General features: G+C 64.6%; 49 protein-coding genes and 3 pseudogenes (1 of these 52 cut by a window edge). 24 read left to right on the plus strand and 28 right to left on the minus strand.

The annotated features are described in order from the left end of the window. Both AC0Z35_RS25120 and AC0Z35_RS25125 read left to right on the plus strand, forming a co-directional pair. Positions 1–533: hypothetical protein (locus AC0Z35_RS25120; RefSeq protein ID WP_485133288.1), on the plus strand; the 533-nt coding region annotated here is incomplete at its 5' end. Continuing rightward, positions 533–1648 (plus strand): hypothetical protein, encoded by a 1116-nt coding sequence (locus tag AC0Z35_RS25125; protein ID WP_485133287.1) that lies wholly within the window; start codon positions 533–535, stop codon positions 1646–1648. The genes AC0Z35_RS25120 and AC0Z35_RS25125, both read left to right, overlap by 1 nt. A gap of 149 nt (positions 1649–1797) precedes the next feature. Here the strand turns inward: AC0Z35_RS25125 and AC0Z35_RS25130 are convergent. Further along, positions 1798–1995: pseudogene (locus tag AC0Z35_RS25130) on the minus strand (LysR substrate-binding domain-containing protein); the annotation flags it as partial. Between AC0Z35_RS25130 and AC0Z35_RS25135 the strand changes: the two are divergent. Then, a pseudogene (locus AC0Z35_RS25135) lies at positions 1988–2175 on the plus strand (dihydroxy-acid dehydratase domain-containing protein); the annotation flags it as partial. The pseudogenes AC0Z35_RS25130 and AC0Z35_RS25135 sit on opposite strands and share 8 nt — an antisense overlap. Continuing rightward, a pseudogene (locus AC0Z35_RS25140) lies at positions 2160–2499 on the plus strand (FCD domain-containing protein); the annotation flags it as partial. The pseudogenes AC0Z35_RS25135 and AC0Z35_RS25140, both read left to right, overlap by 16 nt. Positions 2500–2725: 226 nt before the next feature. Here the strand turns inward: AC0Z35_RS25140 and icmH are convergent. Genes icmH through tssB form a run of 9 tightly spaced genes read right to left on the minus strand, consistent with a single transcriptional unit; the run spans position 2726 to position 12707 of the window. Further along, positions 2726–3553, minus strand: coding sequence for a type IVB secretion system protein IcmH/DotU (icmH, locus tag AC0Z35_RS25145; protein ID WP_485133286.1), 828 nt, complete (start codon positions 3551–3553; stop codon positions 2726–2728). A 1-nt stretch (position 3554) separates the two neighbouring features. Beyond that, a complete protein-coding gene (gene tssK / locus AC0Z35_RS25150; protein WP_046807001.1) occupies positions 3555–4892 on the minus strand; it encodes a type VI secretion system baseplate subunit TssK in 1338 nt (445 codons plus the stop codon). Then, a complete protein-coding gene (gene tssJ, locus AC0Z35_RS25155) occupies positions 4889–6085 on the minus strand; it encodes a type VI secretion system lipoprotein TssJ (protein ID WP_485133285.1) in 1197 nt (398 codons plus the stop codon). The genes tssK and tssJ overlap by 4 nt, the downstream gene beginning before the upstream one ends. Beyond that, positions 6082–7464 carry a type VI secretion system-associated FHA domain protein TagH gene (gene tagH / locus AC0Z35_RS25160; protein ID WP_485133284.1) on the minus strand — a complete coding sequence of 461 codons (1383 nt, stop codon included), beginning with the start codon at positions 7462–7464 and terminating at the stop codon, positions 6082–6084. The genes tssJ and tagH overlap by 4 nt, the downstream gene beginning before the upstream one ends. Further along, entirely contained in the window at positions 7461–8480 is a 1020-nt protein-coding gene (gene tssG / locus AC0Z35_RS25165) for a type VI secretion system baseplate subunit TssG (protein ID WP_046807007.1), read from the minus strand. The genes tagH and tssG overlap by 4 nt, the downstream gene beginning before the upstream one ends. After that, entirely contained in the window at positions 8444–10210 is a 1767-nt protein-coding gene (tssF, locus tag AC0Z35_RS25170; protein WP_485133283.1) for a type VI secretion system baseplate subunit TssF, read from the minus strand. Before tssF ends, tssG begins: the two co-directional genes overlap by 37 nt. Positions 10211–10236: 26 nt before the next feature. Beyond that, on the minus strand, positions 10237–10665 hold the full coding sequence (gene tssE / locus AC0Z35_RS25175; protein WP_046806998.1) for a type VI secretion system baseplate subunit TssE: 429 nt from the start codon (positions 10663–10665) through the stop codon (positions 10237–10239). A gap of 12 nt (positions 10666–10677) precedes the next feature. Then, positions 10678–12156: a type VI secretion system contractile sheath large subunit gene (tssC, locus tag AC0Z35_RS25180; RefSeq protein ID WP_485133281.1), complete on the minus strand. Its 1479-nt coding sequence runs from the start codon at positions 12154–12156 to the stop codon at positions 10678–10680. Between the two features lie 41 nt (positions 12157–12197). Further along, a complete protein-coding gene (gene tssB, locus AC0Z35_RS25185; protein ID WP_046806996.1) occupies positions 12198–12707 on the minus strand; it encodes a type VI secretion system contractile sheath small subunit in 510 nt (169 codons plus the stop codon). A 246-nt stretch (positions 12708–12953) separates the two neighbouring features. On the opposite strand from tssB, the gene tssH reads away from it, so the two are divergent. The 5 genes from tssH to tssM are packed head-to-tail and all read left to right on the plus strand — an operon-like array spanning position 12954 to position 23383. Continuing rightward, entirely contained in the window at positions 12954–15590 is a 2637-nt protein-coding gene (gene tssH, locus AC0Z35_RS25190) for a type VI secretion system ATPase TssH (protein ID WP_485133280.1), read from the plus strand. Between the two features lie 8 nt (positions 15591–15598). Further along, positions 15599–17167 (plus strand): sigma 54-interacting transcriptional regulator, encoded by a 1569-nt coding sequence (locus tag AC0Z35_RS25195; protein ID WP_485133279.1) that lies wholly within the window; start codon positions 15599–15601, stop codon positions 17165–17167. After that, the gene (locus tag AC0Z35_RS25200; protein ID WP_485133278.1) at positions 17164–17904 is read left to right on the plus strand and encodes a type VI secretion system-associated protein TagO; all 741 of its coding nucleotides are present in this window, start codon (positions 17164–17166) and stop codon (positions 17902–17904) included. Before AC0Z35_RS25195 ends, AC0Z35_RS25200 begins: the two co-directional genes overlap by 4 nt. Next, on the plus strand, positions 17901–19481 hold the full coding sequence (gene tssA, locus AC0Z35_RS25205; RefSeq protein WP_485133277.1) for a type VI secretion system protein TssA: 1581 nt from the start codon (positions 17901–17903) through the stop codon (positions 19479–19481). The genes AC0Z35_RS25200 and tssA overlap by 4 nt, the downstream gene beginning before the upstream one ends. Then, positions 19478–23383: a type VI secretion system membrane subunit TssM gene (gene tssM / locus AC0Z35_RS25210; RefSeq protein WP_485133276.1), complete on the plus strand. Its 3906-nt coding sequence runs from the start codon at positions 19478–19480 to the stop codon at positions 23381–23383. The genes tssA and tssM overlap by 4 nt, the downstream gene beginning before the upstream one ends. Before the next feature lie 261 nt (positions 23384–23644). Here the strand turns inward: tssM and AC0Z35_RS25215 are convergent, their stop codons facing one another. Both AC0Z35_RS25215 and AC0Z35_RS25220 read right to left on the minus strand, forming a co-directional pair. Next, a complete protein-coding gene (locus tag AC0Z35_RS25215; protein WP_485133275.1) occupies positions 23645–23995 on the minus strand; it encodes a hypothetical protein in 351 nt (116 codons plus the stop codon). A gap of 301 nt (positions 23996–24296) precedes the next feature. Beyond that, positions 24297–24533 carry a DUF3820 family protein gene (locus AC0Z35_RS25220; protein WP_046806991.1) on the minus strand — a complete coding sequence of 79 codons (237 nt, stop codon included), beginning with the start codon at positions 24531–24533 and terminating at the stop codon, positions 24297–24299. 175 nt (positions 24534–24708) lie between these two features. Here AC0Z35_RS25220 and AC0Z35_RS25225 point away from each other — a divergent pair, with 175 nt between their 5' ends. Beyond that, entirely contained in the window at positions 24709–25134 is a 426-nt protein-coding gene (locus AC0Z35_RS25225) for a copper resistance protein NlpE (RefSeq protein WP_485133274.1), read from the plus strand. Positions 25135–25312: 178 nt separating this feature from the next. After that, positions 25313–26059 carry an ABC transporter substrate-binding protein gene (locus AC0Z35_RS25230; RefSeq protein WP_046806989.1) on the plus strand — a complete coding sequence of 249 codons (747 nt, stop codon included), beginning with the start codon at positions 25313–25315 and terminating at the stop codon, positions 26057–26059. Between the two features lie 200 nt (positions 26060–26259). On the opposite strand, the gene aliA is transcribed toward AC0Z35_RS25230, so the two are convergent. The 4 genes from aliA to badH are packed head-to-tail and all read right to left on the minus strand — an operon-like array spanning position 26260 to position 30754. Continuing rightward, positions 26260–27927 carry a cyclohexanecarboxylate-CoA ligase gene (gene aliA, locus AC0Z35_RS25235; protein ID WP_485133273.1) on the minus strand — a complete coding sequence of 556 codons (1668 nt, stop codon included), beginning with the start codon at positions 27925–27927 and terminating at the stop codon, positions 26260–26262. A 40-nt stretch (positions 27928–27967) separates the two neighbouring features. Beyond that, a complete protein-coding gene (gene aliB / locus AC0Z35_RS25240; RefSeq protein ID WP_485133272.1) occupies positions 27968–29119 on the minus strand; it encodes a cyclohexanecarboxyl-CoA dehydrogenase in 1152 nt (383 codons plus the stop codon). A 42-nt stretch (positions 29120–29161) separates the two neighbouring features. Next, positions 29162–29944 carry a 2-ketocyclohexanecarboxyl-CoA hydrolase gene (gene badI, locus AC0Z35_RS25245; RefSeq protein ID WP_485133271.1) on the minus strand — a complete coding sequence of 261 codons (783 nt, stop codon included), beginning with the start codon at positions 29942–29944 and terminating at the stop codon, positions 29162–29164. Between the two features lie 42 nt (positions 29945–29986). Further along, positions 29987–30754, minus strand: a complete 768-nt coding sequence (gene badH / locus AC0Z35_RS25250; protein ID WP_046806985.1) for a 2-hydroxycyclohexanecarboxyl-CoA dehydrogenase — start codon at positions 30752–30754, stop codon at positions 29987–29989. Positions 30755–30887: 133 nt separating this feature from the next. On the opposite strand from badH, the gene AC0Z35_RS25255 reads away from it, so the two are divergent. Next, complete coding sequence (locus AC0Z35_RS25255; protein WP_370638717.1) at positions 30888–31391, plus strand: MarR family winged helix-turn-helix transcriptional regulator; 504 nt, start codon at positions 30888–30890, stop codon at positions 31389–31391. 14 nt (positions 31392–31405) lie between these two features. Here AC0Z35_RS25255 and AC0Z35_RS25260 read toward each other — a convergent pair whose 3' ends face one another. Beyond that, a complete protein-coding gene (locus AC0Z35_RS25260) occupies positions 31406–31738 on the minus strand; it encodes an FmdB family zinc ribbon protein (RefSeq protein WP_485133270.1) in 333 nt (110 codons plus the stop codon). Further along, a complete protein-coding gene (gene fmdA, locus AC0Z35_RS25265; RefSeq protein WP_485133269.1) occupies positions 31725–32978 on the minus strand; it encodes a formamidase in 1254 nt (417 codons plus the stop codon). The genes AC0Z35_RS25260 and fmdA overlap by 14 nt, the downstream gene beginning before the upstream one ends. Before the next feature lie 244 nt (positions 32979–33222). Here fmdA and AC0Z35_RS25270 point away from each other — a divergent pair, with 244 nt between their 5' ends. Then, the gene (locus tag AC0Z35_RS25270) at positions 33223–33591 is read left to right on the plus strand and encodes a hypothetical protein (protein ID WP_485133268.1); all 369 of its coding nucleotides are present in this window, start codon (positions 33223–33225) and stop codon (positions 33589–33591) included. A 110-nt stretch (positions 33592–33701) separates the two neighbouring features. Here the strand turns inward: AC0Z35_RS25270 and AC0Z35_RS25275 are convergent, their stop codons facing one another. After that, positions 33702–35201 (minus strand): aminotransferase class V-fold PLP-dependent enzyme, encoded by a 1500-nt coding sequence (locus AC0Z35_RS25275; protein WP_485133267.1) that lies wholly within the window; start codon positions 35199–35201, stop codon positions 33702–33704. Positions 35202–35306: 105 nt separating this feature from the next. Here AC0Z35_RS25275 and AC0Z35_RS25280 point away from each other — a divergent pair, with 105 nt between their 5' ends. Continuing rightward, on the plus strand, positions 35307–35780 hold the full coding sequence (locus AC0Z35_RS25280; RefSeq protein ID WP_255444732.1) for an Lrp/AsnC family transcriptional regulator: 474 nt from the start codon (positions 35307–35309) through the stop codon (positions 35778–35780). Positions 35781–35975: 195 nt separating this feature from the next. Then, positions 35976–37706, plus strand: coding sequence for an ABC-F family ATP-binding cassette domain-containing protein (locus tag AC0Z35_RS25285; RefSeq protein ID WP_485133266.1), 1731 nt, complete (start codon positions 35976–35978; stop codon positions 37704–37706). Positions 37707–37711: 5 nt separating this feature from the next. Here the strand turns inward: AC0Z35_RS25285 and AC0Z35_RS25290 are convergent, their stop codons facing one another. Continuing rightward, entirely contained in the window at positions 37712–38485 is a 774-nt protein-coding gene (locus tag AC0Z35_RS25290; RefSeq protein WP_223264885.1) for a class I SAM-dependent methyltransferase, read from the minus strand. Positions 38486–38682: 197 nt separating this feature from the next. On the opposite strand from AC0Z35_RS25290, the gene AC0Z35_RS25295 reads away from it, so the two are divergent. The 7 genes from AC0Z35_RS25295 (at position 38683) to AC0Z35_RS25325 (ending at position 46851) form a co-directional block, all read left to right on the plus strand. Further along, positions 38683–39195 (plus strand): winged helix DNA-binding protein, encoded by a 513-nt coding sequence (locus tag AC0Z35_RS25295; protein ID WP_046806977.1) that lies wholly within the window; start codon positions 38683–38685, stop codon positions 39193–39195. Positions 39196–39204: 9 nt separating this feature from the next. Then, positions 39205–41058, plus strand: coding sequence for an ABC transporter ATP-binding protein (locus AC0Z35_RS25300; RefSeq protein ID WP_319302382.1), 1854 nt, complete (start codon positions 39205–39207; stop codon positions 41056–41058). A gap of 54 nt (positions 41059–41112) precedes the next feature. Next, positions 41113–42645: an ABC transporter substrate-binding protein gene (locus tag AC0Z35_RS25305; protein ID WP_485133265.1), complete on the plus strand. Its 1533-nt coding sequence runs from the start codon at positions 41113–41115 to the stop codon at positions 42643–42645. A gap of 144 nt (positions 42646–42789) precedes the next feature. Next, positions 42790–43713: an ABC transporter permease gene (locus AC0Z35_RS25310; protein ID WP_046806974.1), complete on the plus strand. Its 924-nt coding sequence runs from the start codon at positions 42790–42792 to the stop codon at positions 43711–43713. A gap of 5 nt (positions 43714–43718) precedes the next feature. Beyond that, positions 43719–44588, plus strand: coding sequence for an ABC transporter permease (locus tag AC0Z35_RS25315; RefSeq protein WP_046806973.1), 870 nt, complete (start codon positions 43719–43721; stop codon positions 44586–44588). Positions 44589–44660: 72 nt separating this feature from the next. Next, a complete protein-coding gene (locus AC0Z35_RS25320) occupies positions 44661–46400 on the plus strand; it encodes a M14 family metallopeptidase (protein ID WP_219990501.1) in 1740 nt (579 codons plus the stop codon). A gap of 13 nt (positions 46401–46413) precedes the next feature. Beyond that, on the plus strand, positions 46414–46851 hold the full coding sequence (locus AC0Z35_RS25325) for an acetyltransferase (RefSeq protein WP_046806971.1): 438 nt from the start codon (positions 46414–46416) through the stop codon (positions 46849–46851). Here AC0Z35_RS25325 and AC0Z35_RS25330 read toward each other — a convergent pair. The 5 genes from AC0Z35_RS25330 to AC0Z35_RS25350 all read right to left on the minus strand — a co-directional run bounded on the left by AC0Z35_RS25330 (position 46826) and on the right by AC0Z35_RS25350 (position 50626). Beyond that, positions 46826–47029, minus strand: a complete 204-nt coding sequence (locus AC0Z35_RS25330; RefSeq protein WP_082134625.1) for an oxidoreductase-like domain-containing protein — start codon at positions 47027–47029, stop codon at positions 46826–46828. The genes AC0Z35_RS25325 and AC0Z35_RS25330 overlap by 26 nt on opposite strands. A gap of 9 nt (positions 47030–47038) precedes the next feature. Then, the gene (locus AC0Z35_RS25335) at positions 47039–47614 is read right to left on the minus strand and encodes a GNAT family N-acetyltransferase (RefSeq protein ID WP_485133264.1); all 576 of its coding nucleotides are present in this window, start codon (positions 47612–47614) and stop codon (positions 47039–47041) included. A 138-nt stretch (positions 47615–47752) separates the two neighbouring features. Next, the gene (locus tag AC0Z35_RS25340) at positions 47753–49381 is read right to left on the minus strand and encodes a lytic murein transglycosylase (protein ID WP_485133263.1); all 1629 of its coding nucleotides are present in this window, start codon (positions 49379–49381) and stop codon (positions 47753–47755) included. A 119-nt stretch (positions 49382–49500) separates the two neighbouring features. Then, positions 49501–49863, minus strand: coding sequence for a hypothetical protein (locus AC0Z35_RS25345; RefSeq protein WP_046806968.1), 363 nt, complete (start codon positions 49861–49863; stop codon positions 49501–49503). A gap of 25 nt (positions 49864–49888) precedes the next feature. Beyond that, positions 49889–50626, minus strand: coding sequence for a hypothetical protein (locus AC0Z35_RS25350; RefSeq protein ID WP_485133262.1), 738 nt, complete (start codon positions 50624–50626; stop codon positions 49889–49891). A 112-nt stretch (positions 50627–50738) separates the two neighbouring features. Between AC0Z35_RS25350 and AC0Z35_RS25355 the strand changes: the two genes are divergently transcribed. Then, a complete protein-coding gene (locus AC0Z35_RS25355) occupies positions 50739–51674 on the plus strand; it encodes a LysR family transcriptional regulator (RefSeq protein WP_120156300.1) in 936 nt (311 codons plus the stop codon). Between the two features lie 72 nt (positions 51675–51746). Further along, a complete protein-coding gene (locus AC0Z35_RS25360) occupies positions 51747–52697 on the plus strand; it encodes an adenosine deaminase (RefSeq protein ID WP_120156301.1) in 951 nt (316 codons plus the stop codon). A gap of 97 nt (positions 52698–52794) precedes the next feature. Here AC0Z35_RS25360 and AC0Z35_RS25365 read toward each other — a convergent pair whose 3' ends face one another. The 3 genes from AC0Z35_RS25365 to AC0Z35_RS25375 all read right to left on the minus strand — a co-directional run. Beyond that, a complete protein-coding gene (locus AC0Z35_RS25365; protein ID WP_485133261.1) occupies positions 52795–53310 on the minus strand; it encodes a DUF6708 domain-containing protein in 516 nt (171 codons plus the stop codon). Between the two features lie 275 nt (positions 53311–53585). Further along, positions 53586–57044, minus strand: a complete 3459-nt coding sequence (locus AC0Z35_RS25370) for a T6SS effector BTH_I2691 family protein (RefSeq protein ID WP_485133260.1) — start codon at positions 57042–57044, stop codon at positions 53586–53588. After that, positions 57041–57214: the final stretch of a hypothetical protein gene (locus AC0Z35_RS25375; RefSeq protein WP_485133259.1), read on the minus strand. It continues 819 nt past the right edge of the window; only the last 174 of its 993 coding nucleotides appear in the window; its start codon lies off the right edge, out of view; it ends in the stop codon at positions 57041–57043. Before AC0Z35_RS25375 ends, AC0Z35_RS25370 begins: the two co-directional genes overlap by 4 nt.

Genomic DNA, 57214 nt, shown 5'->3' on the forward strand with positions numbered 1-57214 from the left:
TCACCGGAACGGGAGCGACGGTCTTTCTGGGGCAGCTGAAGCTGGTCGGTGGCGCGTTGGCGGCGGTGGGTGGGGTGGTGTTGATGGGGTATGACCTCAAGGATGGCCTGGGAGCATTGAAAGAAACCAAGCATGAGTTGGCATTTGCCCATTACCTTAGATTCCTGGCCGCTATTGCAATGGTAGGCAGCCAATCCAGCATTGCCTTTGCCGCCGCCGGTCCGATGCTGAAGATCCTGGCAGAGCGAGGAGGAAAATCATACGCGTTGACCTCGCTCCTTCTCGTGGCGGCAAGGGCTTCCTCATTGCTGGGAAGGCCCGCCATGCTCGCACTATTGCGTAGTCTGCTTCTGCGCTGCACGTTGATTGGGATTGCCGCCACCTTAGCTATAGCCGTTTTTGATGACGACGCGCTAGAAAAATGGTGCAAGCGCTCTACCTATCGCGGCGTCGAGTACCAAGGCAACAGCCCGCACAACGCACTGGAGAATGAGTTAGCCGATTTGTACAGCGCCTTGCTGGAGATAATCTGATGTATCTGATGGAATGGATTTTGTGGCTTTCCGTCATCAAATCCGATGCCTGGCTGCAGGAACAGGCGGATGAGAATCCGAACGACCTTGCCAGCAGGCCTTTGGAACCGGTTTATGAGGATCTACTCGTCGCGGAATATGCACGATTGCGTGCCGCGCGATCTGACCACGCCGAATCCAGAAGCCCGGTATATGCCTGCGACAACACCATCCTCGAGATGCGTTGCGGCGCTATGGAAGAAAAGCGGGGATTCATGACTCTCATGTCCGCATTTTTCTTTTGGCCCACTCTTGTCGCCATCGAGGGCATTCCTATACTTTTTACTGAGCCAAACGCTGGCCACTGGAGTATCAGCAAGGCGGCCGTTTTGCTTCTTCTTGTCGTAATGAGCGCAGCATCGCTCTACGTCTACTTCAAATACCTCTTCCGCTTCACCCGCCTGGAGTCCCTTACGTCCCGCCACCTGCTCATTCGATTCAACCGCATCACCCGCCAGGTCTACCTGCACCGCCCCCCCAGTTGCGGCGGTATCGCCGTGCTGCCTTGGGACGACATCCATCACGATGCAGTCCCCGGCGTGAACCTTGTCGTTGGCTGGTACCCGCCCTATTCCCCGCTGCCTTTTCCCAACATGGTTTTCGTCGGCAAGAAAAGCGTCAGCGAATTCGATATGAAAGCCGAATGGGAGTACATCCGCCGCTACATGGATGAAGGCGGTCTGGATGCGGTATCCCCGCCGCGCCTGAGTTCGCACCTGCCTTTGCCTTGGCCCGCCTTCGCGGCGCAGTTCGAGGCGCTGGGCCCGTACCTGCGTCACAGCGGCCCGTTGACCTGGCTTGGAATGCTATTGATATCTCCGGCCCTGCTGGTTATCGGCCTGGGGCATTGGGTGTCGCTCATGTTGTGCTGGCGTCCGCGTTGGCCAAAGATCATTCGGGAAGCCGGCTTGCCCGGCAAGCCGACCCCGCCGTTGACCACCATCGACGACTATCCGCCGGAGGTTCGTGCGGCGCTGCTGGAAAATGCACATCGATGGGTCGTGCGGCCGGGTTCGCCGCCACCACGGCCAAAGCGATTTTCCTTCAAGGGAAGCTGGGAGAACCGCAAGCGCTGACTGCCAGTCGCTTGCCGCTAACCACCAGCAGCCGACGTTGACGCGGCCCCATGTGTGCCCATAAACGCCCCTATCAACGCCCTATCAACGCCCCATCAACGCCCCATCAACGCCCCATCAACGCCAGATCACGACTGAGCAACGCCCCATCACCTCCCCTGCAACGCCAGATATTCCTTCAACGTCCCCACCAACGCCGCCGCCGCTGGCGACAAACTGCGGTTGCGTGACGTGACCAGGCCAATCGACCTTTCCGCAACCGGCCCGATCAGCGGGCGTTGCACGATCCCCGTCTGCGATACCGCGCCGGCGGCGATCTCGGGCAGGGCCGCCACGCCCAAACCGCATGAAAACGCCTTGCGCGTTCTGCTGTCGATCGGCGGGTCCACCAACGGCATCGTGCACCTGACCGCCATCGCCAGCCGCCTGGGTATCGACATCCACCTGGCCGGGCTGGACCGCATCAGCCGCGAAACCCCGTGCTGGTCGACCTGAAGCCGTCGGGCCAGCACTATATGGAAGACTTCCGCGCGAACGCCTGACCGAAGACGAGCTGATGGCGCGCTTTTCCATGAAGCGCCATGCGGTGCGCCAGGTGCTTACCGAGCTGGAACTGTTGGGCGGGGGCGCTGGGCCAGGCCATCGAGGAATACGCCCGCCGCACCCACCCGATCCGCTTCGGCACCCTGGTCGCCGCCGGCCCTCGCGAACGCGCCAGACAAGAACACTGGGCCATGATCCACGCACTGCGCGACGGCGATCGCAAGGCCCTGATGACAGTCTGCCGGGACCATTTGCTGCCCTCGCGCGATGCGTATCTGGCGTCGGAACAAACGCGGCTGCGGGCGTGATGCGCGCCGCAGGCAGGGCCGATGCGGCAAAAGCCCCGGGTTCGGCCCGCCGTGAACGCTCTTGCACAAACGGGTTGATCAGCGTCAGCCGATCGTCGATCGACATCGCGGTTTGCATGTCTTCGGTGTAAAGAATTTCGCTGCCCGCCGCCAGCGCGGCCGCCACGATGACATCGTTGGCGCGCGCAAATTGGCCGCCCCCACGCGCGCGCCCGCGCTCATCAGCCTAGTTCTTCAAGATCCCGTCCAGCGAATGCAGCACGATGTCGGTGGTGCTGCCCAGGCTGAGCGCAAATGCGGCGTATAGGGCGGCCAGCAGTAGCGCGGCGCTGAGCCAGGGCGTCCACCAGGGCCATTGGCGGCCGACGCGATAGCGGCGGGATGCGATGTTGGTGCTGGCGTCTGTCAGCACTTCCGGGGTTTCGCCGCGCAGTTCGCGCAAGGCGCGGTGCAGCTTGACGATGATGGTTTGCAGTGCCTCGTTCTGGTTGTGCTGCAAGCCATACTTGCCTTTGAAGCCCAGGCACAGGCATAGGTATTTGAATTCCAGCACGTCGCGATAGCGCGCGGGGTCCATCATCATGCGCGAAAGGACCGTGAAGAATTTCTCGCCGCCCCAGGTTTCGCTGTGGTTCACGCTTAGCAGCGAGCGTTCCGCCCATGATGAATGCGCGCCCCAGGTCGTGCCCATCACGGCTTCGTCGATAAAGGTGCACAGCGCATAGCGGTACGCCAGCTGCGCGGCGCCGTCGTAGCCATGCTGGCGGATTTCTTCGTCCAGCGCGGATATCTGGTCGCGTACGGTGGCGTAGAGGTCTTGGATGTCGTCGTATTCGCTTAGTTTGCGCAGGCGGATCACCAGGCCGAACAGCGGCAGCGCGCCGTCCACCAAGGGGTTGTAGCCGTGCCCGCGCAGCTGAAAGCCCAGATCTTCGTCGCGGTCGATATGGCCGATGGTGTCGTAGCCGATGCGCGCTTTGTCATTGATTTCGGGCGTGGCGGATGTGCGCAGGAACTTGCCGCTGGGACGCTCGGTGGTGGCGGGGGTCGTCATGTCATTGGCTCCTGATGGCCCACAGTTGCAATTCCATCTCGGGGTAGTCGCCGGCGATGTGCAGGCCGAAACCCGCGGTATCCCGAAGCATCTGCCAGGAAGGATGGCTGCGGTCGAACTGGAAATACGTGAACCCCGCGTGGAACGGCAAATGGCGCGGCGCGACCGGCAACGGCTGCAAGGGGATACCCGGCAGTTGCAGGCTGACCAGTTCGCCCAGCTTTTCCATCGACGCCACCTTGGTCTGCTGCATGAACTGCTGGCGCAACCGGTCCAGCGGCATGCGCGCGCGCACCGCCAGGATGAAGTCGGCGTCCGCATACAGCGCGCGGTCATGCACGGCGGCGGTCAGCACGCCATATTGCTGGCGCTCGATAGGCAGCGAGACGGCGCGCGGCTGCAACACCGTGCTTAGCGCGCGTCGCAGCGTGTCTTCCAGCATCCGGAACGATAGTCGGGGGTCGTCGTGCTGATAGGCCGGAAACTCTTGCGGCAAGCGCCCTTCGTCGGTAAAGGTGACCAGCTCGCCACACGCCTGGCTGAACGCGATGTACAGCTGTTCGGGGTGCACATGGCGCAAGCGGGACAGGTGCAAAAACCACGGATGCAGCCGGTTCAACACCAGCAGCAGGTTGAAGTCGGTGACGTCCGCCACGCCTGCCTGCCCCGGCGAGCCGATGCGTTCGGCAATGTTCTTGGCGCGTTCCCGCATCAGGCCCGCGATCTCGCCCAGGTAACGCTTGAGCGGCGGAATGGCGTTCAGCGACATGCCGGTGGGGTAGAACGCGTCGTCCAACAGCAAGCTGCCGTCCGGGCGCCGATCCAGCAATCGGCACAGCGCCACGCCGGTAAACGCGCTGCGGTCCTCGCGCTCAAGCGTCAGCTGAAGGTTGGGCGCGGCCAGGTCCATCGACACGTAATCGCCTTCCTGGCTGTGCGTGTCGCGCACCTCTTCGCTGCGCGTCACGTAGCGTGCCTTGGCATAGGTGTCCGGCCATTGCACTTCCAGCACCCCGTCCGAACGCAGCGGCAGGGTCAGGTAGACGGTCTGGTTGACGGACGACGTATCGGTGATGGCCAGCGGCACGGGCGGCGGCTGGTCGTTGGGGATATCGAACACCGTGCCGTCCGGCATCACGCCTCGGGCCCGCACGATGGCGATTTTGCCGAAGCTCAGGTATTCCTGGTTCAGCTCCAGTTCGCTCAGCCCATAAAGGTGTTCGCTGACCCCGCCGATGCGTTGGTTCGCGTGGTGTTCCAGGGCGCGGGCCTGCTGCTGAAAGTGCTGGGGCTTGACGAACAGCCCTTCGTTCCAGATGACGGGGTTGCGTGTAGTCATGGTTGGGATCTCGGTTGCGACGCGCGAAAGCTCTCATCGACAATGCCGACGCGGTTGCCGTGCAACGTCATCAACAGCGCGTAGCGGCGGCCATTGGGTTCCAGTCGGAAAGCCTGCTTCCATACCGCGCCGTTCTGATCGTGGAAGTCGGCCACGATGGCGACGTAGCGGGCGTCTTTATCGATGCGGGCAAAGTCGATGAATTTGAACTGGCCCGGCTGCAACACATAGTCGTCCTGGCTGATATAGGTGCTGCCCAGCGCCTTTTTCAAATCCTTGGCCAGTTGCTCCGGGTCCGCGTTCAGCAGCAGCGAATCGTCTTTCAGTTGCAGCACCCTGAAGGCGATGGGGGTCGCGGCGCCGCGCGGCGGCGGGGCGGGATCGGCCGGAGGCAGGCTGGCCCCTCGGCTGTACTGGCCCAGCCCAAGGCCCAGGCCTGTGCCGGTACTCGAACCCGTGCCCGTGTCACCGCCCGCGCCGGAACCCAGGTCGCGCGCGCCCCCCATCGACGCCATCGCGCCGGGCGCTTCGGTCGCCGGCGCGCTGGCCAAGCCACCGCCCAGCGGCAAGGGCACGCCTGAAAAGCCCTGCTCCAGCACGTGCCGCCCGGAACCAAATTGCCGCCCCGGCAGGTAGTGCGCCGAAATGCCCGGCGGCACCGTCAGGTCGCGCGTGACGACGGCGCCCGTCGACGGACCGGACGCAGGCACGGACTTGGGCGGTGCATGGCTTGCCACACCCTCCACGCCCTGCGCGTCCGCCACGTCCGCCACCTCCGTCCCCTGCGCCACCTCGGCCGGATCACGCCATAACTTGGACGACCCGGTATCCACGCGCCGCAAGGGGTGCAAGGACGGGCGCCCCTCTTCCAGTTCCTCAAGCAGGCTGCGCAGGCTTTCGATCAGCTCCTGGCGGTCGCCGCTTTTCAGCTTGACCTCAAGCGGCCCTTCCTCACGGTTGGACGCGGGGTCCGGCCCGGTATCGGCGCTGTCGTCCGGCATGCTGGCGGGGTTGGGGTTGACGTCGGCGGCGGCGTACAGGCTCAGGCCGACCAGCGAGGGCTGCTCATCGGGTGGCCCGATCGGAATGGACGGGTCCATCAGAATCTGCCCCGTCTTGGACAGCACATCGCCCACCGTGCCGCAGGCAGTCACCAGCGTCGACAGCAAGACAACGACAACAAGCCGCTTCATTCGGCCTCCGCCCGCAACACCCGGTCGTACGCCTGCTCGAACACGTCCCAGAACAGTTTTTCAAAGCCGCGTTGGCGTGTGGATGCCAGCTCGTCGTAGTAGTGCGTGTACATGCCCCAGGCCCAGCCATCGCCGCCGCCCGCGTCCGATGCCTGGTCGGGGCGGTAACGGTTGAAGCGTTGCAGCAGCAGCGCCGGCGCCAGGCTGCGCAATACCGCGTCCAACCCGGCCTGGATCGCCAGCGTGACCGCGCCGTGGTGCGCGTGCAACTGCGCCAGGCTTTCGTCGACCGCCGCCTTGGGCGACAGGTGCACCACGCTGCGATCGGTGGCGAACATGGCGCGCACCGTGTCGGGATAGCTCAGGCCCAGTCGCAAGGGGTTGTCTTCAATCGGTTGCAGGCTGCGGCCCAACAGGCGCCGTGGCTGCGCGGCGTCCGATTGCTCAGCGTAGACCCGGGCGATGCCGCGAATGGCGGCATTAAGCGCCTGCCCGGCCTCGTGCAACAGCGCCTGTCCGGCCTGCGCGTCCAGCGGCCCCAGCGGCACCTCCAGCCCTTGCATCAACAGCTCGGCGGCCTCGGTCGGATCGCCCACCATGGCCTGCCGGTTGTTCAGGCGATACGGTTGGGGCGATGGTTTATGCAGGGACTTCGGCATGGAAACTTCTCCGGGAAATGGCAAGGGAGAGCCGGTCACGGGCGACCCCGTCACGGCTTCGAATCGCGTGGTGGCAAGGTCTGCCTGGGTCGGCGCGGCCGAGCCGCCGCGGCGCACATCCCACGGTTCCATCACCACGGGAGGCGACGCGGCGGCGCGCTCGGCGGCATCCAGCGCCCGCAAGGGGTCGCTGTCGGCACGCGCGTCAAACGGTGTGCTCAGCGCCAGAAAGTCCGCGTCCACAGGCGCTGGCGCGGCGTCTTGTTCAAACACGTAGGAACCGGCGGGCAAGTCGTCATGGCCGCTGGACTCGCCTTCCAGGATCTCGCCTACCCCGTACTGCGCCAGGTGCCGCGCCGGGTCCAGCAATTCCTGGTGCGGATGATTCAGGTGCACGGTGATGTGGTACGGCCCTATGTGCAGGACGTCGCCGTCACGCAGCTTGGCGGCGACCATCTTGCCCAGCGGCGCATCGGCATCGTTCACGCGCGTCTGGCCGCTGCGGTCCACGACGCAAAAGGCGGCATCGCGAAAGACGATTTCGCTGTGAATCGGGTCGACGCGTCCGCTCTTGTCGGGCAGCGTCCAATCGGCGCCACGTCCCCCTATCGTGCCGCCGGCGGCGTCAAAACTGTGACGCGGCTTGCTGCCGTGAATCAGGGATCCGGGATTGGCGACAACAAGCGCCAACGCCGTGAGCGAGGTTGCGGTAGCGGTCATAGACGGGCCTTGATACGAACGGTGAATGGTCGGCGCGCCGCCGTGTGCTGGACAAAGCTGGTCCAGCCCAGGTGGGCGCCGGTGTCGCGTCCCAGGTTGAAGGGCGGCACCTGGTCATGCCGCAAGCCCAGCTCCAGGTCATAGGCGGCGGGGTCGCGCAACAGGAAGTCGATCAGCTTGCGCAGTCGTTCGAAGTTCTCGCCGCTGGGCAGGAATTCCCGGAACCGCGCCTGATCCAGATCGCCGATCACAATGGAGAACTTGCTGTAGCGCGTGCGCACCCGCCCGCCCACCACGAAGCTGTCGCCCAGCACCCCGTTGCGGCGTCCAAGCCGCAAGCGCTGGCTGTCCGCCACATGCATGTAGCGCTGCTCGAACTCGCGCACGCCCACGTGCTTCAGGTCAAAGCAATGCGCGACAATGCCCGACACCACCTGCGGTGAGCGGCTGCGGCTGGCGATAACGCCGGCAAAACTCAACAGCCGGCTCCAGGGGATAGGCGTGGCGCCGCGCAGTTCGACGTCGCCCAGGCCCACCATGGCAAACACATAGCGAGAAAACCGATCCCGCGCTTCCCGCCGGAACCTGACGTAGTAGCGGTATTTGCGCCACGCCTGATGCAGCAGCGTCAACAACCGATGGTTGAAAAAATCCAGAAACGCCGGGCGGATGCCCACGCCTTGGCCGTACTCGTAGGCCAGCCGGTCCAGGTAGTGGCCGGGCAACGGCGAGTCCGGCCCGTGCAGGCCGAAGAACGTGGCCTGCACGTGGTAGTCGGCGCGCGCGCCGGCAGGCATGCGTTCGGCCAACGCCACGTCCGATGCGGGAAACCCCAGCCCCGCGTAGCTGCTCAGGCGCACACGCTGGCGCTCGGGCTCGTGGCTATCCCGGGACTCCAGGTCATCGTCATGCAGGCCGTGCAGTTGCTCCAGCAACCGGAAGAAGTCGTAGTTCTTCGCATCGGCCAGCAAATGGTCCGCTAGATCAGCGGTTGTCTTCCTGTTTGCATCGGCCATTCGTAGTGCTCGTTGTTACCGGTGTTGGCGGCTTCCAGCAGGTGGAAGGAATTGATGCTGGCGTACAAGGCAAAGAAGTGGCTTAACACCGTGCCGAACAGATACAGATCGCCCTCGCAGAGAAACGCGGCGGGATCCAGCTTGAGCCGCGTCTTCAGGCCACGTATCGGCAAGCCCTTCATGAGCAGGTCGGTGGGTTGCGTGACGGCGTCGCCGATTCCGTCCAGCCGCTTGCTGCCGGCGCGCGCATGCTGGATGTCATGCAAGGCCGCGAAGTCATAGGCACGCAAGACAGCCTTCAGCGGTTCGGTGGACAGCAGCGACAGATAATTCAGCGACAGGTTTGAAATCAGCGTCCACTGCAACGCGCCGTCCAATACCGGCCGGTACGGCGCGGTCGGGCGCACGATGTTGCTGTAGGTGGCGAACGTGGGCGTCGTCTGCGTCTGCACGCAGATATCGCCCACGCCCAATGCCAGCGGCAAGTCTCGATTGGTGCACGTCAGCGCCAGCGAGACGGTTTCGTCTTCGTCGATGTAGTCGGTTTCGTCGCCACGGATAAACGCAATGCGATGCGCGACGCCCTGCTCGCCGATGGCGTTTTCGATGCGGCTGCGGTAGTACAGCGCGTGGCGACCGCGTGCGTGTTCGATTTCGTGTTGCAGCGATTCAAACGGATGAAACGTGCGCAGGTAGCGGCCGCGCTTGCCTTCGGCGACTCTCTGCCAGCCAGTGACTTCGTCGATGCTGAATATTTCGCACGCGTCGGCGCGGTGGCCGCCGGGCAACAACCGCTGGTCCACCGCGCGCCCATTCAGGTTGATCGGCTCGGCATCCTGCTCGAACAGATTCACCGCCGGCGCGCAATACAAGGCCAGATCACCGATGCGCAGCCGGATGTCGGCGGGCATGGGTCGCGTGAAATGGAATTCCAGCCGCACGCGTTCGGTCGTGGCCTCGGGCCACAACGAGCGCAGCGCATTCAGGCTGAAGAAAAGGAAGCGACGCGGAAAAATGAAATATTCCTGAAGGATGCGATACCCGTCGAAGACATTCCTGGGATACGGCAGCAGCGATTCTTCGGGCGCAAAACCGGGAAACGTAACCTGCCGGGGCGCGAGCATGCGCGTCTGCCCCCCGGCTTCCAGGCGGATTTCGCCCAGGTAGCAAGACAGCCACAGGTACAGCGTCATGGCGGTGGTGTCGTCGCCCGACAGATGAAAATCCAGTTTGTCGCAGTCGAAGGTATCGATGGCGTTTCCCGCCAGCGGCGCCAGATCGACGCGCATGATGGATTTCTCACGCGTATGCGCATCGCTGACCTCGACGATTTCCAGCGGATAGATCACCACATCCGTGCTGGTACGAAACTGGCACCGGTTGCCATCGACCGGCCGCGACAGCACGCGCGTGCCCTTCGGAATCACCTGCCGCGTCGTGATCGCGCGTTCGACCGGGTTGAACCGCATGATGGTCGCGCTGGGCAAGGGCCGCAGGTAATTCGGCCAAAGCAGTTGCAGCAGCGAATGGGTAAGTTCGGGTAGGTCGTCTTCGATCTTCAGGCGCAGCTTGGCCGTCAGGAATGCAAAGCCCTCTAGCAGCCGTTCCACGTCAGGGTCGGCGGCCTCGTCCCCCAAAAACTGCGACAGCTGTGGGTTGTCACGCGCGAACTCGCGTCCAAGCCGCCGCAGGTAATCGATCTCTTCGCGAAATTTTCCTCGCAACGGCATGTCGTCCCGCCTCCGTGGCACCGCGCTCAAACAACCCGGGCGTACCGGTCCTGATGGTGAATCACCAGATCGATCTCCACTTGTTCTTCGTGGTTCATGACCGGCACCAGGCATTCCAGCCTGAAGTTCAAACTAAGGGGTTGGGCAGGGTCCGGCCGCGAATGCACATGCAGGACCTTGATGCGCGGTTCAAAAGCCAGAACCGACGCGCGGATGTCCTGGCTGACGTGCGCGAGCAAGTCGGCGCTGCCCATCGCGGCGTCGTTGAAATCATGCAGCCCCAGCTCGGGGCTGCTCATCGAGCAGCCCCGCCGGCTATTGAGGATGCGTTCCAGGTGACGTTTGATGGCGTGGATACGTTCGGCGGCCAGCTCCTGCCGGGAACGGGTGCGCCGGGGCTGGGCGTCCGGCACCAGCCGTTCGAACAAACTGCCCTGCCCCCGCGACCTGGGCATCCGCCTGCCCCTTTATTCCTTGTCCAGCCTGCCAACCAGCGACAGCTCGAAGTTGGCGCCCATGTACTTGAAGTGCGGACGCACCACCAGCGACACCTGGTACCAACCGGGATTGCCATCGATGTCCTGCACCAGGACCTTGGCGGCGCGCAGCGGGCGACGGCTGCGCACATCGGCGGACGGGCTTTCCTGGTCGGCGATGTACTGCCGCAGCCACGTGTTCAGTTCGCGCTCCAGATCCTGGCGTTCTTTCCAGCTGCCGATCTGCTCGCGCTGCAACACCTTGATGTAGTGCGCCAGGCGGTTGACGATGAACATGTACGGCAGCTGCGTGCCCAGCTTGAAGTTGGTCTGCGCGGCCTGGCCTTCCGGCGTCTTTTGGAACAGCTTGGGCTTTTGCACCGAGTTGGCCGAGAAGAACGCGGCGTTGTCGCTGTCCTTGCGCATCGTCAGCGCGATGAAGCCCTCTTCGGCAAGCTCGAATTCCTTGCGGTCCGAGATCAGCACTTCGGTGGGAATCTTGGCCTGCAACTGACCCAGCGATTCGTACAGGTGCACCGGCAGGTCGTCCACTGCGCCGCCCGACAAGGGGCCGATGATGTTGGGGCACCAGCGGTACTTGGCAAAGCTGTCGGTGATGCGGCTGGCCAGCAGGTACGACGTGTTGCCCCACAAGTAGTTCTCATGAGCCCCGTCGATGGTTTCGCGGTAGTTGAAACTGTTGACGGGATTTTCCAGCGGGTCGTACGGTTGGCGCAGCAGGAAGCGCGGCATCGTCAGGCCCAGGTAGCGCGCGTCTTCGGATTCGCGCAGGCCGCGCCACTTGGTAAAGCGCGGGCCTTCGAAGATGTCTCGCACTTCCTTCAGGTTGGGCAGTTCCTGGAAGCTCTTGATGTTCAGGAACTCTGCCCCGGCCGCGGCCAGGAACGGCGCGTGCGACATGGCGCCCACGGAAGCCACATAGGCAAGCAGCTTGATGTCGGGCGACGACGGGCCGAACGTGTAATTGCTGACGATGGTAGCCACCGGCTCGCCGCCGAACTGGCCGTAGCCAGCCGTGTAGACCTGCTTGTACAGGCCGCTGCGCGTGATGTCGCCGGCGCTTTCAAAGTCTTCCAGCATTTCGTCTTTGGTGACGTGCAGGACTTCGATCTTGATGTTCTCGCGAAAATCGGTGCGGTCCACCAGCAGCTTCAGGCCGCGCCAGGCCGACTCCAGCTCTTGCAATGGCGCCTGGTGCAGGATGGCGTCCATTTGCAGACCCAGCTTGCGATCGATCTGCGCAATCATCTGGTCGACCAGCTGCTTGTTGACCTGTTGTTGCGGCTCTTGCGTTCGTAGAATTTCCGAGATGAACGCGGCAACCCCGCGCTCGGCCACGGCATAGCCTTCGTGACTGGGTTCGATGCGGGTCTGGGCCATGATCTGCTCCAGCAACCCGATCGACGGCTTATCTTCCAACTTGGCGGCGGCTTGGGCCTTCATGCTCATATCCTTTGATTGCGGTTTGGCATTGCGACAGCAAGGGCGGCTTACGCGGCCGGCTTGTCCAACACAAGGTTCAGTTCCTTGGCCAGCGCCGTGCGCGCCTTGTCATCGGCCAACAGCGTCTGCAACTGTTTGCGAAACGCCGGCACGTTGCCCAGCGGGCCCTTAAGCGCCACCAACGCTTCGCGCAGGTCCAGCAGCTTGTTCAGCTCGGGCACCTGCCGGGCGATGGCGTCAGGCGCGAAGTCCTTCATGCGCTTGAAGTTCAGCGACACGTTCAGCGTGTCGTCTTCCTGCCCGGCCTCGCCCAAGCGCGAAGGCACCTGCATCGTCAGGGCCAGGCCGGCTTCGCCCATCACGTCGTCAAAGTTGTCCTTGTCGATGCGAACGGCCTGGCGCTCTTCCAACGCCGTCTCTTCACCGTGGCCTTTGAAGTCGCCGGTGATCAGCATCTTCAACGGCAATTCCACTTCGGCTTGCTGGTCGCCGGTGGCGGGCACGTACTTGATGTTGATCCGTTCCGGCGGGGCGACGGAGACCGATTTCTTCGACATGAAAGCTCCTGTTGTGAATAAGACAAACCACTCGGGGCTACCGCGATAAGTAGTGCTGGGATGCTAAGAGCGTGCGATACGAAGTCGCAATAGGACGAATAAGAAAACGCCGGAACATTCGCGAACGTGGGCTTTTCGACTTAGTAGTAACCGCGATATTTATGTCTTTCTGATTCCTCCTATGGAAATAAAAACCGCGCCATGGTGTCGTTGCGGATTACTTCTTTGTTCGAAAGTGTGTGAGTCATGATCAGAATTGATCTCTCTTCCCTCATCGATCGCTTGAACCCCATCTGCCGCCAGGCGGTCGAAGAAGCCGCCAGCCTGTGCATCAGCCAGCATTGCGCCGAAATCACCGTCGCGCATGTGCTGACCAAGCTGGTGGATCAGCCGCTGTCCGACATGCGCGTGCTGATCCAGCACGCCGGCCTTGACGCCGATTCCGTGCGGCAGGCGCTTGCCGGCGGCAATCCTTATCACGAGGCCACGCCGGGGCAATACCCCAGCTTTTCTCCGCTGCTGATCGAATGGCTGCAAGAGGCCTGGCTGCTGGCGTCGCTTGAACTTGCACAGGTCAAGCTGCGCGGCGGCAGTCTGGCGCTGGCCGCGCTGTTGAACCCAGGGCGCTACCTGCCATTGGCCGCCATCACCCTGTTCGAACACGTCAACCGCGAAGCGCTGCGCAAAACGTTCAACACCCTGTTCGCGCAGTCGGCGGAATCGCCCGGTCCCGGGGCGGACGCGCGCGCCACGCCGATCGATGGCGACGACACGGCCCTTGCCAGATACGGGCACGACTTCACCGCGCAGGCCCGCGCGGGCACGGTTGACCCGGTGCTGTGCCGCGACGCCGAAATCGACTTGATGATCGACATCCTTTCCCGGCGTCGCAAGAACAACCCCATCGTGGTGGGCGACGCGGGCGTGGGCAAAAGCGCGGTGGTGGAAGGGCTGGCGCTGCGCATCGTGCAGCAGCGTGTGCCCGAACCATTGCGTCATGTTGCGCTGTGGGGCCTGGACCTGGGCGCGTTGCAGGCAGGCGCGTCGGTCAAGGGCGAATTCGAAAAGCGCTTGAAAAGCGTCATTGACCAGGTCAAGGCGTCGGCGGGCCGCATCGTCCTGTTCATTGACGAAGCCCATACGCTGATCGGCGCGGGTAATGTGGCCGGCGGCAGCGATGCCGCCAACTTGCTCAAGCCCGCCCTGGCGCGCGGCGAGCTACGCACCATCGCCGCCACCACATGGTCGGAATACAAAAAGTACTTTGAAAAAGACCCCGCGCTGACGCGCCGCTTTCAGCTGGTGAAGCTGGAAGAGCCCACCCAGGAACAAGCGGTGCATATTCTTCGCGGCTTGCGGGCGACCTACGAACAGGCGCATCGGGTCTACATCGGGGATGACGCCTTGCGGGCCGCCGTCAGCCTGTCCGCGCGTTACCTGTCCGGCCGTCAACTTCCCGACAAGGCCATCGATGTGCTGGACACCGCCAGCGCACGCGTTGCGACCGCGCTGGCCGAACCCCCTCGCCGCTTGACCGCGCTGGAACACGAGCAGATGCAGATCACGGCGGAACTGGCCCAGTTGCGGCGCGATGCGCGCGCGGGCCGCACGCCCGACCCGCGTCGCATTGCCCAGCTTGAAACGGATGGCGTGGCCGTGGCCGAGCGCATGGTGGCGCTGCAACAGGCATGGGAGCGCCAACAGGCGCTGGTGGACAAGATCCTGGGCCTGCGCGCCGCGCTGCCGTCGCAAGACGCGGTCGCGGATACCCTGGTCGCGGATGGCGCTGTTGCGGATGGCGCAGTCGCAGATGGCGACGGCTCGCGCGATGGCGACGTGCTGGCCGCCACTGTCGCTGAACTTCACCACCTGCAACGCGATGGCGCGCTGCTGCACGCCGACGTCGGCCACGAACAGATCGCACAAGTCATCGCCGACTGGACCGGCATCCCCGCCACCACCATCAGCCGTGGCCAGATGGAACGGCTGACGCAATTGCCCGACGTTCTGCGCGCGCGCATCAAGGGCCAGGACGCGGCCATCGACCGCATCCACAAGCACCTGTTGACCGCCATGGCCGACCTGCGCCGGCCCGGCACGCCCTTGGGCGCATTTCTGCTGGCCGGCCCCAGCGGGGTGGGCAAGACCGAAACGGCGCTGGCGCTGGCCGACGCGCTCTTTGGCGGCAGGCAGTTCCTGACGACGATCAACATGTCGGAATTCCAGGAACGGCACACCGTGTCGCGGCTGCTGGGCGCCCCGCCCGGCTATGTCGGGTACGGCGAAGGCGGCGTGTTGACCGAAGCCATCCGGCGTCAGCCCTATTCCATTGTGCTGCTGGACGAAGTGGAAAAGGCCCACCCCGAAGTCATGAGCCTGTTCTACCAGGCCTTCGACAAAGGCGAGCTTGCCGACGGCGAAGGCCGCCAGATCGACTGCAAGAACGTGTTGTTCTTCCTGACTTCGAACCTGGGCTTCGACCAACAGGACGGGCAGCTTGCCGACCTGTCCGAAGACGCCTTGCGCGCCCGCTTGGGCGCCTTCTTCAAGCCCGCTCTGCTTGCGCGGATGCAGCTGGTTCCCTACCAGTACCTGGGCGAAGACGTGCTGGACCAGATCATCCATAGCCGCCTTGAGCGCCTGCGCGTGCAGTTTGCCGCCCGCTACGACGCCACCCTGGACATTACGGCAAGCGCCCGCGACGAGTTGCGCGGACGCTGCATCCGCCACGAAAACGGTGCGCGCCTGCTCGACGCCAGCATCGACGGCGAACTGCTGCCGCCGCTGTCATTAGCCGTGCTGCGGCGGCTGGCCACGGGCGAGTCCATTGGCGGCGCGCATCTGCATTGGGCCGAGGGCGCATTCACCGCCCAATTGCATTGAGGCCCGACATGGACGCGCAAAGCGTGGCCAACGTTGCCCGCGACATGGCATGCGCCAGCCGGCCCGACGCGCTGGCGCAAGTTTTCGTGGCCGCCTGCGCGGCAGCGCCCGCCATCTCGGCCGCCTGCCTGTACGCGCGCAACGCCACGGGCGACGCGCTGGTGCCGTTGGCGTCGGCCGGGTCTCCCGGCGCCGACCTGCACGACATCAGCATGGACGCGCTGGACGACCCCCTGGTCTACGCAATGACCAGTGGCAAGCCCTGCCTGGTAGAGCAGATGTCCGCTCTGGTGGGCGTGGGGTCCGGCTTCGAACGGCTGCGTGAACGCCTGGGCACGCGGCATGGCTTGCTGGTCCTGCCCTTGCACGATGCACGCCGGCAGTCGTTGGCCGTGTTGGTTCTGGCGGGGCCGTCGTTGACCTTGTCCACGTGGCGCGACCACCCCGTCTGGCGCGCCTTGCAAGCGATGCACGAAGCGCTTTTCACACGGCTGCACGCCCAGGCGCATGCCGCCGACGATGCGCGCTACCAACAGGCGCTACGCCAGACCCCGGCGGCCGACGCAGGCAAACAGCGCGCCGCGCGCTTGCTGGCGGCCGAATTCATTGGCGTCAGCGCCGCGGCGAAAGCGGCACGGGAAGCGATGCTGCGTTTCGCGGATTCGGCGTTGGCCGTGCTGCTGACGGGCGAAACGGGCACAGGCAAAGACCACGCCGCCTGGTTGATACACCAGGCCTCGTCACGCAACGGCAAATTCGTGCCCGTGAACTGCGCGGCCATTCCGCAAGACCTGATCGAAGCCGAGTTGTTCGGCAACGTGCGCGGCGCGTACACCGGCGCCGTGCAGGCGCGTACCGGCCTGGTTGCCGAAGCCGACGGCGGCACGCTGTTCCTGGATGAGATCGGCGACATGCCCATGGCGTTGCAAGGCACGCTGTTGCGGCTGCTCAATGAAAAGAAGTTCCGGCCGCTGGGCGCCACGCGCGAGCACGGCTCGGACTTCCGCCTGATCTGCGCTACCCACCGACCATTGCCGCAGTTGATCCGCGATGGCCGTTTTCGCGAAGACCTGTACTTTCGGATCCGGCAGCTGACGCTGGCCCTGCCGCCACTGCGCGAGCGTCCGGAAGACATTCCCGCGCTGGCCCTGCACACCGTTCTGCAACACAACCGAGAACGGCAGACTCGCGTGGCGGGTATCGCGCCGGACGCCCTCGCGGTGCTGGCGGCGCACGCCCTGCCGGGCAACGTGCGCCAGCTTCGCAGCCTGATCCTGGTGGCGTCCGAAAGAACAGCGCCAGGCCAGGCCATCCGCGCCGACACGCTTGAACTGTCGCAGGGCGACGTGCCGCCGCTGGCGGGCCACAGCGCCGGCGCCGATCTGCTGCATGGCCTGCTGCATACGGACAACCTGCCGCAGGCGCTGGACGCCTTTCAAAGCCTGGTCATCCGTGCGCGCCTGCGGCAAGTCAATGGATCTCGCACCCGGGCGGCCCAAAGCCTGGGTATCCCCAAACGTACGCTGGCGCGCCGCTGTCAGGCGTGGAATCTGGATCGGGAGGACCACACTTCATGAAACTTGCCCCTAGCTTGGTTGTGCTGATGCTGGCCGCGCCCGTCGGGCAGGCGGCCAACGACCTAGACGCGTTCGCGCGCGACTGCACGCAGATCGTGTCCGGCGTTGAACGGCTGGCCTGCTTTGACGCGGCGGCGGGCACACCGCCCACGCTCTCCGCGCCGCTGAGCGGCCATCGGCACACGGTTGCGCTGGACCCCGCCGCAGGCATCCCCTCGACCGCCGAGCCGGCCCCGGCCCCCGACGCGGCGACCGCGCTGCTGCCGCCTTCGGCCCGTGCGTACGACATCGTCAGGCAGAACGAATCGACACGCCCGGAGAACGACAGGTCGTTTTTGATAAGCGACTCGAACGAGCCGCCCGCCGGACAGCAGCGCGTGGTGATTTCCGCGCCCGCGTTGAACATGCGCCCGCCTATCTATCTGGCCATCACCTGCCTGTCCAACATTTCGCGGTTGCAGCTACTGGCCGACCGGCCTTTTGAACGGCACCAGATGTCGGTGCGGCTGTACATGGACGACCGTCCGCTGTCGCCCGCGCGGCCGTGGCGCGTGCTGGACGAAGGCAACGTGGCGGACGCCGGCCGGGGCCTGGTTGCCATCGAACAACTGCGGCCGTTCGTCGCGGGCGCGCGGCTGCGTGTGGAAAGCGACTATGCGCCCGTCAACGGCCTGACGTTCGACGCCACGGGCCTGCAAGCGCTGTTGTCGCGCCAGCGCGAGGCGTGTCACTGGTGACGCACTACGCCCCGCTTGACATGGATGCCCTGCTGGCGCCGCTGGACGCCCGCCAGCCCGCCGGCCACTTCGACGAAGAAGACGAAACCTTCCAGGCGATCGACCACGAGATGATCAAACTGGGCGGTCTGCAAGAAGCGCGGCTGGACTGGCTGTACGTGGACGAGGCCGCTCGCCAGTACCTGGCGTCACAGTGCAAGCATTTTCGCGTCGCGGGCCACTTGATTTCCGCGCGCATCAAGGCGGGCTCATGGCGGCGCTGGGCCGAAGCGGCCGATGTGCTGGCGGGCATGGTCGAGCACTACTGGGAGACCGGGCATCCCAAGCCCGGCCCGACGGGTTACCTGGGCAAGCGCCGACTGGTGTCCTTGTTGGCCGACCGCCTGCGCGACGCGCTGGAAACGCTGCCGGCCGCCAGTTTCAACCAGGCGGATCAGGCGCGCGCGCAGCAGGCGCTGGACCGGCTTCAGGCCAGTGCGCCCGAGGCCAAGCTGGACCAGGCATTGCTGACCCGGTTGGAAGCGCACTTTTCCCGCCGCGTCGAACAGGCCCGCTATCCAGACGCCGCGGCATCGGCCGCCCCCAGAAGAGGTGCCGGGCAACAAGGCAGCCAGGCCATCAGCGAGAGCTTTTTCGGCGGACCCGGTGGGTCTGCCAGTGGGTCTGCTGGTGGGTCTGCTGGTGGGTCTGCTGGTGGGTCTGCTGGCTCCCCTGTCGGCGCCTTTGCCAGCCCGTTTTCCAGCGCCGCGCCAACCGCCTCGCTTAGCGCCGGCGACGAGCGTGAGAACCGCCGTTCCCTGTTGAGCGTGGCCGAATTCATCAACCAGCAGGACGCCTACGACCCAACCGGTTACCAGCTGCGCCGCTTCGCCCTGTGGGCGCATCTGCACGCGGCGCCCAACACGCGCCACGGCATGCGCACCGAATTAATGGCGGTGCCGGCCGATATCGTGGACGGCTACGGCGAAGCCCTGGCCGGCAACGCCGTCAACCCGGCGCTGCTGCAACGGGTTGAAAAAAGCGTCGTCGCCTCGCCCTACTGGATACGTGGCAGCTTTCTGGCAGCCGGTATCGCCGCACGCCTTGAAATGAAGGACGCCGCCGCCGCGATCCGGCTTGCCACGGAACGCTTCGTGCGCCGCATTCCCGCGTTAGTGGACCTGAGCTTCAGCGACGGCCGGGCCTTTGTCGACAGCGAAACACTGGCCTGGATCAGCGGCGCGGATGCCCACGACGGCAGCGTCGGCCCGCATCCGGAATTCGCCGCCCTGCGCGAAGAACTGATTGCGCAACTGGACAGCGACGGTGTCGAAACCGTGCTGCATCGGCTGCAAGAACAACAGGGCAATTCGGAATCGCCACGCCAGCGCGCGTACGCCACCGTCATCGCAGCGGACCTGCTTGCCGCTCGCGGCCTGTCATGGCTGGCTCAGAACCTCTACACGAATGTGGCCGTCACGCTGCGCGCGATGCCCGCCCACGAATGGGAGCCCGAGCTGGCCGAACAATTGAACCCATACCTGCCCGTACGCCCCGCCAGCGACGCGGACAGCAAGAGCCAAGGAGTCCTGCGATGAAGAATGTGTGGTCGATGATCAAGCGCTACGGCATGCCGGTCGCCAGCCAGTTCAAAAGCGCCATGCCGATCCTGGTGCTGATCGCCATCGTGTTCCTGCTGATCGGCCTTTGGTGGCTGGGCCCGTTCTGGACCTGGCGTGGCCAGCAACCCCTTGCCGATCTGACCCTGCGTATCCTGTGCACGCTGCTGATCCTGATGGCGCCGGCGCTGGGGTGGCTGTGGGCGCTGCGCCGACGCAATCGCCGGCTGGAGGCCGAGCGCGGCGCCTTGGCGCAGCGCGAAGACGACCCGGTGCTGCGCTTCGTGCAGGCGCAAGAGCGCGCGCTGAATCAAAGCCTGAACGTGCTGCGTTCCAACCTGAAGGGCCGCAACGCGATCTACGAGCTGCCGTGGTACCTGGTGCTGGGTCAGGAAAATACCGGCAAGACCAGCTTCATCAACCGATCCAGCCAAAGCTTTTCACTAAGCAACGAGATCAAGGCCGGCGTGCGCCGCGCGTATGCGGACCCGGACCTGGCGTATGACATCGATTGGTGGATGGGTGATGAAGCGGTGCTGATCGACCCACCCGGCGAACTTGTCAGCCAGACAGAGGCCGCGCCCGCGCCTGAAGTCGCGGACCGTGTATCGGATCGCGCCATGTCCGGCGGCGCGGCGGCAGCTGCTGCTCAGGCCGCCCCGCAAAGCGGCGCGCAAGTCGCCGACCAAGCCGACGGTCCAGTCACCCCGCAATCTCCCCCACAATCTCCCCCGCTGGCGGCGCCCTCGTCGCGCTCGCTGGGGCAGGTCTTGTTGCCGCCCGGCGCGCACGCAAGACTGTGGGCCGGGCTGTTGGACTGGCTGGGTCGCAACCGCAGCCGGCGCCCGCTGAACGGCGTGGTGTTGATGGTTGACCTGGTGACGCTGCTGAATCAAAAAGCCAGCGACCGCAAGGCCTTGGCGATTCTGCTGCGCACGCGCCTGGCCGAACTGAGCCGCCACCTGGGCACGCGCCCGCCGCTGTATGTGGTCCTGAGCAAGTTCGACCTGCTCAACGGATTCGAACCGTTCTTTGCCCGTCTGCCGCGTGCCGTGCGCGAAGACATCTTCGGCTTCACCTTCACGCTGGACTCGGTGCATGACTACGACGCGTGGCTGGACGAGCTGGCCGGCCGCTATGACGGCTTCATCCAACGCTTGAACGAACAGATATTCGACGCGCTGGGCGAGGCCGCCACGATGCAGGCGCGCGAAGCACTGTTTTCGCTGGTGCGGCAATTGGCCGGCATGCGGCCGGTGCTGCTGAGCTTTCTGGAAGACGTCCTGGGCAGTGACCGATACATCACGCCCGCCCTGCCGCGCGGCGTGTATTTTTCGTCCGTCTATCAGCAGGGGCTGCTGTGCGACGCCTTCATCAATGCCGCGTCGCAATCGTATGGCCTTGAAGAGGCGCCCGCGCATGCCAAGCCCAGCGGCCGCTCGGTGGTGTATTTCGCGCAGCAGGTGTTCCAGCGCATCATCTACCCCGAGGCCGGCCTGGCGGGCGACAACCTGAAGGTCATGGCCGACAAGCGCCGCACGCTGCTGGTGGGGTTTGGCGTGGCCGGGCTGGGCTGCCTGCTGATGGCCGGCGGCTGGTACCACTACCACGGCGTCAACCGCCAGATGGCAATGTCCGTGCTGGAAAAAAGCCGCGAATTCAGCGTCCACAAGATTGACGGCAGCAGCGACCCCACGGGCCGCAACCTGTTGCAGCCGCTGGACCAGATCCGCAGCGCCGTCGCGGTCGTGGGCGATTACCGCAGTGCCTGGCCGGTGGTGTCCGAGCTGGGCCTGTACCAAGGCCGCAAGATCGGGCCTAAGGTCGACGAGGCTTATTTGCAGTTGCTGTCGAAGCGCTTTCTGCCGGAGTTGGCCAGCGGCGTCATGCACGCCATCAATAGCGCGCCCTCGGGCAGCAACCAGCAACTGGCGGCGCTGCGCGTCTATCGCATGATCGAAGACCGCGACAACCGCCGCGCCCCCATTGTCGAAGACTGGATGACGCAGCAATGGCAGGCCGCCTACCCGGGCCAGGGCTCGGTGCAGAACGGCCTGATGCGGCATCTGGACTACGCCATGAAATATGCCGACGCCGAGCTTCCCCAACACCAGGCGCGCATCGCCGACGTCCAGCAGCGCCTGCGGCAGTTGCCCATGCCGCAACGCGTCTACATGACGATGCGCGAACAGGCGGGCAAGATCCTGCATTCGCCGCTGGACCTGCGCCATGAGGTCGGCCCGGCGTTCGACATCCTGTACAAGGATCCGGCCGCGCCGGGCAGCACGGCGGGCGCGACCACGCGCATCGATCCGCTGCTGACGGCGGCGGGTTACCACGGCTACTTTGCCGCGCACGGCAAGGACTTTACCGATCTAGCAATGATCGATCGCTGGACGCTGGGCGAGCGCCAACGCATCGACTATTCAGAGGCCGATAAACAGGTGCTGGCCGAACGCGTGCGCGCGCTATACAGCAGCGACTACATCGACACCTGGCAACGCAACCTGAACCAGCTTGAAGTGGTGGACTTCAACGACCTGGGCCAGGCGGTAACGGTGCTGGGCAATGTCACCAGCCCGGCCGCGCCGCTGCGCCGCCTGCTCGAGACCGTGCGCGACAACACGGTATTGAGCCCGCCCTCGCCCGGGGTCGCCACGCCGGGCCAGCCCACCGACAAGGTCGAGCCGGTGACGGCCAATGCCATCACCGGCGCCAACGTTCCGCAGGTGGCGGTCATTGCGCGGCCGTTTGCGCCCTTGTCGGAACTGCTGCTGTCCAAGGGCGACAAGCCTTCGTACCTGGACGAAAGCATGGGCGCCATCGGCCGCGTCCACGACACGCTGAAGGGCGTGCATGACAGCGCTGAACCGGGCAAGGCCGCACTAGCCGTCGTGCTGGACCGCTTTGCGCTCAAGGGGGCCGACCCCATCGGCAACCTGCAACGCGTGGCGGTGGGCCTGCCCGAACCGCTGAACCGGCAAGTGAAAAAGCTGGCGGACGAATCCTCGCAGGTGCTGCTGATCGAGGCGCTGAAGGAACTGGAACGGCGGTGGGACACCGACGTCTACCGCTATTACCAGGAACGGCTGGCCGGGCGCTACCCGTTCAACCCGAACAGCCGCGTGGACGCCTCCCTTGAAGACTTCACGGCGCTGTTCGGGCCGCAAGGCAGGCTGGCGCAGTTCAAGGAGCAATACTTGAAATTGTTCTTTGACGACAACCTTGAAGCCTTGTATTCGGAACGCCGTGGCGGGTACCTGGTACGCATGGACGTGCTGGAGCAGCTTGAGGCAGCCGACCGAATCCGCGATGCCTTCTTCAACAGCCGAGGGGCGCTGGGCGTGCAGTTCAGCATCGAACCGCTGGGGCTGACGTCCAGCCGGCGCAGCAGCGTGCTAAGCGTCGAAGGTCAGTTGATCGCCTACAGCCACGGGCCTAGCAATAGCGTCGGCCTGATCTGGCCGAACAATCTGGGCGATTCCACGGAAAGCCGTATCACGCTGGTCAGCGCGGCGGGCACCAGCAGCGGGCTGGTGTATCGCGGGTCGTGGTCGATGTTTCGCCTGTTGAGCCAGGCGCGCCTGGACAGCGCAACGGCCAATAGCGTGGACCTGAGCTTTTCCGCCAACGACGGCGCGATGCGCTATCGCATCACGGCCGAGAAATCCAACAATCCGTTCACGCAAGCGAGTTTTGACGGGTTCGTCTTGCCGCAAACGCTGCTGGCCGAGGCATCCAAGCCGACGCCGACTCCGCCCGCGCCCCTCTTCACCCCGGCGGCCAACCCCAAGGCAAGCACGCCCAAGGGGCCGACGCGTTCGCCGCCCAAGGCAAGCGCCGCGCTGCCCAAGCTGGCCATCAATGCGGCACCGCGCTGATGAATCCTGGGAACGCCGCAGCGGCATTTTGCAATGCACGCCCTGAGCAACCGGCATCCGTGGCTGGCGCGGCTGCTGTCGGCCGGCAAGCGAAACCGACCGGGTCCTGCAAACGGCTGAAGTCGGCTCGGTCCGGCGGGCAACTGGACCCGGCAGGATCCAGCAATTGGCCGATGCCGACCCGGTCCAGCGGGCAACAGAACACGGCAGAATCCAGCAATTGGCCGATGCCGGCCCGGTCCGGCGCGTCCGGTGTACGGCTTACTGCTGCTGGCGGCGCTGCTCCAGTTCTTTCAGGCACTGGGCAACGCCGGCCTGCATCTGCGCGTTGGACACCGCCGCGCGGTCAGACACTTCACGGCAGCGCACATACTGCGCACGGCTTTCCTCGGTGTCGCGCATGACTGGCGGGGGTGCGCTCGGGTCAGGCGTGACGGTCATGCGCAAGGTCGACGGCGGCGACTGGCTGCCGTCCTTGGAAGGCATGCTGGGAAATTGCATTTCCTGGGATGCGGGCGCGGGGCTTTGGATGGACTGCGCATGCGTCACGCTTGCGGCGCCCAGCGTGCAAAGCGCGGCGAACACGGCGGCAGGAACGGAGAATTTCTTCATGGGGACCTCTTCTTTAATGGGCAAGCGCCCTTGGCGACCGGATGGTGGATGCGCGGCCGCCCGTGGCGCGCCGGCTAATCGTAGCGCCGGGTGCGCGTCCTCGTCGTGCCAAACCGCTACAAGCGCCCCCGCAGTTGTTTCGCGCCGTTTCCGACCCAGCCAAGCCACCGGGCATTGGGGCGGCCCCAGATGGCTGGGTCCGAAGCAAAGCTCGGGGCTAAATCCGGGGCTGAACCCGGGGCCAAATCTGGGGCTAAATCCGACGCTAAATCTGGGGCTAAATCTAGGGCTAAATCCGGTGCTACGCCTTGGGCGCAGCCCCGGACCGCGACGTACGCAGCGGCGCCAGCAAGGACGACAAGCCGTTGTGATCCAGTTCATGCATCAGCGCCAGCAGGCGGCCCAGCTCGCCGGGCGGAAAGCCCTTGCGCGCAAACCACGCCAGGTAAGGGCCGGGCAGGTCGGCGATGAGTCGCCCTTTGTACTTGCCGAACGGCATGTCGCGGGTCACCAGCAGGTTGAGCAGTTCAGGGTCCATGGCGCATCAAGAGATTAAGCCGGCAGTCTACCCCAGCCGTTCTGCCTTGCCATGCACCCTTCCCGCAACGGATTGCGGCACTTTACATCCCGTTTCAGCACCCTCCCGTTACTGTCCGTATCGTGAATCCGGCAGGACATGTTCCGGCAAAAACACTAACCCACAGGAGCTCGCCATGATGAAAACCACCCTGACCTGCACCCTGAGCCTGGCCTTGCTTGCCGGCTGCGCGCCGTTCAAGTCGCATGACGCGCGCGATACGCCCGCCGATAACCACACCGCCCGCAATGCGCTGGACTGGCCAGGCAGCTACGAAGGCACGCTGCCCTGCGCGGATTGCCCCGGCATCAAGACGCGCTTGACGCTGCTCAAGGGCGACCGCTACGAGCGCCAGACCCAGTACCTGGACCGCGAGCCGCAACCCGAAATCGTGACCGGCACGTTCAGCTGGGAGTCGGACGGCAGCACCATCCGCCTGGACGCTTCCGGCGACAGCCAGCGCTACTTCGTCGCCGAGAACCAGGTGACGTTGCTGTACCGCGACGGCACCCGCCCCACGGGTCCACTGGCCCCGCACTACGTGCTGCGCCGCGCGCAATAAGGCGCGGGTCGGGTTTCGTGCCGGCGCGAAAGCACGCGGACACAGGTGCGACTTCCAGGAGGCAGGTGCGGCCGTGTGCAGGCGCCAATCCCGCAATGCACAGGCGCCGTCGATCCGGCTATTCTTGAGGGCAAGCCGCTGCGCCCTGACGGCGCGGCGCATACCGATCAAGGAAGCCATGAAGACCGACCACGAGCTGCTTTCCGCATTCGCCCCCACCGGCACGCTGCGCGCGTCCATCAACCTGGGCAATCCCATTCTGGCCAACACCGACCCGGCCACCGGCCAGCCGGTTGGCGTCTCGGTGGACCTGGCCACGGAACTGGCGCGGCGCCTGGACGTCAAGCTGGAATTGGTGGTTTTCAAATCGGCCGGCGAATCGGTCAACGCGGTGGCGGCCGAGCAGGCGGACGTGGGGTTCTTCGCGATCGACCCCTTGCGTGGCGAACAAATCGCCTTTACCGCCCCCTACGTCGTGATCGAAGGCGCCTACCTGGTACGCGACGATTCGCCGGTCACCGCCATGGAACAGGTCGACAGCCAGGGCGTGCGAGTGACGGTCGGCAAAGGCAGCGCCTACGACCTGTACCTGACACGCGAACTGAAGCACGCCGAGATCTTCCGCGCGCCGACCTCGCCCGCCGTCGTCGATACCTTCATGAAAGAAAATCTGGAAGTGGCCGCGGGCGTCAAGCAGCAGCTGCAAGCCGACGCCGCGCGCCTGGGCGGCCTGCGGCTACTGGACGGCCATTTCATGCTAATACGCCAGGCAATGGGCGTGCCCAAGAGCCGGGGCGACAAGGCCAGCGCGTATCTGTCGGCCTATGTGGAAGCCATGAAGAAGGCCGGGTTCGTGGCCGACGCGCTGGCGCGTCACAAGATCCAGGGCGCGGCGGTGGCGCCGCTGGAAGCGACGGGGGCCTGAGCCGGATAGTTTTCGCGGGCGCGCCCCGCCGCTTCGTTATGCGAGCGACGCGGGCGGGGCATTGTCCAAGGTGACGCCCGGTGCGCTGTCCGGTGCATTAGCCGGTGCGCTAGCCGGTGTGATGTCCGACACGCGCGCTCCGATGTGATGTCCGATGCGATGTCCGATGCGATGTCCGTTGTAATGTCCGATGTCCGCGCCTACCCCGGCGTCCCGCCCTGCCCCTCCCCCAGGCTTGCACTCAGCATCTCGCGCAGCTTGAACTTCTGGACCTTGCCCGTGGGCGTCGTCGGCAGTTGGTCCAGCACTTCCAGGCGCTCGGGAATGTACTGCCTGGTCACGCCGAAGCCTTTCAAGAACTGCACCAGATCCTGCAAGCTCAATGCCTGCCCGGGCTTGAGCGTTACCACCGCGCAGGCGCGTTCACCCAGGCGCGCGTCCGGATACGCCGCGATGGCCGCCATCTCCACAGCGGGATGCCGATACAGCAGCGACTCGATTTCAACCACGGGGATGTTCTCGCCGCCTCGGATGATCACGTCCTTGCTGCGCCCCGTAATGCGCAAGTAGCCGTCGGCGTCGATGCGGGCCATGTCGCCCGTATCGAACCAGCCGTCGGCGTCGGTGGCGTTCAACTGCGGCCGCTTCAGGTAGCCGCCAAAATTGGAGCATGACCGTAGCCAAAGCTGGCCTTCGACGCCGGCGGGCAAGGCTGCGCCCGACGCGTCCCTGACTTTGATTTCAACGCCGGGCAGTGGCTTGCCGTCGGTGGTGCAGGCCCGCGTGTCGTCATCGTCCAGCAGGGTCAACGTGACCGCGCCGTTTTCCGTCATTCCCCAGGCCGAGATGATTTTCGCGCCCAGCGCGCGAGTGGCCTGTTCGACAAGCGGGCCGGGGATGGGCGCGCCCGCGCAAAGAAAGACGCGCAGCGTGGGCACCGTCAAGCCCGACTGCGCCACCTGACGTGCGATATCCGTCAGGAACGGCGTCGATGCCATGCTGAACGTGACGCCCAGTTCGCGCATCAGCGCAACGGCTTTCTCGGCATTCCAGATATCCAGCGTGACGGCGCTCGCGCCCAGGTAGAACGGCATCATCAAGCCGTACATAAAGCCGGTCTGGTGCGCCATAGGCGAGCCCATCAGCACAACATCGTCCGAGCCCAGGCGCAGCCGCTCGGCGTAAGCGGCGATGTTGGACAAGCAGGTGTTGGCGGTGTGCATGACGCCCTTGGGCTCGCCCGTGGTGCCAGACGTGTACATCAGCTGTGTGACGTCATCCGGGCCGGGGCGAGACTGGGTCAGGATGCGTTCGGCATCCGGCTCGCGTTCCCATTCGGGGCCAACGAGCAGCGCGTGGAAACCGTCGGGCCCGTCGCTACCCGCGACGATCACATGCTGTAGCGCCGGCAGATCCGCGCGCAAGCCGGCCACCATCTCCGGGTGGTCAAAGCCCCGAAACCGATGCGGCACGATCAGCACGCGGGCTTCGCCATGGCGCAGCATGAAAGAGAGTTCTCGCTGCCGAAAAATATGCATCAGCGGATTCATCACCGCGCCGATGCGCGAGCAGGCCAGATACGTGACGACAAATTCCCAGCCATTGGGCAGTTGGCACGCCACCACGTCGCCGCGCCCGACACCCAGGCGCGCCAGCCCCACGGCAGCGCGGTCGGCCAGCGCCGCCAGTTCGCGATAGGTGAACGTGCGCTGCGTGCCGACGTCGGACTGCACGGCGGTCAATGCAACTTTGTCGGGATGCGCCGCCACGCATTTGTCCAGCAGGTCGTTGATGGTCACGTCCCGCCACCAGCCGCGCGCGATGCTCAACGCCCGGCGCGGCGCAATCAATACGGCGTCAAATTCCATGGATGCGTCTCCCAGAGAGGTTGCAAGGAATGCGGGGATATCAAGCGGGCACGGCGCGTCGACCCGCGCGCTCGCGAGCGATGATGATTTTCATGATTTGCGCGGTGCCGTCGCCGATCTGGAATCCCAGCACATCGCGTAGCCGTTGCTCCATCAGCCCGTGGTCGTATCCGCCATGGCCGAACGTCAGCAGGCATTGATGCACCACGTCGTACGCCAGCTTCGGTGCCCACCATTTGCACATGGCGGCTTGCGCGCTATGGGGCAGGTTGCGGTCCTTCAGCCACAAGGTCTGAAGGCACAGCAGCCGCGCCGCCTCAAGCTGGGTTTCGGCCTCGGCCAGCGGATGCGACACGCCCTGGAATGCGGTCAAGGGTTTGCCGAAGGCCTCGCGCTGGGCGGCATACGCCCACGTCTCATCCAGCGCTGCGCGCGCCACCGCCAGCACCTGTAGCCCGATCAGCGCGCGCGAATAATCAAAGCCCTGCATGACCTGGACGAAGCCGTGGCCTTCCTGCCCCAGCCGGTGGTCCGCCGGCACCCGCACGTTTTCGAAGAACAGCGAGCCACGTCCGATGGCGCGTTGCCCGTGGCAGTCAAAGCGGTTGCGCGTGATGCCGGGCAAGTCCATCGGCACCAGCAAGGCCGTCACGCCATGCGCGCCCGATTCCACGGTGCCACTGCGGCCGAACACGATGGCGGCGTCCGCTTGGTCCGCGGCGGAGATGGATGTTTTTTCACCGTTGACCACGTAGTGCCCGTCCACGCGCTCGACCCGCAGCCGCAGGTTGGCGGCATCCGAACCGCCGCGCGGCTCGGTCAAGGCAATGGACAGCAACGCATCGCCCTGCGTCAGCCGGGTCAGCCACGGCGCGGCGACCTCGCGCTGGCCATGCTGCGCCAGGATCTGCCCATTCAACGAAGCCAGCAGATTGACGTAGGAAAAGCTCAAGTCGGCGCGCGCGATCTGCTCGTGGATGACGCCGGCCGCCATGCAGCCCAGGCCCTGTCCGCCGCGGTCCTCGGGCAACTCGGGCGCGATGAACCCCAACTGCCCCATTTCGCGCATCAGGCCGCGATCCAGCACGCGGGTCCTGTCGCGCTCCAGGTAGCCGGGCGCCACGCGGCCGTCCGCGAATCGCCCCGCGTGCTCGGCCAAGACGGACAGGTCTTCGTCGATGTACGGATTCATGTTGTCTCCTCCGGCGCGCCGGTCGTTGCGGCGCAGGCTCGGTTATTTCGCGTAGCGGCGGAAATCCGGTTTGCGCTTTTCCTGGAACGCGCGCACGCCCTCGCGGGATTCCTCGGTGTCGTAATAGAGTTTCAACGCGTACATGCCCATGCCCGCGATGCCCGCCTGATGCGCCGTGTCCATATTGAACGAGCGCTTGGCGATGGCGATGGCGGTAGGGCTTTTCTCCATGATCTCGGCGCACCACCTGGCCACTTCGTCGTCCAGTTGTTCGTGCGGCACGACGGCGTTGACCAGGCCCATGGCCAAGGCTTCCGAGGCCGGATAGCGTCGGCACAGGTACCAGATCTCGCGCGCCTTCTTTTCGCCCACGATGCGCGCCAGGTACGCGGTGCCGTACCCCGGGTCCACCGACCCGACCTTCGGGCCCACCTGGCCGAACACGGCGTTATCGGACGCAATCGTGAAGTCGCAAATGGTGCACAGCACGTTGCCGCCGCCGATGGCGTAGCCCTGGACGCGCGCGATCACCGGCTTGGGCACGTCGCGAATGGCGCTGTGCAGTTCTTCCATGGGCAGGCCGATGGTGCCGCGTCCGTCGTACTGGCCGGCGTGCGCGGATTGGTCGCCGCCGGTGCAGAACGCCTTGTCGCCCGCGCCCGCCAGCACGATGACGCCGATGTCGGGCGCGTAGCCGGCGCGGTTGATGGCGTGAATGAGTTCGTCACAGGTGCGGCCACGAAACGCGTTCATCTTTTCGGGCCGGTTGATCGTGATCCAGGCGGCGCCATCGCGCACGTCGTAGAGAATATCTTCGTAGTCCATCTTGGCTCCTCAAGGGGCATGCGAAAGCGGTGTCGTCCGCCTTCAGCCGTTCATCGTCAAACCGCCCGACACGCTCAATACCTGCCCGGTGATGTAGGCGGCGTCATCGCTGGCAAAGAACAGGATCGCGCCGGGCAGGTCGTCCGGCTGGCCGATGCGGCCCAAGGGAATGGCGCGGGTAAAGGCCTCAAGCAATTTCTCGGGGTTGCCGGCGCCTTCCTTGTAATCGGCGAACAGCGCGGTGTCCGTCGGGCCTGGGCACACCACATTGACCGTGATGCCATGACGCGCGTGCTCGCGGGCGATGGTTTTGGAAAACGCCACCAAGCCGCCCTTGCACGCCGCGTACACCGCTTCGCCCGAAGACCCGACGCGCGCCGCGTCCGACGCAATGTTGACAATGCGCCCCGCCTTGCGCGCCGCCATGCCGGGCAGCACGGCGTGGTGCAAATGCAAGGCGCCCACCAGGTTGATGGCGATCAGCCGTTCCCATTGCGCGGGTTCCGTCTTGGTGAATGGCTTGAACACGTCCCACCCGGCGTTGTTGACCAGGATGTCGATGGGCCCCAGCACGGTTTCCGTTTCCGCGATGGCCGCGTCCACCTCGTGGCGCTGAGTAATGTCACAAGCGATGGCCAACGCGCGCCCGCCCGCCGCTTCGATCTTTTCGGCTACCCGCCGCGCATGCTCTTCGTTCAAGTCCAGCACGGCCACCGCGGCGCCTTCCCTGGCGAAACGCGCGCAGGTCGCGCCCCCTATCCCCCCACCGCCGCCTGTCACCACGGCCGTCTTGCCTGCCAGTCTTTGCATGATTTCCTCTGCGCGGGTTGCAGGCTTGGTATCCTTGCCAACGAATCAGGCCAAGCCCATATACGTAAACATGTTGACGTATATTAGAGACTTGGCGACGCCGCATCAAGTTGCGAAACACGGTACGAAGCTTATGAAAAACCCTAATAAAAACACCGAGATTGCCAGAATGGAGTTGGCCAACCGGTTGTTCTTCCGGCTATACCAATGCGCCAACATGCTGCATAAAACAGGTAGCCGTGCGGTGGAACACCTGGGGCTGACCACGCAGCAATGGGCGGTATTGGGCGCGTTATCGCGGCCAGAGGCGGCCGACGGCATGAGCGTGGGCGATCTGGCGCGCTACCTGATGGTCAGCCGCCAGAGCCTGTCGGGTTTGCTTGGCCGGATGGAACGCGACGGCCATATCGGCAGTGCGCCGGATGGGCGCGACCGGCGCTCGCGCTTGATCACGATGACGCCATCCGGTCGCAAAGTGTGGGTGCACGACGCCCTTCCGCGCATCCATGATTACTACGAAGGCGCGCTGGCCGACTTCTCGGTCGGCGACCTGAGCCACACGCTGCACTATCTGTTGAAGCTGCTGGAGAACATGCAAGGCATGGACAAGGACGCGCCGCAAGACGACGCGCCCTGACCTTGCTCGCCCGGCTAGTGGCTGATCATCCAGGGCCTGGCGCCCGCGAAGGACTTCGCCCCGTCGGCGCTGGTTCGCGTCTTGCCGGACGCGCGGCCGCCCGAGCAACACCCGCAGTTCATGCCATGGCCCGCGCGCGAGCTGCGCGGCTCGTTTGCGCTGCGCTCATTGACCGCGCGCGCGCGGTTCACGGCGGACGACAAGGCCGAAATGGCCGGCGCGCCGCCGATGATGCGCGCGGACAACGCGCCGCATTGCGGGCACGCGGCCGGGTCGCGCCATTGCGCCAGCGGCCGCAACGCGGCAAAGTCGCCGCATCCGCCGCAGGAATAGTCATACATGGGCATCGCGGTTCTCCTGGCGGTCGCGTGACAGCGGCATGTCTACCCCGCCCTGGATATGTTTGATCGGCCCGGATGCCGAGGGCTGGATATCGAAGTCGAAGATCTCGGTGGGCAGCCACAGCGTGGCGCAGGAATTGGGGATATCGACCACGCCGCTGATGTGGCCTTGCACGGGCGCGCAGCCCAGAAGCGAATAGGCCTGGGCGCCGGAATAGCCGAATTTCTTCAGGTATTCGATGGCGTTCAGGCACGCCTGCCGGTACGCCACGTTCACGTCCAGGTAGTGCTGCTTGCCTTCTTCGTCCACCGAGATGCCTTCGAAGATCAGGTAGTCCTTGTAGGCCGGGGTGATGGGGCTGGGCTTGAAGATCGGGTTCTTGATGGCGTACTTTTCCATGCCGCCCTTGATGAGCGACACGCGCATGTGCACCCAGCCCGCCATTTCGATTGCGCCGCAGAACGTGATTTCGCCATCGCCCTGCGAGAAGTGCAGATCGCCGACCGACAAGCCGCCGCCGTCGACGTACACCGGGAAGAACACGCGGGCGCCCCGCGACAAGTCCTTGATATCGCAGTTGCCGCCGTGCTCGCGCGGCGGCACGGTACGTGCGCCCTCGGCTGCTGCGCGGTCGCGGTCAGCACCTTGCAATGCGCCCATGTGGGCCGTCTTGGGCGCGGGCGGGTTCGCCAGCGGCGGTACACGGTTGGGGTTGGTGTCGATCAGCGCCTGTTCGCGCCGGTTCCACGTTTGCAGCAGCTTCTTGTCGGGCAGGCAACCGATCAGGCCCGGGTGGATCAGACCCGCGAAATTCACCCCGGGGATATGGCGGGACGACGTGAACATGCCGTGAAAATCCCAGATGGATTTTTGCGCATGGGGGAAATGTTCGGTCAGGAAACCGCCCCCGTTATTACGGCTGAAAAAGCCGTTGAACCCCCACAGGCTGTCCGGCTTGGCGCCGATATCCAGCAGGTCAACCACCAGCAAGTCACCGGGTTGCGCGCCTTCTACGCCCACCGGCCCCGACAGAAAGTGCACGGTGGACAGGTCCACATCGCGCACGTCGTCGGCGCTGTCGTCGTTCTTGATGGCGCCGCCGGTCCAGTCATAGGTTTCCAGCACGAAGTCGTCGCCCGGCTTGACCCAGACGGCCATGGGGATATCGGGGTGCCACCGATTATGGATGTGCTTGTTTTCGTAAGGGGACTGGTCCAGCTCGACCGTAATGAGGGGTGTCGTCATTCTCTTTCATCTCCAACGTACGTGTTGATAAAACAGAACAGCAGCCAAGAAGGCGCCCGATCCCGTTGCGGGTCGGGTCATTTTGAAAATGTGACCGGTGATTGATGTGCTGATTGATGGTAGACGCGTTCGGGCGATTCACCATACTGGTTTTCCATGCAGTGGCAGGCGTGCGGCGCACCATGGCACGGGGCATTTTTCGCACCAGTTATGATGCACACCACGTCATACCAAGGCTTTTCGCATGGCAGCAAACCCCCGCCGGCCCCTGGCCGTTTTTTTGATCCTGACGGCATGCGCCGCCGGGTCCGCGCACGCGGACGACGCGTGTGTGTCGCGCATCGACGAGCAAGTGCGCACGATCAAGCGCGCGCAGGATGTGCAGCGCACGCGCGAAGCCGCCAACAATCTGCAATTGAACCGCGAGCTGTGCCAGGGTCGGCTGGACCTTCTGGATGCCCGCTATGCGCTGGTCGATGATTTCGAGGCGTGCCGCCGCAACGGCACGACGTTCTCGGAGTCGGTCGTGCGCGACCTGACTCGCGCGTCGGACGAGTTGGCAGACGCAAAGGCGGCGTGGGTCCGCACCTGCGGCCGCCAGATGAAAGACTGACCGCGGACTAAAAACGCAGAACAGACGGCAAGCGGGGTCGCAGGGCCGACCGATCGGTCAATAAGCCCATTGGCCCTTGCCCTCCGTTGTCCCGCCGCCTTGCCGATCGCTCAGATCGTCATTTCCATTTCCACGCTTTGCGGGTAGAAAATGGCGCGGCTGGGATCGAAGCCGTAACGCGATTCGAACTGCGTCGCGTCGGCCGCCAGTGCCAGCACGGACTCCAGGATGAAATCCGCCTTGGCGTCCGGCAACAGCACACTGAAGTTCAGGCGGATGAAGCCGGGCTTTTCAATCTCGCGGCCGTCCAGGATGGCTTGCCGCATCTGCCGCGACTGCGCCGGCCCGATGTCCAGCAGGCGGTGCACATACGGCCCCGCGCAGGCGCACCCCCCACGCGCCTGGATGCCGAAACGGTCGCTTAACATGCGCGTCACCAATTGCTGGTGCACATAGCCGCCCTTGCCGTCGCGTACCCGAAACGAGAAGATCGGCAAGCGCTCGGCCGTCAGCGAGCCCAGCAATTCCAGGGGTTCCGCGCCTTGCCAGGCAGCAAGCGCGCGCTGCACGAAATGCGCGTTGCGCTCGCGCATGAAGTCGGCGCCCAGCGCTTCCTTGACCAGCAGCACCAAGGCAGCGCGGATGTCGCCCACCACGTTGGGCGTACCCGCTTCTTCGCGCGATTCCAGGCTGGCGCTGTAGTCATGACCCTCGGGCGACACGAATTTGACGGTGCCGCCGCCCGGCCAGGTGGGCGTGGTGTCGATCACCGCATCGCGACGAACGATCAGCACACCGGATGCGCCCGGCCCGCCAATGAATTTATGCGGCGAGAACACAATGGCGTCGATGTGCGCATCGGGTGCCGGCGACATACGGACCGGCAGGTACGGCGCGCCGCCCGCGTAGTCCCACAACATCTTGGCGCCTGCCTGCTTGACGCGCCGGGTGATGCCGGCCACATCAGCCACGATGCCGGTCACGTTCGACGCGGCCGACAACGCGCAGATCAGCAGCGTGCCGGCGGGCGCGTTCAGCGCGGCGTCCAGCGCCGCCAAGTCGGGACCGCCCTCGGCGGCTTCGGCAACTTCCACAATCTGCGCGCCGCATTCGCGCCACGGCAAGATATTGGAATGGTGCTCGTACGGGCCGATGATGACGCGGACGGGCTTGCCTGCCGCTACCGCCGCATGCACGCCAAACAAATGCACCAGGCGGTTGATGCCCGCCGTGGCGCCGGACCCGGCGAAGATCACGGCATGGGCGTCGGTGGCGCCGCAGCAACGCGCGACAGCGGCGCGGGCCTCGCGGCGCAAGCGGGTAATGAAACCGCCGCAATACGAGGCTTCGGTGTGCGAATTGGCGTAATACGGAAGCACTTCTTCCATAACAAAGCGCTCGACCTGCATCAGCGCGCGGCCCGAGGCCACGTAGTCGGCATAGACCAGCGGCTTGCGGCCAAACGGGCCGTCGACGAACGCGTCTTTGCCAATCAGGCCATCGGCAAGCTGGGCCGCGATGTCGGGGGATGCCAGGCTATCTTGAAACTGCTGCAAGGGACTTGCGGTGTTTGAGGCCCCGGCCGTGGCCGAGGCATTAAGCGTCGTCATGATAAGTCTTCCAATTGATGCGAAATATCATACGATGGAAGCCGACAACAAACATCACCGTTATTTTGCGTAAATCGATATAACTTGGGTCATATGAACGAACGGATGGAGAAAATAGACAAGCTTGATCTAAGCATCATTGCTTGCCTGCAAAAAGACGGTTCCCTGTCCCAGCGCGAGCTGGCCGACCGGGTCGGCCTTTCGCAGAACGCGTGCTGGCGCCGGCTACAGCGCTTGAACGCCTGCGGCATCATTCGCGGCACCCGCGCCGAGGTCAGCCTGGTGGCGCTGGGGCTGGACCTGACCGTGTTTGTGATGATCCGAACCAGCCACCACGCCAAGGCCTGGGCCGACGGCTTTCGCGAACACGTCGAGCGCCTGCCCGAAGTGACCGAGTTCTATCGCATCGGTGGCGATTGGGACTACCTGATCAAGGTGGTCTGCCGGGGCATGGCCGGCTACGACCGCTTCTACCAAAAGCTCATCACCGACTTCGAACTGTCGACTGTGACGGGCTTTTTCAGCATGGAAGCCATCATTGAAAACCGGCCGCCCGATCTGCGGCTGTTGGAGACCTGAAAGGGCTACGTCGGTGGGCCGGGGCGGGAACTTTCGCGTACGATGCGGTTCGAACGCCAGTGCCGCCCGCACTATCCCGGAGCCCCCCCCAGGCCATGACTCTTTAAGCACTCCCTTTGATTTCCCTTTGCCCTGCAGTGCGCTGCCCTATGGCCGCTGCCGCGCAAAGCGTTTCATTATTTCGGAGAGCTTTCCATGGCCCGGTCATCCAGCGCGCCGCCCCCGGCGCAGCCCTTGACGCATTCGGCGTCGCCCTTCCTTGGTTTGCAGCATGTCAGCTTCGCGCTGCCCGACGGCCGCGTGCTGCTAGACGACGTCACCCACGACTTCGCGCGCGTCCGCCATGGCGTCATCGGGCGCAACGGCGCGGGCAAATCAGTGCTGCTGCGTGTCATGCTTGGCACCCTGCCGCCGCAGTCCGGCCGCGTTGTGCGCCACGGGAAACTGGCCCATGTGGCGCAGACGCCGGCTTGGCCCGATACCGCCACGCTGGCGGATGTTGCGGGCCTGGGTCCCGTGTTTCGCGCCTTGGCCAATATCGAAGCAGGCAGCACCGACCGGGCAGACTTTGACTTGGCGGAAGGCCATTGGCTGATCCATCAAGACTGGGCGCGCATGCTTGCCGACGCCGCCCTGCCTAACTGGCAACCCGCACATCCCGCCTGCGCGGCAAGTGGCGGCGAGTTGACCCGCGTGGCACTGGCCGGCGCCTTCCTGCAAGGCGCCGACGCCCTGTTGCTGGACGAACCCACCAACCACCTGGACACGCGCGCCCGCGATTGGCTGACAGAAAAAATCCACGCATGGCGCGGCGCGCTGATCGTCGTCAGCCACGACCGCCGCTTGCTGGACGCCATGGACAGCATCGTCGAACTGGACAACGCCGCCCTTCGCGGCCACGCCGGCAACTACAGCGCCTGGCGCGCGCAACGCGACAGCCAGGACGCCGCCGCGCACACCGCCCTGGCGCATGCGCGCCATGAACGCGCCAAGGGCCTGCGTGCGCTGCGGCAACAGCACGACGCCCAGCAGCAGCGCACCGCGCGCAACAGCCGCAACGCCCGCGAAACCAATCAGGCCGCCGTGTTGCTGGGCGGCAAAAAGGCCAGCGCGCAAGCGCACGCGGGACGTGATCGCCAGCGCCGTCAGGACGCCGCCGCCGCCTTGGACGTCGCCGTCAGACAGGCCGCCTCGCTGGCCCCCACGGCCGCGGACGTGGCGCTGGCATTGCCCGACACCACGGTGCCGGCCGGGCGGCGCGTTCTACACCTGGAGGCCGCCCTGCCCCCGTGGCCGCCCCGCGCCAAACCGCTTAGCTTGACGTTGGACGGCCCGTTCCGGCTGGCAATCCAAGGCCCCAACGGCTGCGGCAAAAGCACACTGCTGGCGATGTTGGCCGGTGTGCTTGCCCCGCGTGCCGGCCGCTGCGACGTGCGCGTGCCCACCGCGATGCTGGACCAGGCCGCAAATGCATTGCCTGCAAGCGCATGGCCTGCAAACGCATTGCCCGCAAGCGCATTGCCCGCAAACGAATTGCCGGCAAACGCGTCGCTATTGCAAACCCTGGAGGCGCAGGGCGCGCCGCTGTCACCGGGAGAATCGCGCAGCCGGCTGGCCCTGCTGGGCCTGGGCGCAGCGCAGGTCCAGGCGCCCGCAGCCACGTTAAGCGGCGGTGAACGCATCAAGGCGGCGCTGGCCTGCGCGTTGTGGCGCAAGCAACCCGCGCAGTTGCTGTTGCTGGACGAACCCACGAACCACCTGGACATAGCCTCGGCGCAGGCGCTGGAAGACGCGTTGGCGCATTACCCCGGCGCCATGGTGGTGGTGTCGCACGATGCGGCGTTCCTGGACCGGATCGGCCCAACGCACTATTTAACGTGCGGCGACGACGGGACGTGGTCGCTACGGGAAAGCGCTCCTGCATAGATTTTTCAGACGCCGGAGGTGGCCTCTGCCATGTCGGTTAGTCGCGCCTGGCGAGGCGGCGCCTTGCGCTTTTTAGCAAAGACGAACACGTGCTGAAAGTCGTCGTCCACGCGATGAATGTCAGCCTGCACCCCGACAATCGGCGGCACGAACGATTCGAAATACTCGCGTACTACGGGCATCACTGGAAACGGTGCCCGATCCGGTCGGTCGTTATAGCCCAGCACCAGCAGGCCACCCGGCTTTAATACGAGTTCGCATTGCGTCAGCAGACGCCTGAACTCGGCTGCGTTATTAATACCGAAACCCAACAAGCCGTTTGCCACCACCACATCGAACGCGTTCGGGCCATAGTGATCCGCCATGTGGATGGCGCTCCCCGTCCAATGGCTACCCGGCCTCCCATAAACTGCCTTGCGCGCCTCGATATCCAGCGAATGAAACTGGCATAGCAATAAGCGCGGGTAATGCCAGTTGTGCTTGTCGATGCCCACGAACAGGGTTTTGATGTCGTGGTCCGCTACGGCCGCCATTTCATTCAGATAACCGAATACGGATTCCTCCAAAAAGTCGCGGTTCGGCGCGCGAAGGCGGAAATCGATATTCAACCGTTCGGCCGTTCTTGGGGACAACTTGAACAGCACCCGCTTAAGTAACGTCTTGAGATCCCGCATCCCACTTCCATTTTTATTGTGATTTTCAAGGGCTTTGGCCTCAAGGCGGCCCGTGTCCGACTTGAGGCCAAAGCGATTGAAAAATGATAGGGAGCGGCCGCGCAAGAACTATCAGAAGATTCCCAATCAGCACCAGGACGATTACTAAAATGGATCTGAGTAGCCCTCGCCTCTCGCACCGCTTGTAGGTGTGCGCCCGGCCCTGGCCCTTATTACCCAGGGTTATCCCGAATGCCTGCATAACAACAAATCGTCAATAATTCGCCAACGTTTTGTCATCGATCCGTCCCTTTACACCTGCCATGTCTGCCTCCATCCGGGACGCCATCGTTTCTTCCGCCCATCTGGCCACGTCCGCCCCGCAGTTATCCGAGGTGGAATTTGGCCTGATCATCGCGTCGCACGCGTTCAACCGCTGGATGGTGCGCTGCATGGCCTGCGCCGGCCTGCCCGATCTGACCTCGCTGGACATCCTGGTGCTGAACCACGTGTATCACCGTGGACGCGGCAAGAAGCTGGCCGACATCTGCTTCACCCTGAACGTCGAAGACACGCACCTGGTGAACTATTCGCTTAAGAAACTTGAGCGGCTGGGCGTCGTGCAAAGCGCCAAGACGGGCAAGGAAGTGATCTACACCACCACCGACGCCGGCGCCGCCGCCATTGCGCGTTACGCCGAAGTGCGCGAGCAGTGCCTGGTCAAGTCGTTCATCGACTCGCCCGCCGCGGACGAAGCCAGCCACCAGCTGGCCAACACCCTGCGCGCCCTGTCGGGCCTGTACGACCAGGCTGCCCGCGCCGCCACCTCGCTGTGAGAATCCACGTTGTCTAGCACCACCGCTTCTTCATCCGCCCCGCTGCTGTCCGTGCGCGGCGTATCGGTTGACTTCAATACCGACAACGGCGTGTTTCGCGCCGTCGACGGCCTGGACTTTGACGTCCAGCCGGGCCGGACGCTGGCGATTGTTGGCGAGTCCGGGTCGGGCAAGTCTGTCACGTCCATGGCGATCATGCGGCTGACGGATTACTCGAACGGGCGCATCGCCACCGGCCAGATCCTGTTTCGCGACGACAACGGCCGCGAAACCGATCTGACCCGCGCCACCGACGAGCAGATGCGCGCCATTCGCGGCAACGACATTGCGATGATCTTCCAGGAACCGATGACGTCGCTGAACCCCGTGTTCACCATCGGCGACCAGATCGTGGAAGCCATCATGCTGCACCAGCAACTGTCGCGCTCGGCCGCACGCGCGTCCGCGCGCAAGCTGCTGGACAAGGTGCGCCTGCCGGACGCCGAGCAGCTGCTGGACCGCTATCCGCATCAACTGTCGGGCGGCATGCGCCAGCGCGTGATGATCGCCATGGCACTGTCGTGCCAGCCGCGCCTGCTGATCGCCGACGAACCCACCACCGCGCTGGACGTCACCATCCAGGCACAGATCCTGAACACCATCCGCGAACTGCAACGCGACCTGGGCACCGCCGTCATCTTCATCACGCATGACATGGGCGTGGTGGCCGAGATGGCCGACGACGTGGTCGTGATGCTGCGTGGCAAGAAGGTCGAGCAAGGCACCGTCGACCAGATTTTCAACGCGCCCAAGCACCCGTACACGCGCGCGCTGCTGGCCGCCGTGCCTCGCCTGGGCAGCCTGACCGGCCGCGACCTGCCGCTGCGCACGCCGCAAACCGTGCTGGAAGGCGACACGCTGCGCGAAGTGGGCGAAACCCGCGAACAAGACACGGCCACCTACGACGCCCCCGTGCTGCGCGTGGAAAAACTGACGACGCGTTTTGACGTCGGCCACAATTTGTTCGGCCGCGTCACGCACCGCGTGCACGCCGTGGAAGAAGTCAGCTTTGACGTCTATCCCGGCGAAACGCTGGCGCTGGTGGGCGAGTCCGGCAGCGGCAAGTCGACCATCGGCAAGACCTTGCAGCAGCTGGTGGCGCCCACCTCGGGCGCCGTGCGCTACAACGGCCAGGACATTTTTTCGATGGACGCCGCCGGCCGCCAACGCCTGCGCCAGGAAATCCAGTACATCTTCCAGGACCCGTACGCGTCGCTGGACCCGCGCAAGACGGTGGCTTTCAGCATTGCCGAACCGATCCGCACGCACGGCTTGCTGCATGGCGAAGACGCCATCGCGCGGCGAGTGGGCGAGCTGCTGGAACAGGTGGGCCTGAAGCCCGAGCATGCCAAACGCTATCCGCATGAATTCTCGGGCGGCCAGCGTCAGCGCGTGTGCATCGCGCGCGCCCTGGCCAGCAACCCCAAGCTGATCATTGCCGACGAATCCGTGTCGGCGCTGGACGTGTCCATCCAGGCGCAGATCCTGAACCTGCTGATGGATCTGCAAAAAGACCGCGGCCTGTCGTACCTGTTCATCACGCACGACATGGCGGTGGTGGAAAAAGTCAGCCATCGTGTCGCGGTGCTGTACCTGGGCCAGATCGTGGAACTGGGCACGCGCCGGCAGATCTTTGAATCGCCGCAGCACCCGTACACGCGCAAGCTGCTGGCCGCCGTGCCGGTGGCTGAGCCTGGCCGCCACATCGACACGTCGCTGATCGAAGGTGAAATCCCCAGCCCGGTACGCCGCGTCGGCGACGAACCGGCCATTATTCCGCTGACTGAATTCGCGCCCGGCCACCAAGTGGCCCGCGCGGCCTAGCCTCAGCCCCCTTTTTTCCTCGGTGTGATCCGAGTTCCCGTCCCTGGAGCGAACATGCAATTCCTACGCACCACCTTCACCGCCACCGCCCTGACCCTGGCGTTGGGCGGCGCGATGCCCGCCGTCTTCTCGACCGCGCATGCCGCCGGCACGCTCAGCGTAGCCATCAACCAGGACCCGGGCAGCTGGGATCCCATCGACACCTTTGTGACGTTCTGGGGCTCGGTGGGCGGCAACCTGTATGACGGCCTGACCATGCGCGGCGCCGACCTGAAGCTGCAACCCGGCCTGGCCACCAGCTGGGAATACCTGGACGACAACAAGCGCCTACGCTTCAAGCTGCGCGAAGGCGTCAAGTTCCATAACGGCGAACCCTTCAACGCCGAAGCCGTGAAGTTCACGTTTGAACGCCTGCTGGGCGCGGAAGGCGCCAAGGGCCCGCAAAAGTCCAACTACGATTCCATCGGCGAAATCAAGGTGGTGGACGACTACACCGTCGACTTCATCCTGAAGCAGCCGGACCCCGTGCTCTTGACCAAGCTGGCCGGCTACGGCGCCATGATCGTGCCGCCCAAGTACATCAAGGAAAAAGGCGAGGACTACTTCAACACGAACCCGGTCGGCACCGGCCCGTTCAAGTTTGAAAGCTACCAGCCCAAGGTCAACGTGACCTTGGCGCGCAACGACGACTACTGGGGCGGCAAGCCCAAGCTGGACAAGGTCGTGTACCGCTTCATCAGCGAACCCGGCACGCAAGTGGCCGAACTGCAAGCCGGCCGCATCGACATTGCCACGCTGATCCCGCTGGGCTTGATCGAAACGGTGAAGAAGTCGGGCAACGCCGACGTTATCTCGACGGGCGGCCCGGTCGCCTTTGCCCTGCGCTACAAGACCAGCGGCGGCATCACGCAGAACCGTGACGTGCGCCGCGCGCTGATCATGGCGGTGGACCGCGAGGCCATCGTCAAGCAGCTGCTGCTGGGCCAGGCCAAGGTCATTGCCAGCTTCCAGGGCCCGCAATCGTTCGGCTACAACCCCGAGCAAAAGCCGCTGCCCTTCAACCCCGCCGAAGCCAAGAAGCTGCTGGCCGCCGCCGGCGTGAAGCCGGGCGCCACCGTGCAGATCGACGTGCGCGGCAGCGATTCGAACTTCCGCGAAGTGGCCCAGGCCGTGTCCGGCTACCTGCAAGGCGTGGGCGTGCGCGCCACCATCAAGCCGTATGAAACCGGCGTGCTGCTCAACGACATCATCCCGGGCGGCAAGACGGGCGAGATGTGGCAAAACCAATGGGGCGGCTGGACGTACGACTACGACAACACCGCGTACCTGATGTATCACACGGGCCAGAAATGGAACCCGTACGACAACGACGCCAAGCTGAACGCCATGTTGGAAGCGCAGCGCACCGTCTATGACGTAAAGAAGCGCGAAGCCATGTTGCAGGAAATCGCTGCGTACGTCGCCGATCAGGCGCTGGAAATGCCGCTGTACAGCCTGAACACGATCGTGGGCGTGAACAAGCGCGTCAAGAACCTGGAAGTGCCCGGCGATATCCGCTTCCGTTTCCTTCAGACCAGCGTGGAGTAACGGCCCCGAAGCGCCAGGCGCTTCGCCCCAGGGACAAGCCCGCGGCCGGCAAGGCCGGCCTCGGGGCCTTCCCTGGCAGGGTTCGAGCAGGACTCATAGCATTCACTCACTGATCCGCTCCGGTGAAAACCGGGGCGGCGCCTCATGACCGGATTTCTTATTAAGCGCGTGTTGCAGGCGGTCTTCGTGATCGTCGCCGTGACATTGCTGGTTTCCTATGCAGTACGTCTGACCGGCGACCCCGCGCTGATGCTCAGCCAGGGTTCGGGCAGCGTCACCGAACAAGACCTGGCCAACATCCGCCAGGCGCTGGGCCTGAACCGCCCCTTCCACGAACAATACCTGTCGTACATGCAAGGGCTGTTGCACGGCGATTTCGGCCGCAGCTTCATGGGCGGCACGTCCGTCGCCAAGTTGATCGGCGACGCCCTGCCCGCCACGCTGATGCTGGCGTTTACGTCATTGATCGTGTCGATTCTGATCTCGCTGCCGCTAGGCATCCAGGCGGCCATCAAGCGCGGCAAGGCCACCGACCAGGCCATCCGCATCCTGTCGCTGGTGGGCCTGTCGTTTCCAAACTTCTGGCTGGCGCTGATGCTGGTGCTGCTGCTGTCGATCACCTTTCCGCTGCTGCCGCCTTCGGGCTGGAGCGGACCGGCCAGCCTGGTGCTGCCGTCGCTGACGATGGCCATCATCCTTAGCGCCACCAACATCCGCCTGGTGCGCACAACCATGCTGGAAACGCTGTCGGCGCAATACATCATGGTGGCGCGCAGCAAGGGCCTGAAGGAACGCGTGGTGCTGTACAAGCATGCGCTGCGCAATTGCGCGATTCCGCTCATCACGTATCTGGGCCTGCAATTTGGCGGCCTGATCGGCGGCATCGTCGTCATTGAAATGGTCTTTAACTGGCCGGGCCTGGGCACGCTGGCGTTCGACGCCATTTCGGGCCGCGACTACCCGGTGCTGCAAGGCACGGTCACCGTGCTGGCCACCGTCATCGTCCTGGTCAACCTGATCGTCGACATCGCCTACGGCATCGTCGACCCCCGTATCCGCACGCGTTGAGCCTTATGCAGACAACCTCCTCCACCGCCGCCGCGCCCAAGCCTTTCAAGCCACGCAGCCGCTATCGTTCGCTGGAATTCGTGCTGGGCGCGTTGCTGACCGGCGTGATGATCCTGTTGGTGCTGACGTCGGGCTGGCTGTTTCCCGATGGCGGCGAATCCATGGACCTGGCCGCCCGCCTGATGGCCCCGTTCACGTCGGCCGCGCATCCCTTCGGCACCGACCCGCTGGGCCGCGACGTGCTGGCGCGTGTCATCGTCGGCGGCAAGATCTCGTTGATGGTGGGCTTTGCGTCCGTGATCGGCGGCGCGCTGCTGGGCATCGTCATGGGCCTGATCGCCGGCTATTACCGCGGCTTCTGGGACATGATCGTCATGCGCTTTGCCGACGTGCAGCTGGCGCTGCCTTTCATCCTGGTGGCCATCACGTTCATTGCCATCCTGGGCGGCGGCCTGTTCAACGTGATCTTCTTCATGATCGTGTCGCAGTGGGTGCAGTATGCGCGGCTGGTGCGCGCCCAGGTGCTGGCGCTGCGCGAACGCGAATTCGTGCTGGCCGCCCGCGCCTTCGGCGTGCGTGACCTGGCCATGATCCGCCACCACATCGTGCCCAACCTGCTGGGCCCGCTGGTGATTCTGATGACCTTGAACGTGGCCAACAACATCCTCCTGGAAAGCAGCCTGACCTTCCTGGGCCTGGGCGTGGATCCCATGATTCCCAGCTGGGGCGGCATGCTGGCCGATGGCCGCACGTATATGCAGACCGCATGGTGGGTCAGCGTCTTTCCCGGCGTGGCGATCATGCTGACCGTGTTAGGCCTGAACCTGCTGGGCGATTGGCTGCGCGACCGCCTGGACCCCACCGGAAAGGTGTAAAAGACCAAATGCCCCGCAAGGGGCATTTGTGAATTTGCAGGATGCCGCCTGAACCCCGAAGGAACACAAAGCATGTCTTTGCTTGATAAAACATTTGACCGCACGCTGGACGCCTGGACCCATGCCTACCTGGCGCCCGCCTGGCGTGGCGCGGTCGTGGAAGGCTGGCTGTTCGAAGGCGTGCAAGCCCGCCGCGCGGCGCAGGCCCGGCTGGCGCAGGCCGGCGTCACCGCGCGTTTTCGCAGCGCCTACAAGCCGCTGCTGCATTTCTTTTTGGAAGACGTCCAGCGCGAGGGCCTGGTGTCCGCGCTGGTGCGCTACCCGCTGCATGAACACGCGCAGGCCAAGCGCTTCACGCTCGAAGCGTATCCGCTGATCGCTTTGCTGGACGGCGTGCGCGTCGTCATGCAGGCCGGCGCCAACGACTTGCATTACGACGTCACCCTGACCTACGCCGACGGCCGCCAGGTTGACGCACGCGTGTTCGCCCCCAACGTCGTGGGCGCGGCCCAGGATGGCACGCCCGAGCTCTCGCCTACCGGCTGGCTGCGCGTGCAGGACGCTGACGGCGTTGTGCAAACCGATGGCGCGCAATCGACTGAATACCAGCAGGCGTTCCGCAGCATCGTGGACACGGTGCGCAACCACCCGTGGGGCGCGCATGAACCGTATTTCGACCGCCTGGAGATCCGCGTGGACCTGCCCGGCATGGACTTCGCGCTGCCGGTAGATGAAGAAATCGTCAGCACCTTCGAAGCCCTGCACGAGGACGTATATTTCACGTTGCTGGAGCATTTCCAGCATCATTCCGGCCGCCCGTCGGGTGACCGCGGCTTGCAACCCGGCCAGATCATTCCCGACATCCGCCGGCATGACGGCGCGGCGCGCGTGCAGATATCGCTTGAGCCGTTTACGCACGTCGCACCGGTCACGCCCGTCCCGCCCAACGCCCCGTTGGCGCAGTGCCGCGAGCCCCTGACGGCGGGCCAGATCGCCGGCTGTGTGGCGGCTTTTGGCGGCGACACCTTCCAGGCAGTGTCGCGTCAAGGCCGCCCGGTGCTGGGGACTTATGTCCGTGGCCCCGGCCCCGCCGTGTTCATTTCGGGCGCGCAGCATGCCAACGAAACCTCGGGCGTCGTCGGCGCATTGCGCGCCACCCAGGCGCTGGCCGAACGCGGCGACGCGCACTTCGCGCTGATCGCCTTGGAAAACCCCGATGGATACGCCCTGTTCAACCGCCTGCGCGAACACCACCCGCGCCACATGCTGCATGCCTCGCGCTACAGCGCGCTAGGCGACGACATCGCGTATCGCGAGCACGCCCCGTTTTTCGAACGCGACGGGCGCCATCAGGCGCATGCCATCAGCGGCGCGCAATTGCACATCAACTTGCACGGCTACCCCGCGCACGAATGGACCCGGCCGCTATCGGGCTACCTGCCCCGCAATTTTGAGCTGTGGACGATTCCCAAGGGATTCTTCCTGGTGCTGCGCCATCATCCGGGCTGGCGCGACCGAGCGCGCCGCCTGATAGAAGGCGTCACCGCGCGGCTGGCGCGTAACGTGCCGGGGCTGGTGGAATTCAATGCGCGCCAATTGGAACTGTTTCACGCGCATGCGCTCGAAACGGGATTCGATGTCATGAACGGCATTCCCGTGCAGATCACCGAGACCGACCGCGAAGAACTTCCGCTGGCGCTGATTTCCGAGTTTCCGGATGAAACGGTCTACGGCGACCGCTTTATCTTCGCGCATACTGTGCAAATGGAAACCGTCCTGGCGGCGACTGACCTGTACCGCTCAGGGCTGTAAAGACCAATAAGAAATGAATATCCGAGAACGCAATCACGGCGACGACCTGGCCCTGGCGGACATCTGGCTCCGTTCGGTGCGCGCCACGCATTCCTTCCTGACCGAAAAAGAAATCCAGGGCATGTACCCGCAGATCCTCAACACCTACCTGCCGTCCGTGCGGGTGTGGGTCTGCGAAGACGAAGACGGCGACATCGCCGGCTTCATGGGGCTGACGGGCAACAAGGTCGACATGCTGTTCGTGGATGCCAGCAAGCGCGGCAAGGGCGCGGGCCGCCGTCTGCTGAACTTTGCCCGTTCGCTGCATGGCACCCTGCTGGTGGACGTCAATGAACAAAACCCGCAGGCGCATGGCTTCTACAAGCACTACGGGTTCGTCGACACCGGCCGCTCGGCGCACGATGACGCCGGCCGCCCCTTCCCCATCATTCACATGAAGCTGGCGGGCTGACCGCCTCATGACGGCTACGCCAGGCTTTCAAGGCCTGGCGATAGTTTTCCATGGCTTCGTCATACCGGTCGTACACGCAGGGGATGCAGCCGCTGTTGCAGCATTCATCCGGCGCGGGCGGTTCCGGCGGGACGGGGATGGGATCGTCGTCGGGCGGGGTCGGTAGGCGGGTGCTCATGGCCGGATGTTAACGCGACGGCAACGCTGTATTTGCATCGGCCACGTCTTGCTGGTCGCGCCATTGCCCGCGGTGAATCTCGTAGCGGACCTTGGTGTCTGAGTCGGGCTTGGCGTTGGCGTTGTTGGCGTTGGCGTTGTTGGCGTTGGCGTTGTCAGCTTCCGCCTCCACATCGCCAAGCAGGCGCATGCCGATCTTTTCCAACACCCGGCGCGATGCCGCGTTGGATCGGATCGCGACCGCGCACAACGTGTCCACCGGCAGCAGCCTGAAACCCAATCCGACCAGTGCCGTTGCGATCTCGACGGCGTAACCCCGGCCCCAGCAATCCGGCTCGAACGCGTAGGCAAGCTCGATGGCGCCGCCTTCATCGGTAAGCGTGAACTTCAGGCCGGCGCGCCCTGCCAACGCGCCATGCTCCCGCGTTTGCAGCACATACATGCCGTAGCCATGGTCCAGCCAATGGGCCACGTTTTGCGCCAAGTACAACCGGCTGGCGGCGGCGTCGCGCGTACCGCCCATGGTGGCCATCACGTCCGCATTGGCATGCATCTGCGTGATGAACGACAGGTGCGACTGACGCATGCGCTCGGCGCGCAAGCGGGGTGTCAGGAAAACGTCAGGAAATGCGGCGTGCGGCATGACAGTCGAAAAGAAAACGGGGCGGCTACATCATAGCGGCGCAAGGCGACGCATGACAGTAGCCGCCCCGGTACGGCGGGCTTACTTCGCGGGCCGCGCGCGCAGGGCGTCGGGCTTGTCGGCCTTCAGCGCATCCAGAATGCGTTTGCCCACCCGGCCATCTTGCGGCAGGTTGCGGCGTTCCTGTTCGGCGCGCACCGCGTCGCGGGTCTTGGCGCCGGGTATGCCGTCCGCCTCGCCCACGTCGTAGCCCCGGCCGTACAGCTCTTCCTGCAACTGCTTGATCTCGGCGCGCGACAGGCCAGGGTCATCCGTCGGCCACGCCGCGATGATGCCCGGGCGGCCCTGCAAGCGGTTCAGCAGCAACGACACCGCCAGCCCATAACGGCGCGACTGGTTGTAATGCAGGATGGCGTCAAAGTTCACCGTCGCCAGAAACACCGGCCCCTTGGCGCCGGTGGGCGCGAACAGATAGGCTTGCTCGTCATTGCCCGACGGCAGCTTCAGCATCGACCCATCACCCTGCTTCAAGCCGGCCTGCGCCCACTGGGCAATCGTGCGGCGGTCTTGCGAGCCCACGTACTCCGCGTCCGGTTCAGGCGGGATGGCGGCGGCCAATTCGGCCGGCACGCGCACTTCCACCACGGCCGGCAGCCCATGCGTCCACTTGGCGCGGCGCTTACGCAGATGGTTGGCGGTAGACGCCAGCGCGTCAGGCAGCGAATTGTAAAGATCGATGCGGCCATCGCCGTCGCCATCGGCGGCCAGTTCGTAGAAGGACGTCGGAATGAACTGCGTCATCCCGAAAGCGCCGCTCCAGGAACCCACGAAGCTGTCCGCCGGCACCGTGCCGTCACGCAGCAGACGCACCGAGGCGTAGGCGTTTTTTTCCCACAGCGTTTTGTTTTCCGTGCAGGCGCGCGTCAACCAGGCGTTCAGCACGTCAGTCTTGCCGATCTGCCGGCCGTAGTTGGTTTCAATACCAAAAATCGCCACCAGCGTGGCGGGGTCCACCTGGTATTGCTGGCTGATGGTGGCCAGTTGCGGACCCACCTTCTTCATCACCGCCAGGCCGTCATTGACGCGTTCGTCGTCCACGGTCTTGGCGATGTAGTCCCACCAGCTTTCGCGCCCTTCGGGCTGGCCCTTGGCGGACGCAACGGTAGTGGGCAGAAGCTTGGCGCTGGCTGTGTATTTATCCCAATCCGCCACGGTCAGGCCATTGGCGGTGGCACCCTTGCGCAACTTGGCGATACACGCCTTCGTGTCCAGCTCGGTCGGAATGATGACCGTCGGCGCGGCGGCGGCAGGCGCGGCGGTAGCGGTAGTAGCGGGCGTCCCGGTAGCGGCGGGGGCCGCGGCGGGCGTCGCAGTGGCCGGCGTAGCAGCGGCGGCCGGAGCAGCGGCGGCCGGAGCAGCGGCGGCCGGAGCAGCGGCGGCCGGAGCAGCAGCGGGCGCCGACGCGGGGGCCGGCGCGGGCGTTGCGGCGCCGGCCTTTGTGGCTTCCTGCTCGGCAACAACGTCGTCAAAACTGCGCTTGGGCGTCAGCGGCGGCTGGGCCGGCGCAGGCGCGCTCTGCACGCGCGTGCCGGTGGCGGACGCAGGCGATTGCGCCTGAGCAGCGCCCGCGACGGCGATGATGGCCGCCGCCAACACAAGGCGCGACAGGCCAGGGGAATCGATTCGAGGGCGTGAAGAACGCAGACGCATGGTATTCCTGAAAAATCCAAGTCAGCCCGGATCGTACCGCGACCGGCCGCCGAAATCGAACGAGGGGCTGTGACGATTTTGCACGGGCCGAGGGCCGCGCCGGATGCTTCGAGAATCGCCTACCGAGGCGCCGCGTTGCCGCGCAGCTGCTGCAAGCGTTCGATGGCCGCCTCCAGGCCTTGCGCGGCGGCGGCTTCGTACCAGTGCAGTGCGGCTTTCATATCCGTCTGTTCCAGAATCATCGCCTGCACGTATTGCGCATCGGGATTGCCGCGCTGCGCATCGGCCAGCAAGGCGCGCTGCGCCAGGGCGTCCTGACGCGGCGACTCGCCATACACGTGCGCGTCATTGCCCACCGGGTCTTCGATCATGCCGCGCAGCGAAGGCGGGTTATGCGCAAACTGCTGCCGCCAGAACAACGCGGTCAGCAGGATGAAGGCGATGAAGACCAAGGCAACGATAAGCAGGTTTTTACGAGTCATGGGGGCATGAAATACGGGATGAAAATCAGGGCTGAACCGGCGCGAACCAATATTGCGACACACTGCTTTCGTTGGAATACCACGGCAGCAAGCCGATGCTGTCAGACTCGCGCTGCACCGTCACCAGCAGGCCGCCATCCTGAGGTCGAAACATTGCCACGTGGCGTCGCACACCCATGGCTTCATGCTGGCGCCAATCGTGCCGCACGCTGACCCATAGCCTGCCCTGGGTGCAGCCGGTGTAGCGCCGGATGCCGTCGGGCATGTTCAAACGCGCATCGCCCGGCATGGCCGTCATATCCTGCGCGCCGTCCTGCATCGGCAGCCGCGCGGCGGACCTCGCGCCCTGCCCGTCCAGCGCCAGCACGCCCCAGCCCCGGCCCTCGGCCGCCATCGACACAGTCGCCTGATCCGTCGACCGCCATTCCGGCAGCAGCGATTCGCGCATGCCGGGCAAGTCCAGCGGATACAGGAAGAAGGTGCGCAAGTCCTTTAACGCCCCGTTTACTTCGCCCGCGCGCAATTCGCCCTGGGCGCGATAGGTGCCCGCCAGCTCCGGACATTGCGCGGGATCCGAAGGCAGCACCACCGGCTCGCCGCTTTTGAACGACGGCCACGTGACGGCCACTTCATCCACGCGCGACACGCCGCAAGCGGCCAAGGTCAACGTCAACAGGCCGGCCGCCCCCATGCGGACAAGCAAACGCGCGCGGCTCGCGCAGGGCGTAGCAAGCGGTTGGGCGGAAAATAGGGATGAATTCATGGTTGCGCGCGTCCAGCCGGGATCGGCGCTGAACTATATCTGAAACCCGCCCCGCCGTTGCCAAGCGGTGCGCGGCGGAGAATAATCGGCACATCTCCACCGGCCAGGCACCATGACACCGTTCCGAGGCAAACTTCGCATCCGGCACCTGGAAATCGTGCTGACCGTCTCCGAGCTGGGCAACCTGTCCAAAGCGGCGGCGCAGCTGCACAGCACGCAATCCGGCTTGTCGCGCGCCATCGCCGAGATCGAAGAGCTGGTGGGCGCGCGCCTGTTCGAGCGCACGGCCAAGGGCACCACCTGCACGCCACTGGGCGAGGCGATGTGCCGCCACGCCCGCCTGCTGCTGACGGATTTTCGCAAGGCAGAGATCGACCTGGCCGCCGTGTCGCGCGGCGACGAAGGCAGCCTGACCGTCGGCTGCTTCTCGATGTTTGCCGGCTGGCCGGTGGCGCAGGCGGCGCGCTCGTTTCGGCAAGCCTATCCGCGCATCACGCTGACCATCGAGATCGGCACGCACGAACGCCTGATCGAAGACCTGGACGCGGGCGCGCTGGACGTGCTGATCAGCCGATTTTCGTCCACCGTCAACCCGCAGATCTATCGTTCCACCACCTTGCTGGAAGACGCCGTCGTGCTCGGTTGCGCCACGCACCATCCGTTGGCCGGGGTGGCGGGCACGACGCTGGCTGACTATGTGGCTTACCCCTGGATCACCGCGTTGCCTGGAAGCCGTATCCGAGGCGAGCTGGAAATGTCCCTGCGCCAGGCCGGTTTGGCGATTCCGGATATGATCGGCGCCCTGTCCCTGGAGTTTGGCCGCGAAATGCTGCTGGACGGGCACTACCTGTGGATGCTGCCCGGCAGCGTGGCCACGGTGCGCCAGGCTCGCGGCGAACTGGTCGTGCTGCCCGCGCGCCCCGCGATCAAGAAGTCCCCGCTTGCCGCGATCTGGCGGCGCGACCGCCCCAGCACCCGACAGGCCCGCGCTTTCGCGGCGCATCTGGCGCAGGCCATCGAAGCGGACGACATCGCGCTGGCCGCGTGATCGTTCGTTATAACGCCGGCACTTTTCGCCGATCCTCTTTTTCTGAACACGCCCCTTTTTTTCGGAGCACCCATGTACGACTGGCTCAACGCACTGCCCAAGGCGGAACTGCACCTGCACCTGGAAGGCTCGCTGGAACCCGAGCTGCTGTTCCAGCTGGCGCAACGCAACGGTGTTGCGCTGCCCTGGCCCGACATCGATGCGCTGCGCGGCGCCTACAACTACGGCAACCTTCAAGAATTTCTGGACCTGTATTACATGGGCGCGGACGTGCTGCGCACCGAGCAGGACTTCTACGACCTGACCTGGGCCTACCTGTTGAAGTGCCGCGAGCAGAACGTGGTGCACACCGAACCCTTCTTCGATCCGCAAACGCACACCGATCGCGGTATTCCGTTCCAGGTCGTGCTGGATGGCATCAGCCGCGCACTGGAAGACGGCCGCAAGCAGCTGGGCGTATCCAGCGGACTGATCCTGAGCTTCCTGCGCCACCTGCCCGAAGAGCAAGCCATGCGCACGCTGGAACAGGCCCTGCCCTTTCGCGACGCATTCATCGCCGTCGGCCTGGACAGCAGCGAAAAAGGTTTCCCGCCGCGTTTGTTCCAGCGCGTCTTCGACCGCGCCCGCGCCGAAGGGCTGCCCGCCGTGGCGCATGCGGGCGAAGAAGGCCCGCCCGAGTACATCTGGGAAGCGCTGGACCTGTTGAAAGTGCTGCGCGTGGACCACGGCGTGCGCGCTGCCGAAGACCCGAACCTGATCGCGCGGCTGATCGACGAACAGATCCCCCTGACCGTCTGTCCGCTATCCAACACCCGGCTACGCGTCTTCGAACACATGCGCGACCACAACATCCTGTCGCTGCTGGACGCAGGCGTGAAAGTCACCGTGAATTCCGATGATCCGGCTTATTTCGGCGGGTATGTCACCGAGAATTTTCAGGCGCTGCATGAACATTTGGGCATGACGCAAGATCAGGCGAAGGCGCTGGCGGATAACAGTCTGGATGCGCGCATCGCGAAGTGAGGCGTGGAGGAAGGCGGTGGGCCGTGGCTGGAAGTAAGGCAGCGGAGGGGTCAGCCTCTGGCTGTTTCGCGAGCTTGATTCACTCTGGTATCGCGGATCACGGCGCGCTCCGGGATTCGATATCCATTGCCTCGGGCCATTCAACCAACGGCGCCCAACGCAGCGCCAGGTTGTATGCCGGCACGTCATTCGCATCGCGTGGTTCGATGTCGCACGGGGGCAAGGCGTCGGGGCCTAGTTGCATGTAGGTGCAGACGTAGGCCCAGAGATTGTCCAGGTCTTGGTTGTAGGTGCTGAGGTGGAAACGTTCGATGACCTCGTTCGTACCGGACTTGACGATGGCGATTGAGACGCCCCACTTGATCATCAGGCTTCCACTGGATGACGCGCCCCATTGTTCCCAGACTTCCGCGCGAACATCGTCCCAGTCGTGGCTGGCGGTGGTGACGTAACGGTGAGCGAAGGGATTCCACCAAACCATGTGGAAGCCGTAAACATATATTTTTCGGCGTAGCCGGTTGAAGCGGATGGGAAGGTCGCGCGGCGGACAGACGTCCGTTTGGTAAAGAAACGCTGCAAGGTAAGAATAGGCGGCCAGCAGGAATAAAAACATCAATATCGTCGTGAGGCCATCGGACCCGTCTGTCGAAGAAAACGCCCCGTAGCCAAAAAAGAGGGGCAATTGCCAGATAAAGAAGCACACACACAAAGGCACACCCAGGATCAAAATTCCGCGGGTGCTCGATGTTCGTCGGGATAGCTCCAGGTGGACATCGTCAACATAGTTGGGTGCGTCTGCGCGATAACTGGGTGACCCGGGTGACTCATTAGGCCCAGGCAAATCGCGCTTCCAACCTGGGCACGGCGGATTAAGCAGAGGTCTTACCATCACGCTTCCTCCGCAGAGATCAACTTTGCGTATCCGCTGAGATCGTCCTTGTCTGGCCAATATGCAATTTCGACGACGGCTGCCTTAACTGCATGCATGCCGCCCAACCAGTATCTGCCGCTTAGCGCGGGATCGTCTCTGGTCGGCAACTCACTGACCGCTGGCACGAGATCTGGCTCGGTGTCTAGCATGGGCGCATGGGCCCGACTATTGTGATAGGCAGTTGCAAGCACTGACGACGTTATCAACGGCATACGTTTCCCATTTTTCGCCACCCCAAATTTATGAACGGTTAGCGTGAACTCGTAACGCGAGCGCAAGGGATCAAAACCAGGCAACAGAATCAAGTAAGCCAATTCCGTGCCCGTTTGAACGCCGCCCGTCTCCTTGATCAGCAAAACGTCCATTGCCGCAAGCTCGGCCGCATCGGCGAAGCGCTTGGATGAGTGAAATCCCAAAGACACCGACAATCCCGACAGTGCAGCGTTTAATGCGGCCACCGCTGAATCCAGCTGGTCTGCCATCTCCCATCGCTGGCTGCGCTCCGCGTTTCCGAAGTACGACTGCCGCGCCCACCGTTCCAAAGCATCGGATTCCAGTCTCTTCGCTTTAACACTCGCAGCGAATGCAGCGAGGCCAAAGACAATGCCAACTCCTAATGGCCCAAGCAGTGCGCCGCCGACTAAGGCTCCGGCACCGCTGAATCCAACACCTATGACCGAAAGAATCGCGGCGGATGCGTGCAACCATTTTGCCGAAGTGTCGCCTTGGCGGGCGGCACGCATAGCCGCTGCGATCCCCCCCACCCCATCCGCCACTCCCCCCAACGCCGCTATCGCCCCACCCGCTTTCACCAACCCCTTCCCCAACCCAATCGCCTTCGCGATCACGCCCAGCTCCGCATTCGCAATCCTCCGCATAAACGGCTGGACCGCCTCGCCTGCCACACTGACCGCCAACCCGCCCGCCTCGACACCCGCGCCTAGCATGCCGATGCCCGCTCCGTACAACGCAGCCATCGCCTCTGCATGCTCCGCGCCCACCGCGTTTCGAGCGGATTCCAGGCTGGCTTGCACGCTGTCATGCAGAAAGTAGAGGCTGACGAGCGATAGCGCGCCGTAGCCCGAGCCTACCGACAGACGCTTCAAGCTGACGAAGCCGTTCTTGGCGAATTCTCGGGCTTGTTCGGCGGTCAGTTCCAGACCGATCAGCAGGTCGGCCACGGGGGCTTCCAGGTGATGGACGCCAATCGACAGTCTTCGCATCAGGCCGCCCGCCATGGCGCGCGTACTGTGCGTGACGTCATCAATGGCCGCTTGCATGCTGTGCGCGGCGTCTCGCGCTGCGTCGGACACGTCCGCCGCGCCGGTCCTCATTGTTTTTATTCTCTGGGCAATATCCTCCGCGCTGCCTTCCATCCAGATCGTCACGTCGACCAGCAGCTTGTGCAACGCAGGGTCTGGGACGCTGATCAGGCCGGCGAAGATGAAAGCGCGTACTCGGCGGCCGGTGTTTTGGTTCAGGGATTCGCCGACGCGTTGCAGTTCGTCGGCGTAAATGGCGAGGAGTTCGCTGACCGTCAGTTGGATCACGACCTGCGTCATTTGCGCACCACGGTACAGCCAGGCGCCGCCGACGTGCACGGCGTTGACGGCCGCGCGGGTGGCGTCGTTTAACTGGGCGTGAAGGCGGCTGCTGGCGCCGTGCACGGCGGCCAGCAGCTGGTCCGCGGCGTCCGCCGCCAAGCCTTCGCGCCAGGCGCCGATCTCTTTGCTGCTGACCAGGTTTTTGACGGCGTCGAAGTATTTCTTCGCGGCGTCGTTGGCCCCGCCCCCAGCCCCTGCACTGAACAGGGGCAGAAAGCTGGATTGCAGATCGCTGCGTTGGCCGTTCAACGCCAGATAGACGGCGCTGTGGGGGTCGGACAATAGCTGCTTCCAAGCCTGCGATGTGGGACCTGGATTGTCGGTGCGGGCGGGATCGGCAGCACCACCCGTATGTCCGGCAGTCGGCGGATTCGCCGTCGCAGCCGAACTGGCCGCGGCCGAGGAAACGCCGCTACCCGCAACGGCAAGCGGCACAGACACCGCATCGGTAATGCCGCCGTCCAGGCACGCGCTGACCATCAGCAGGCGCAGGCGGCGCGAGCGTTCATCGGTGTCGCTGTAATCCAGGTCTACCACCCGCTTCCAGGCTGCGCCGCGCACAACCTGTGCCCAGTCTTCGCCATAGGCATCGATGATTGCCTCCAGCCGTTTGGACTCCTTGTCATAGCTCGCTTGAAAACTGGCGCGGCCCTTGCGGCCTAGCTCGGAGGGCGGGTCAGATTCCCAATAGCGTTCCTTCAGCCGATCCATCCGCTGCTCGGTCTTGTAGGCGATGCGTTCGCGGCGCTCCAAGGCCGGATCCCGGAAGATCGGCGCCATGCCGGATTCGCTGGGCATCGTGTCCAGCATGTAGGTGGGGCTGTCCGGTATCTCGGCATCGGCCTGTGCGGCGTAAAGCTGTTCAATGCCCAGCAAACATTGCGAGGTCAGATACGCATAGCGCCGCTGCGGCTCTTCCGCCCACATGCGCTTTTGCGTGTAGGCGGCCAAACGGAAGTTGTTCAATTCCTGCGCCAGGCCCACCGGGTCGGGCAGGATCAGCCCGGGCACGCCCTTGGCCAGATCGTGCTGAAGCTCCATCAGCCTCAGATAGTTGCGCATGCCCGTAGCCTGCAATACCCGCGAATGCCAGCCATGAACGCTGCCAAAATCACGGACGGCGTGGCTGTACTCTGCTATGTGTCGATCGATGCGGTGGGCGTGTTCCAGCGCCAGCGCCGCGCCTCCCGCCGTGGGCTCTTTGCGCAGCTTGGATAGGTCCAGGATGACAAAGCGCAGTGCGTGGTCCGAGTTGGCTGTCGCCTGTTGGACACCAGCGACTGCATGTGCCGCGCGTGCCGTCCCGTGTGAGGCGCCCGCTGCCGGCTGTGAGGCCCCCGCCGCCTTCGCGGCACCCGCGCCGGTCTTGTACGCGTCCAGCACAGCCACGGGCCACGGGTCTTGCGCGTACGCGACCCAGGCTGTCGTGTACATATCGACGTCGATACCGATAAAAGATGCCGGCAGATCGTGCGCGCTTTGGACGCAGCGTTCGGACAAGAGCGCGGGTGGGCCCTTGGCCATCTCGTAAGGGTCGAATTGACGCAGGTGACCGGCGTCAGTGACTTCGTACGCCTGCCAGACCTCATGGTCCAACAGCACGTAGACGTAACCACTACGTAGAATGCGCAGCGACTGTTGCAAGTCGGGGTGCGTCGTTGCGCCGCGCCTGTGCAACGACGCTGCCTTGGGAATGACGGCCGGGCGCAGCAGCAGGATCGGGATGCCGGTGCGCCGGCAGGCGGGGCAGCTGCCCAATGGCAGGGGCGACGTCTCTTGGGCGGCAATAGCCAATTGGCTGCTGGTGGTCATGGCGGGGAACCTACTTGGTCAAGATGGGTGGCAATGCGGTGCCAGGCATGGTCGCCATACGCAGCCAGCACGGTGGACGCACCGCCGGGCGCTGCACTGGCAAGTGCGAGTCGCAGCGGTTCGTAATCGAGTAAGCGCGGGTGTATTGCGGCTTGATGCAGCGCCAGCAC

The organism is Achromobacter sp. 1L-A-4-B-C2 (assembly GCF_057291955.1).

Bases quoted from the DNA above. Each gene is read 5' to 3' on its own strand.
- AC0Z35_RS25125 (WP_485133287.1), top strand. From the start codon at position 533: ATGTATCTGATGGAATGGATTTTGTGGCTTTCCGTCATCAAATCCGAT.
- icmH (WP_485133286.1), bottom strand. From the start codon at position 3,553: ATGACGACCCCCGCCACCACCGAGCGTCCCAGCGGCAAGTTCCTGCGC.
- tssK (WP_046807001.1), bottom strand. From the start codon at position 4,892: ATGACTACACGCAACCCCGTCATCTGGAACGAAGGGCTGTTCGTCAAG.
- tssJ (WP_485133285.1), bottom strand. From the start codon at position 6,085: ATGAAGCGGCTTGTTGTCGTTGTCTTGCTGTCGACGCTGGTGACTGCC.
- tagH (WP_485133284.1), bottom strand. From the start codon at position 7,464: ATGACCGCTACCGCAACCTCGCTCACGGCGTTGGCGCTTGTTGTCGCC.
- tssG (WP_046807007.1), bottom strand. From the start codon at position 8,480: ATGGCCGATGCAAACAGGAAGACAACCGCTGATCTAGCGGACCATTTG.
- tssF (WP_485133283.1), bottom strand. From the start codon at position 10,210: ATGCCGTTGCGAGGAAAATTTCGCGAAGAGATCGATTACCTGCGGCGG.
- tssE (WP_046806998.1), bottom strand. From the start codon at position 10,665: ATGCCCAGGTCGCGGGGGCAGGGCAGTTTGTTCGAACGGCTGGTGCCG.
- tssC (WP_485133281.1), bottom strand. From the start codon at position 12,156: ATGAGCATGAAGGCCCAAGCCGCCGCCAAGTTGGAAGATAAGCCGTCG.
- tssB (WP_046806996.1), bottom strand. From the start codon at position 12,707: ATGTCGAAGAAATCGGTCTCCGTCGCCCCGCCGGAACGGATCAACATC.
- tssH (WP_485133280.1), top strand. From the start codon at position 12,954: ATGATCAGAATTGATCTCTCTTCCCTCATCGATCGCTTGAACCCCATC.
- AC0Z35_RS25195 (WP_485133279.1), top strand. From the start codon at position 15,599: ATGGACGCGCAAAGCGTGGCCAACGTTGCCCGCGACATGGCATGCGCC.
- AC0Z35_RS25200 (WP_485133278.1), top strand. From the start codon at position 17,164: ATGAAACTTGCCCCTAGCTTGGTTGTGCTGATGCTGGCCGCGCCCGTC.
- tssM (WP_485133276.1), top strand. From the start codon at position 19,478: ATGAAGAATGTGTGGTCGATGATCAAGCGCTACGGCATGCCGGTCGCC.
- AC0Z35_RS25215 (WP_485133275.1), bottom strand. From the start codon at position 23,995: ATGAAGAAATTCTCCGTTCCTGCCGCCGTGTTCGCCGCGCTTTGCACG.
- AC0Z35_RS25220 (WP_046806991.1), bottom strand. From the start codon at position 24,533: ATGGACCCTGAACTGCTCAACCTGCTGGTGACCCGCGACATGCCGTTC.
- AC0Z35_RS25225 (WP_485133274.1), top strand. From the start codon at position 24,709: ATGATGAAAACCACCCTGACCTGCACCCTGAGCCTGGCCTTGCTTGCC.
- AC0Z35_RS25230 (WP_046806989.1), top strand. From the start codon at position 25,313: ATGAAGACCGACCACGAGCTGCTTTCCGCATTCGCCCCCACCGGCACG.
- aliA (WP_485133273.1), bottom strand. From the start codon at position 27,927: ATGGAATTTGACGCCGTATTGATTGCGCCGCGCCGGGCGTTGAGCATC.
- aliB (WP_485133272.1), bottom strand. From the start codon at position 29,119: ATGAATCCGTACATCGACGAAGACCTGTCCGTCTTGGCCGAGCACGCG.
- badI (WP_485133271.1), bottom strand. From the start codon at position 29,944: ATGGACTACGAAGATATTCTCTACGACGTGCGCGATGGCGCCGCCTGG.
- badH (WP_046806985.1), bottom strand. From the start codon at position 30,754: ATGCAAAGACTGGCAGGCAAGACGGCCGTGGTGACAGGCGGCGGTGGG.
- AC0Z35_RS25255 (WP_370638717.1), top strand. From the start codon at position 30,888: ATGAAAAACCCTAATAAAAACACCGAGATTGCCAGAATGGAGTTGGCC.
- AC0Z35_RS25260 (WP_485133270.1), bottom strand. From the start codon at position 31,738: ATGCCCATGTATGACTATTCCTGCGGCGGATGCGGCGACTTTGCCGCG.
- fmdA (WP_485133269.1), bottom strand. From the start codon at position 32,978: ATGACGACACCCCTCATTACGGTCGAGCTGGACCAGTCCCCTTACGAA.
- AC0Z35_RS25270 (WP_485133268.1), top strand. From the start codon at position 33,223: ATGGCAGCAAACCCCCGCCGGCCCCTGGCCGTTTTTTTGATCCTGACG.
- AC0Z35_RS25275 (WP_485133267.1), bottom strand. From the start codon at position 35,201: ATGACGACGCTTAATGCCTCGGCCACGGCCGGGGCCTCAAACACCGCA.
- AC0Z35_RS25280 (WP_255444732.1), top strand. From the start codon at position 35,307: ATGGAGAAAATAGACAAGCTTGATCTAAGCATCATTGCTTGCCTGCAA.
- AC0Z35_RS25285 (WP_485133266.1), top strand. From the start codon at position 35,976: ATGGCCCGGTCATCCAGCGCGCCGCCCCCGGCGCAGCCCTTGACGCAT.
- AC0Z35_RS25295 (WP_046806977.1), top strand. From the start codon at position 38,683: ATGTCTGCCTCCATCCGGGACGCCATCGTTTCTTCCGCCCATCTGGCC.
- AC0Z35_RS25305 (WP_485133265.1), top strand. From the start codon at position 41,113: ATGCAATTCCTACGCACCACCTTCACCGCCACCGCCCTGACCCTGGCG.
- AC0Z35_RS25310 (WP_046806974.1), top strand. From the start codon at position 42,790: ATGACCGGATTTCTTATTAAGCGCGTGTTGCAGGCGGTCTTCGTGATC.
- AC0Z35_RS25315 (WP_046806973.1), top strand. From the start codon at position 43,719: ATGCAGACAACCTCCTCCACCGCCGCCGCGCCCAAGCCTTTCAAGCCA.
- AC0Z35_RS25320 (WP_219990501.1), top strand. From the start codon at position 44,661: ATGTCTTTGCTTGATAAAACATTTGACCGCACGCTGGACGCCTGGACC.
- AC0Z35_RS25325 (WP_046806971.1), top strand. From the start codon at position 46,414: ATGAATATCCGAGAACGCAATCACGGCGACGACCTGGCCCTGGCGGAC.
- AC0Z35_RS25330 (WP_082134625.1), bottom strand. From the start codon at position 47,029: ATGAGCACCCGCCTACCGACCCCGCCCGACGACGATCCCATCCCCGTC.
- AC0Z35_RS25335 (WP_485133264.1), bottom strand. From the start codon at position 47,614: ATGCGTCAGTCGCACCTGTCGTTCATCACGCAGATGCATGCCAATGCG.
- AC0Z35_RS25340 (WP_485133263.1), bottom strand. From the start codon at position 49,381: ATGCGTCTGCGTTCTTCACGCCCTCGAATCGATTCCCCTGGCCTGTCG.
- AC0Z35_RS25345 (WP_046806968.1), bottom strand. From the start codon at position 49,863: ATGACTCGTAAAAACCTGCTTATCGTTGCCTTGGTCTTCATCGCCTTC.
- AC0Z35_RS25350 (WP_485133262.1), bottom strand. From the start codon at position 50,626: ATGAATTCATCCCTATTTTCCGCCCAACCGCTTGCTACGCCCTGCGCG.
- AC0Z35_RS25355 (WP_120156300.1), top strand. From the start codon at position 50,739: ATGACACCGTTCCGAGGCAAACTTCGCATCCGGCACCTGGAAATCGTG.
- AC0Z35_RS25360 (WP_120156301.1), top strand. From the start codon at position 51,747: ATGTACGACTGGCTCAACGCACTGCCCAAGGCGGAACTGCACCTGCAC.
- AC0Z35_RS25365 (WP_485133261.1), bottom strand. From the start codon at position 53,310: ATGTTTTTATTCCTGCTGGCCGCCTATTCTTACCTTGCAGCGTTTCTT.
- AC0Z35_RS25370 (WP_485133260.1), bottom strand. From the start codon at position 57,044: ATGACCACCAGCAGCCAATTGGCTATTGCCGCCCAAGAGACGTCGCCC.